This window comes from Clostridium sp. (assembly GCF_016650035.1).
GTDB lineage: Bacteria > Bacillota > Clostridia > Clostridiales > Clostridiaceae > Clostridium_AD.
The window spans coordinates 1-42,118 of sequence record NZ_JAENWM010000028.1; the positions used below are offsets into that span (position 1 = coordinate 1).

Below are 42,118 nucleotides of genomic sequence, written 5' to 3' on the forward strand. Positions count from 1 at the left end.
TAAAACATGTCTTTAGGAGGAGGACCGCAAAATTTTACAGACTTGTCAAGTGTTTTATGCGAAAAAAGTGGGGGAATCAACAAAAATTAATGATGCTAAAAATGAGTAATCACAGGAGCTAAGGAGTTTCCGTGAAAGCTCCATTAAAGGCAGGGGGAACAGGTCTTAACTTAACCTCGGCAAATCTAGTTATTCATTTTGACCCTTGGTGGAATCCTGCAGTAGAGGAGCAAGCAACCGATAGAGCTCATAGGATTGGCCAGAGAAATGTAGTAGAAGTAATTAAGTTAGTAGCAAAGGGAACCATAGAAGAAAAAATAATTCTTCTTCAAGAGGATAAAAAAGATTTAATAGACAGTGTAATTACAGGGGAACTTAAAAATAGTAATGTTTTAGGAAAACTTACAAAAGGGGAACTGCTCGATCTTTTCAGATTTTAAGTGGTGCCACCCACGTGGCAAGTGGCAAGTGGCAAGTTGTAATTTATCACTTGCATCAGTGTATATTTTTTTGTCTAGATGTTAATATTTTAGATAAAAAGTATATGGGAGTGAACTAAAATGCCAAGGAAGAACATGGTTATATATGAAGGTGCAGTTTATCACATTTATCAGAGAGGAAATAACAAAGAGTTTATATTTGAAGATGATAATATAAAAACTTTCATTTTGAAATATCTAAAAGAGTATAATAAGAAATTTGACTATGAGCTTCTTGCATATGTGATTATGGATAATCATTATCATTTTTTAATAAAGACTAATAAGACAGATATAAGTACTATTATGTTTTTCATTAATAATCTATTGGGTAAATATGTAAATGAAAAATTAGATAGAACAGGACATGCATTTGATAGTAGATATAAATGTAAATTAGTTGAGACAGACGCTTATTTAATCTGGCTTTTACGGTATATCCATAGAAATCCTGTGAAGGCACATATATGTAATGATATAAATGAATATAGATGGAGTAGTCATTATTTTTATAATAATTACGTGAAATCTCATGTTAATATAGATTTTATATTAAGTATGCTAGGAAATTCAAGAAAATCGGCTGTTGAAAAATATTTAAAACTGGTTGGTTCAATAGGTTATGAAAATGATAATGACAAAGATTATGCAATAATAAAGCAAGAATTAAATATCAAAGAAACACCATTTTTAAATAGTAACAAAGAAAACTGTACTTTAGAGAAATTAAATCGTACTACTTTAGATGAAATAATTATGAATCTAAATGTTGATGAAAGTGAGCTTCTTGGTATTAGAAATGGAAATAGGAAACCCGTATTTACGCCCATCAAGATTGGAATTATAAAAGGTGCGTTAGAACAATGTTATTCTTTGAAAGAAATAGCAGATTTCCTTAATGCAGCACCTTCAACTATAAGTAAGTTGATAACTAGAAATAAAATAATATAAAAAGATGCCACTTGCCACGTGGGTGGCACTAAAAGGAGATATAAATATGTACGTAGAATTTAACAATGAAATGATAGACAGCAATGAGTTAAAAAAAACAATTGAAGGGAACACCGAATTTAAAGTTCTTAAAGACATGAGTAAAGGTTCAAAGAGAGATGACACATTAGCTTTCAATTTAAGTGTAACAATAAATGCCTTAAATGACTTAATGGAAGAAGACTGTAACATAAATGAATTAACAGAAGATGAATTATTTGAAGAATATCTTTCACTGGCGGAAGAAATAGCAATGGACATTGAAGAATATGTTCCAGATGGTGCTATTATGGATATTAAATCTTACGAATGGGATAAATCGGATAATACAATAAAATTAGTTATAATCATAGCCCCTGAAGATATTTTTGAAGTGAAATTAAGAGATGTTATGAGGAGACTTATAACGCAAGTGGAGTAATCTATAAATTAACGTTGAAATGCAAAATTAACTAACAATGACCAATACTGCGGCAACAGTATTGGTCATTGTTTTTACGCTTCTTCCGTTCTATACATGGGACCATACTCCATTATTACACCTCTACTTAAAATTTTACTCACTATTATATTATGTGAAAATCTAATTCTTGCTATAAAGTAAATTTCTACAAGGATTTCATATATTCATTATCTTAATAAGAAATTAAAGCGTATGTAAGGTATTTCACATACTATTACTGGTGTTTATGAGATGATGACTATATAATGATATTGTAGTGTAATCTTATGGTAAGTATATTTCTTAATAAAGAAACCTTATCATTTAAACCAAATATGAAAGCAGAATCATTAATTGAAGTGTCAAAAGTGTTTGGGTCAAGGTAAAAACAATTCAGTGGAAGAAGGTATATTATGATACTTGGAATTGGCGTAAGAAAAGATATGATAACTAGTAAAACTGTAAAAGCAATTATGGACACATGTCTATAGAGTTGGCACTATATTAGGTGAATCATTAAAAAATAAATGGACAAAATTATAAGGAGAGTATAAATCATGAAGTATGATTATCATATTATTGTTATTGGAGCGGGAAGTGCAGGACTCGTTGTGGCTTCTGGGGCAGCAACCCTTGGTGCAAAGGTTGCGCTTATTGAAAGAGAAAAGATGGGTGGGGATTGTCTTAATGCTGGCTGCGTGCCAAGTAAGGCATTTTTAAAGTGCGCTCATTTAGCGAAGGATATAAGAGAATCAAAGAAGTTTGGCTTGGAATCTACTATAAAGGAAGTGGATTTAGCTGATATAATGGAAAGAGTAAAATCTGTGATAAAGGAAATAGAGCCACATGATTCAAGAGAAAGATATGAAAGTCTTGGAGTGGATGTAATCACTGGGCAGGGAGAACTGATAGATAGACATACTATTAAAGTAGGAAAAAGAATAATTACTTCAAAATCTATTGTTATTGCTACTGGATCTGAACCAGTTGTTCCTAAAATTAAAGGATTAGAAGATGTCTCATATTTAACTAACAGAAATATATTTGAATTAAAAAAATTACCAAAACATCTAGTCATTCTAGGTGGTGGACCAATAGGTCTAGAGCTAGGTCAGGGTTTTAGACACCTAGGTTCAAAAGTAACAATTATTGATAGGAACACTAGTTTGTTTGGAAAAGATGATGCACAGGTTGGCCCTTTAATGGAAAAGGTATTCATTGAGGATGGAATTGATTTAAAGTTAGAATCAAAAATTATAGAGGTTAAAAAGAGTAGTGAAAATATAACTGTGGTAATTGAAAGGGGAGGTAAAATCCAGGAAATAACTGGGGATAATATACTTGTATCATTAGGAAGAAGACCTGTTACCTACGGACTGGGACTTGAAAAAGCTAAAGTAGAATTAACTGAAAGAGGTTTTGTTGTAGTTAACAAGAAACTTCAAACAAATATAAATAATATATATGCTTGTGGAGATGCAGCAGGTCCTTATCAATTTACACATATGGCAGGATATCAAGCAGGTATTGTAATTAGAAATATTATTTTTCACCTTGGTTCAAAGGTTGATTATTCCGCAGTACCCTGGACAACATATACTAAGCCGGAAGTGGCACATGTGGGATATACAGAGCCTATGGCAAAAAAAATAGGACTATTTGGAGAAGCTATTGTAGTTCCTCTTGATGAAATAGATAGAGCTAAAACAGAAAATGATAGAATTGGGTTTTTAAAACTTATCTTGGGAAAGACAGGAAAAATAATTGGGGCTACATTGGTAGGAGAAAAAGCTGGGGAGACAATTCCTTTAGCTACCTTGGCAATTAAGAAAAAACTAAAGGCAACAACCTATCTGAACATGATATTTTCTTACCCAACAGAAGCAGAAATTTTTAAGTTTGCATCTCTGAAGGTTTTAAAAAACTCATTTAAAGAGTGGCAGAATAAACTTATAAAATTAATTTTTTTAAGATAAATGGAACTCTTACAAAGGATATTTATGGTTCCATTGTTATAAGAATTGTTTAAAAGGTGGCGTTAAAATGATTGATACTAGATGGCGTGGAAGATTTGAGCCTATGTTTAATTTTCTGGCGAGAATTTTAGTTAGTTTAAAAATCAAACCCAATGCCATAACAATAGTAGCTTTTGCTATAGGTTTGTTTTCGGCTATATTTATAGGATTTAATAAACCCATAGTAGCCCTAATTTTATTATGGATTTCCGGTCTTTTGGATGCTCTAGATGGAAGTGTTGCAAGGCTTACAGGCAAATCTTCCCCGCAAGGAGCTTACATGGATCTTATTTTTGACAGGATGGTAGAAGCTTTTATTATTCTTGGCTTCACCATCCTTGCTCCCGCAAATTACATTGCCTACATTTTGTTCTATATTTCAGTAATTTTCAATTTTACAACATTCATTGTAGCTGGAGCATTATTTAAGAATGCTTCTGAAAAAAGCATGCATTATGATACTGGAATAGCAGAACGGACTGAAACATTTATAGTGTTTTCACTAATGTTAATATTTACAAATCACATCACCATAATACTTATGCTATTCAACGGTATTATATTTTTCACAGGAATTATAAGATTTCACAAAGTAATTAAATATAGTAAAACATCAGGGAGAGAAAACCATGAGAATTAGAAAAATTTCAGTAATATTCCTTGTTCTTGTCATGCTTTCAGGGTGTTCTTCCAATAAATCCTTAAGTAGTACCCAGGAAAAATTCACTTCATGGGAAAATGTAGAGAATCAAGGTAAAAACAAAGAAGCCACGATTTTAATGTGGGGGGGGAATGATAGCATCAACAAATACATGGACGGCTTTGTTACTCAAAATGTGAAGGACATGTACGGAATAACACTTAAAAGGGTGCCTATGAATGCACCTGAGTTTATCACAAAACTTCTAAATGAGAAAAAAGGTAGCGTAAATCAAGGGACAGCAGATCTGCTATGGATTAACGGAGAAAATTTTAGGACTGCTAAGCAAGGCGGGCTTATATGGGGACCCTTCACTGAACTTTTACCAAATCTAAAGAAGTATTATGATGATAATGCAGATGACCTAAAGTTTGATACTGGTATTCCTATAGAAGGATCTGAAGCCATCTGGGGTAGGGCGCAACTTGTATTGACTTATGATTCTAAAGTAGTTCCTGACCCACCAAAAAGCTTCAAGGAATTAATGCAGTGGGTTAAAAAGAATCCAGGTAAATTTACTTATCCAAAGATTCCCGATGATTTTGTAGGAGTTTCCTTTGTAAGGACTGCCTACTATGAGCTTACGGGAAAAAGCGGTGTTTTCCAAGAGGATATGTCTAAGGATGAGTTCCAACAGATTTCAAAGCCAGTAGTTGCTTACTTTAAGGAAATGAACAAGTATTTGTGGAGAGAAGGAAAGGCATTACCAGCAACTCAGGCCCAGCAGGATGAACTTTTCAAAAATGGTGAAATTGACATGACTATGGGCTTTGAAATAGGTAAAACCGCAGGGCTTGTAAAAAAAGGCGAATATCCGGAAACAGTAAAAAGCTTTGTTTTTGATACAGGAACTATAGGAAATTCGCATTACCTTGCGGTGCCTTATAATTCGCCAAACAAGGCAGCTGCACTACTTGTAATTGATTTTCTGCAAAGTCCAAAAGCTCAAATAGAAAAATTGAAAACAAAAGTCTGGGGAGATATGCCAGCCGTAGATGTAAGCAAGCTAAGTGATGATCAAAATACGGAACTTAAAGCTGCAGAGGCGGGTCCGGGTAGACTTTCTATTAAAGAACTATCGCAGCATAGACTTCCAGAAATGAAATCCCAATATATCGACTGGATCAAGGAAATATGGATAAGCGAAATTGGAGGGAAATAATGCATTTTAAGAGGATTACACCCTATGCACTTTTATCACCTATTTTGATACTGTATATTCTGCTTATTGGTGGTGGACTTATAGAAACTGTAAAGGAAAGTATGGGTTATATTCCTGTTTTAGGATTTAATACTTTTAACCTGGATAGCTACAGTGAAATTTTTAGGCAAAATGGCTTCCTTAGAGATATGATGTACTCTATCTATATAGCTGGCACGGCGACAATTCTATCTACTTTTCTTGGAATCATCATTGCCTACTGTTTTGTTACCTCAAGAAATTCACATGTCAAGGTTATAGTTAAGAAAACCTTGCAAATGGGCATGATTATTCCCTATCTGTATGTGGTTTTTCTAGCAATGCTAACTTTAAGTCAAACAGGATTTGTTTCTAGGCTTATGTACAATATAGGAGTACTTAAGGAGTTGAAAAGCTTTCCAGAACTTATTTTTGACAGGAGGGGACTGGGTATAATATGGGTGTATGTTTTCAAAGGGACACCCTTTATAGCGTTATTTGTACTTAATGTCATGTCCAAAATCAGCAGCACATATGAAGATGTTGCAAAATCTTTGAGTGCTAGTGGACTCACTATTCTACGCAAAATTTATATGCCTCTAAGCTGCGGAGCAATAATATGGTCATCCTGTATTGTATTTGCATATGCACTAGGCTCCTTTGAGGTCCCATATCTGTTAGGAAGCATTTCACCAGTATCTCTGTCATCAAGACTTTATAGCTTGTTCATTAATCCTGATCTCAGTGTGCTTCCAAAAGGCATGGCAATGAACGTAATTCTGCTTATACTTGGAATCACAATTGTAGGTGTATATGCTATGATATTAAAAATTTTGATTAAGGGGAGGAGGTCATGAAGAAATTAATTTTACTGCTAACAGCCATTATTATTTTATTTCCTATGATGCTGGTATTGCTACTTTCTATTTTTTCATACTACCGATATCCACTTTTGTTTCCAGAAAAATTCACCCTGGGATTGTGGAAAAACACTATACTGGGAAATTCTCAGTTATATTTAAGTGTATTAAATAGTATTGTCATTGGAACGCTAACTGCATTGATGGCTACACTAGTAGGAATAATGACAGCGAGGGCAATAGTTAAATATAAATTTTTTGGGGATAGATTTATAAAAATATTTTTTTCGACGCCACTATTTATACCCTCCATCGCGCTGTTTATGGGTGTTCATTTGATGATGATAAAACTCCATTTGATTAATAGCTTTACTGGGGTAGTACTTACTCATATGCTTATCTGCGTGCCTTATTCTACAAATATTTTTATATCCTTTTTCAAGGGCATTAACCCCGATATGGAGAATGTAGCCAGAACCATGGGATGCAAGCAAACAAAGATATACTCAAAGATATTACTTCCGCTTTTAGCTCCTGGAATATATCTATCTTTTTCTATTGGATTTCTTATTTCCTTCTCAGAATATTTTTCAACCTTTCTAATAGGGGGAGGCAATGTGCAGACCTTATCTTCTATGCTGTATCCGTATATAAGTAGCGGTGATACGGGAAATGCAGCGGTTTTAGGAGTGATATTTATTTTAATTAATATATCTGTGTTTTTTATTGCAGATTTTTTATCCCATAAAAAGAATAAGATTGAGAATTATTTATTTGAATAAGATAGAATAATGCAAAATTGAAGGGGTGCAAAATAGAATGATAAAAGAAATTAGAAAGAGGATTTATTGTTTAAATCTTTATTTTCAAATTTATTCCCAACTATATCTCCTAGTGTTACATCCATAATACTACGAGTTGAAGTGCTTTTTAACTCTTGAAGTTGAAAATTCACTATGATTTCATCCCAAACTACGTTGTAAATAATGGATGAAATTTCAATATAATCGCCTTCGTATACGTCAACTCCATTTTTATCGGATAAATATACCCATTGTAGCAATTCATATTCTTGAAGGGGTCTCCAAGGTAAACCAGGAAGCTTTAGGTCAGATGGAATGGAACTTTTTGCATCAAAAGTCATGCCTTGTAGTTTATGCATCTGATGTTTGCTACTTTCCCAAGCTCTAAATTTTAATTGTCTCATTTAATGTACCAGCCTTTCTATTTATTAGTATATATTTCGTTATATGGCTTTTCTGAATAATACATTAATATATATTTGTCTAATTTTCGACTTAATTTTAATACTTCAATATGAGTTATGCCTTTTAACGTAATAAGGTTTTCTAATTTTTCTCTAAGTACTTCTGTTTCAAGTATAACATTATTCACTATATTATTCCTTTCTCAATTGTAATGATTCTTAGAATATAACTATACCCTTTTATATACGTTAAAAAACAAGATTTTAAGGGGGGATTTAAAAAAAACAAACTTGCCACTTGCCACGTGGGTGGCACCAAAGGGGGGAATTTAAATAAATTTATGTATGTCTTCTTTCAATGTTTCGTAATTGTCAAAATGAATGGTATTAAAACCAAGTCTATCTGCTACCTCTATATTTAACAAGGTATCATCTATAAATAAACATTCTTTCGCCTTTAGACCATAGGTATCTAAAAGTTTAGTATATATTTCGGTTTCAGGCTTTAGAAGATTTTCTTTATAGGATATTATGCTTCCATCAAAATATTTAAAAAAATCATACTTTGAACAAATATTTTCAAAGGCTAATGAATGAAAATTCGAAAGGAGATATAGTTTATAACCATTTTTTTTTAGTCCATTCACAATTTGTACTGTACCTTCAATAGGTGTAAGTATGTCTATCCAATTATCCATGCATTTCTTAATATGTACTTTGTAATTAGGGTTTCTTTGTGATATTGCTTTTAGAGCCTCATCTTGAGTTAATGTTCCTCTATCCAGATGAATCCACTCCTTACTTTGAAAAACTTCTTTATAAACAAGGGTTTCAATTTTATCATCATTAAAAATTACTTTAAGGTAATCTACAGGTTTAAATTGTAATAATACATTTCCAATATCGAAAATTATGTTTTTAACCATTTAGGTCCTCCTTTTAATAATTTATTTGCTTTGACTTATTTGAATAAGCAGTACAAGCTATTAATTACATTCTAATATAAATTTAAGATTAAATCAATTTTTAAAAGAGAAGGAATATAATTGATTCTTAAATTGCATAAAAATATTTTCTGAATATTCAAAATATATCTTTACAACCTTGTTTTTCTATGGTATTATATACACAAGAAGAAGAAAATTCTTCCCGCAAATCCTAATTCACAAATCTAGGTTATAAAATGATTTTTGATTTAAGAAGTTGTAAGGGTTTGAAAAAGTTTAAGATTCAAGATTCAAGATTCAAGATTCAAGATTCAAGATTCAAGAAATAAGTACGGTATCCCAATTGTTTTAATTATAGTCAACTAAAATGATTTAAGATTAGTGTTAATGTAATTGGTAGAACTGCAATGGAAGGGAAAGATTAATATTAGTGAAATGAAAATTGAATTAGGGTTTGCTTAGTAGCCAATTTATATTTTATGTATAAATTGGCTACTATAAATTTTTTGTATAAAAAGTTGTATAATATAGAAGGGTAAATATTAAATTAGCACTTAAATTGTCAATTGACAAGTAAAAGGAGTTGACTTAAATGAATAGAACTATAATGCAATTTTTCGAATGGTATCTACCCGCGGATGGTGGGCACTGGAACTTTTTAAAAGAACATAGTAAGGAATTAAGTGAAGCGGGTATAAATACACTTTGGCTACCACCAGCATATAAAGGGTCAGGAGGAGTTAATGATACAGGCTATGGTGCATATGACTTATATGATCTTGGTGAATTTGATCAAAAGTCGACTGTTAGAACTAAATATGGAACAAAATATCAATACATAGAAGCAATAGAAGAGGCTCACAAAAATAACATTCAGGTATTAGCAGACATAGTTGTTAACCAGAAGGGGGGAGCAGATGAGACTGAATGGGTAAAAGTAGTTAAAGTGGATCCGAAAAATCGAAATAATAAAATATCTGGAGAATATGATATAAAGGCTTGGACTGTATTTACATTCCCTGGAAGGAATAATAAGTACTCTGATTTTAAGTGGAGCTCTGAACATTTTGATGGGGTAGATTGGGATGAGAATAAAAAAGAAAGTGCCATATATGAGTTTGTTTCGAATGGTAAGGGCTGGAATTCAGATGTGGATACACAAAACGGAAACTATGATTATCTTATGTTTACAGATTTAGATTTTAATTCACCTGTAGTTTATGAAGAGCTCTTAAGGTGGGGATTATGGTACAGTGAAATAGCAAATCTTGATGGATTTAGGTTAGATGCAATAAAACATATAAAGTATGAGTTTTTTACAAAGTGGATAAATGATATAAGAAGAATTACAAAAAAAGAGATTTTTACAGTAGGTGAATATTGGAGTGGTGATTTAAATGTTTTAAAAAAGTATGTTGAGAATACAGACCATATATTTAATATTTTTGATGTACCACTACATTATAACTTTTTTTCAGCAGCAAATGGAAAAGAAAGCTATGATTTAAGGGGGTTAATGTCAAATACCTTAATAAGTTGTTATCCTCAAAATTCAGTTACATTTGTGGATAATCATGATACCCAACCTGGACAAGCTCTTGAGTCTTGGGTAGACAATTCATTTAAACTGCAAGCATATACTTTCATTTTAACAAGACAAGAAGGGATACCTTGTGTTTTCTTTGGAGATTATTATGGATTGCCAAGCAATAACATAGCTCCATTAAAAGATGAATTAGATAAATTATTAAAGGCTAGAAAAGATTTTGCTTATGGGTGGCAGCATGATTATTTTGATGATGCACATGTTGTTGGATGGACTAGAGAAAATGGACTAGCTTCTTTAATTTCTAATTCAAATAATGGTGGTTTTAAGAAGATGTTTGTTGGAGAAAAATTTTCAGGTAAAACCTTTGTAGATATAACTTGCAATATTGCTGGAGAAATTAAGATTGCTGAGGATGGTAGAGGTAATTTCAATGTTAATGGAAATTCATATTCAGTTTGGTGTATTATATAAAAGAAGTTTTTTGATTTATTCCATATCTATATATCTGAATAAAATTTATTGTTTTCATCTAAATAAAAGTAAATTCCATTATCTTAGTTTAAAAAAAATAATCTCTTTACCTTTATATAAGGTAAAGAGATTATTTTTTTCTATATTATTTAAAGTTGCTTGTCGCAATCTAAAGGTCCACAAATATCAAACTCTGAATCTGATGGAGGTGGTATGAAATTTGCTATTTTTTTTGCTTGTTCAAGTTTTTCTTTTTCTATCTTTGATATTTCCTCCGGAGTTAGTTTTTTATCTTTCATTATATATCCTCTCCCTTTTTAAAAATTGTTACTTCATTTACTATACTATAACCCTAATTCATCCTAATAGCAATAGTTATTAACAAATAATTATTATTTAAACCGCTGTTATATTTAATATATCACACTTCGAACACAATTGTTGGTTATAATAAAGATATAAAGTCAATTATGTTGGTGTAAATTATAGTATAATAGGAATTATAAGAAAGAGGTGGTTTTGTATGGGAAATGAAAGAATACTTCTAGTTGATGATGAGGAACGAATACGAGATATGATAAAAGAATATACCAGTTTAGAGGGATATGATATAGATGAAGCAGCTGATGGTGTGCAAGCTTTGGAGCTGTTTTCACAGCATAAATATTCATTGATTATATTAGATGTTATGATGCCCAAAATAGACGGCTGGAGTGTGTGCAGGAAGATTCGCACAACATCAAATGTTCCTGTAATTATGCTTACTGCAAGGGGAGAAGAATATGATAAGCTTTTCGGATTTGAACTTGGGGTAGATGATTACATAATTAAACCTTTTAGTCCTAAGGAACTTCTTGCACGTATGAAAGCAATAATAAGAAGAAGCTCATATGCAGATGAAGCTAAAAAAGAAACTACAATTACTTTTGATGGACTTGTTATAGACCTTGATTCAAGAAATACTTATGTAAATGATAAATTAGTTACACTTACGCCTAAAGAATATAGTTTGCTAACTTTTTTTGTAGGTAATCCCAATAGAGTATTTTCTAGAGAACAATTGCTTAATGAGGTTTGGGGTTACGATTTTTTTGGTGATGACAGAACTGTAGATACACATATAAAGATGCTACGTGAAAGTATAAAAGAATATAGGAAATTTATTGTTACAGTTTGGGGAACAGGATATAAATTTGAGGTGGGTGGAAAAAATGAAAAGCATAGGTCTTAAATTATGGTCAGGTATGATAGCTCTTGTGCTTATAATGCTTGTTATGCTATGGCTTTTCCAAATTGTATTTTTAGAAAAGTTTTATACATCAATAAAAATTTCAGATATGAAAAGCAAAGGCTACGCTATTCTTGAGGGGTTAGATGTGGACTCGGGGAAAGATATTGAAACCACTTTTGAGACCTTTGCTAATGAAACAAGTTCTAACGTCGAGTTTGTGGATTCAAAGGGAGATACACGTTATAGTGTAGCCCCAAATGGGGGCACTTCTAGTATGCCTATGATGATGATGAATAATTCAAGGATTGAGGCTATTAATGAGATTAAACAAGGCAAGGAAATAACTTTATCTTTAATACATCCTAAATTCCAGAATACATTTATACTTATTGGATTACCCCTCAAAGTGCAAGGCGAAGTTAATGGGGGGCTTCTTATAAGCTTGCCTTTAGCACCGGTAAAGGATACAGCTGCAATACTTAAAGTACAGTTATTTTACATCACATTAATTCTTCTTTTCACAGCAATAATATTCGCATATTTTTTATCTAGGAGTTTTACGAGACCTATACTTGAAATTACAAAAGTCTCAGAAGAAATGGCTTCAGGTAATTTTTCTGTGAAGATTAAATCAAACAGCAGGGATGAAATTGGTAGACTAGCGTTAACTATTAATTATATGGGGGAAGAACTTTCGAAAATTGAACAATTGAGAAAGGACTTGATTGCTAATGTATCCCACGAATTACGGACACCCATAAGCATTATTCTTGGCTATGCCGAGACAATTAGAGATGTTACAGGAAATGTTGCACAGAAGCGAGACAAACAGCTGAATATTATTATAGAGGAATCAGAGAGGCTTTCTAAAATAGTTGATGACATTCTTAACTTATCTCAAATACAGGCGGGATATGTTAATTTGAATAAAACTCAATTTAATATTAATGAGCTTTTAGAAAGAGTTATAGTGAAATTTCAGATTTTAAGTGAGAAAACCTCGGTGGATATAGTACTTGAAAATCGTGTAGATGTAATAGTAGAAGCGGATGAAATTAGGTTAGAACAGGTTATGCACAACATTGTAAATAATGCATTTAATCATACGCAGAGGTCTGGACATATAATTATAAAGGCAATAGAAAATGAAAAAAATCTAAAAATTGAAGTTGTGGACAATGGAATAGGAATATCTGAAGAAGACTTAAAGCATATTTGGGATAGATTTTATAAAACAGATAAAGTGGAAGGAATAAAATACACAGGTACTGGTCTTGGACTTACTATTGTAAAAACTATTCTTGAATCACATGGTTTTCCATACGGAGTAGAGAGCACAAAAGGAAAAGGGACTATGTTTTGGTTTGAAATTTAAAAGTTTCACAATTAGGTCGTCATTTTATCATACTTCTATCACAACTTACCATTATACTAAAGATAGAAGGTAAATAAAAAAAATTATGAGGAGAGTGTTTTATATGAAAAATATCAAAAAAATGGTTCTATCCCTTGCAGTGGTAACAGTACTTAGTACGGGTGTTGTTTTTGCTGCTGTTGCTGCAAAGACTCCAGCGGAAGTAGCAGCTGGATTAACAGGAAAAACAGTAGAGGAAGTTACAACAGAAAGAACCGCCGGGAAAACTTATGGAACAATTGCTAGTGAAGCAGGAAAGCTAGAGGAGTTTAAAGCAGAGAGTCTTTTGCAGAAAAAACAAGTTCTTGACCAAAGAGTAAAGGATGGTAACTTAACTCAGGAAGCAGCAGATGAAATTTACAATTCTATTGTGACAAACCAAGAAACTTGCGATGGAACAGGTAGTGCTGGAATAGGTAAAATGAACGGTGCAGGATTTGGTCAGGGTAGAGGTCAAGGAATGGGAAAAGGATCTGGACAGGGTAATGGTGCTGGAATGGTACAATAAAACAATAATTTGATAGTAATAAATCCCATAGAATTTATATTCTATGGGATTTATTACTATCTATATGTTAATTAGGAAAACTAATAGGATTAATTTGAGAATTTGTTTTAGGTAATCATGTGGAAATATTTATCAAAAGTGGTATAATGGAATCGTATCCATACAAGGGATAGCTACATCAATTTATGTTAATGATACTAAAAAATAACCTGTAATAAAAGCTTAAGTAATAAATTTTGAAATGAGGATGCATATATGAGTATTAAAAAGGACTTATACGGTAATACAAAAGATGGAAATCCTATTGATATTTTTACTTTGAATAATTCAAAAGGTCTAGAAGTGCAAATAACTAACCTTGGTGGTATAGTTGTTTCAATTAAAGTTCCAGATCGGTTTGGAGATTTCGCGGATGTGGTTTTAGGTTATGATAAATTAGAGGATTATTTCCATAATATTAATAATTTTGGGGCAATTATAGGGCGGTACGCTAATAGAATTGAGAACGCTAGCATTGAATTAGATGGAGTAGAATATAACTTAAGTAAAAATAATGGAAATCATTTAATACACGGAGGCTTTGTAGGCTTTGATAAAGTAGTATGGAAAGCTGATATTATAAAACAAAATAAAGAAGAATCTTTAGAACTTACATATATAAGTGCGGATGGCGAAGAGGGGTTTCCAGGAGAGGTTAAGGTGAAGGTTGTTTATACTTTGACAAAAGACAATGAACTGAAAATAGAATATTTTGCTGTTTCTGATAAGGATACAGTAGTTAATTTAACAAATCACTCGTATTTTAATTTATTAGGACAGGGAGATTTAGATATTCTATCTCATGAGCTTATGATAGATGCTGACAATTTCACTATTATAAATGATGAGTGTATACCAACTGGAGAAATTAGTTCAGTAATTAATACTCCATTTGATTTTACTACCATGAAGACAGTTGGAGCTGGGTTAATAGCAGAAAACCAACAAATTAAATATGGTGGTGGTTATGATCATAATTTTATATTAAAGGTTAATGGAAAAACTCCACAAAAATTTGCTGAACTATATGAAGAAAAAACGGGTAGACTTATGGAAGTATACACTACAATGCCAGGGGTTCAGCTGTATACTTCTAACAATCTAAATAGTATTAAATCAGGAAAAGCTGGGCAAATTTATAAAAAAAGAAATGCGGTATGTTTAGAAACTCAATTTTTTCCTAATTCTTTAAAGCATAAGAATTTTCCATCTCCAATACTCAAAGCATGTGAAGAATATAAGCATACTACAATTTATAAATTTTCAACTAGATAATAGAGATGATTTTCGCAACTGAATTTTAATTATTATGTTATAATATTATGTAAGTAATTTGAATTTAACTAGAAGTGGGGGCCACAAGATGTTTAGTCCAATAAAGACTGTAAAAGTTTATGAACAGGTGATTTTACAAATAAAAGATATGATTGATAAAGGCATTCTTAAAAAAGGTGATAGGCTTCCATCAGAGAGGGCTTTAGTCGAACAATTACAGATAAGTAGAACTTCTATTCGTGAAGCACTTAGGGCCTTAGAAGTTATTGGACTTATAGATTGTAGACAAGGAGAAGGTAACTACATAAAAGCAAGCTTTCAAGATAATTTATTTGAACCACTTTCAATTATGTTTATGTTAGAGGAAAGTACTCAAGATGAAATATGGGAACTAAGAAAGATTGTGGAAGTTGAGGCATCAGGCCTTGCTGCTAAGAGGATAACGGATGATAAGCTGCAAGAATTAAAAGAAATTTATCAAAGATTCATAAGTTCTGTTGATGAAGATGTTACTGCTGAAATTGACAAAGAGTTTCATTATAAAATTGCAGAATGTTCAGGGAATATTTTAATATTTAATATTCTTAAAACAGTATCAAATCTTGTAGATCATTTTATTGTGGATGCAAGAAGATTAATATTAGTACAAGAAAAAAATAAGAGAATATTGCTTGATCAACACAATAATATATACTTAGCTATAGAAAAACACAGTTCAGCAGCTGCAAGACAAGCAATGCGTGAACACTTGGATTTTGCAAAGGTGTATATAAAAGAAAATGATATGCATTAAACAATTAGATGTATAAATGTGGTTAAAACATTTAACTTTATGAAAAATGAAGGTAAGAATAATATTTATTATTCTTACCTTAGTTTTTTTGAATAAAATAATTCTTATTGTTAACCTTTTAACTATTATATAAATATTTTAAATAGTGTGATATCATTATTTTACAAGGTGGTCATACCATACTACCATACATAAATTATTAGATTTTAAATATAAAGTTTGGAGGAATATATATGGATATTTTAGTTTGTATCAAACAAGTTCCAGGAACTTCAAAAGTTGAAGTGGATCCAGTTACAGGTGTTTTAAAAAGAGACGGTATAGATTCAAAAATGAACCCTTTTGATTTATTTGCATTAGAAACTGCACTCAAAATTAAGGAACAAGAAGGTGGAGTAATTAAGGTTATAACAATGGGACCACCGCAGGCAAAAGATGTTATTCGAGAAGCATTTATGATGGGAGCAGATGAGGGAGCACTTGTGAGTGATAGAAAATTTGCAGGAGCAGATGTACTTGCTACCTCTTATACACTTTCACAAGGCGTAAGGAAAATGGGCGGATTTGATCTTATATTATGTGGTAAGCAGACAACAGATGGAGACACTGCTCAAGTAGGACCAGAAATGGCTGAATACTTAGGTATTCCCCACATTGCAAACGTTTTAAAAATAGAAGAAATAAAAGAAAAATCAGTTATTGTTGAAATGGATATGGCAAATACGATTGAAATAGCAGAAATTAAGTTTCCATGTCTTTTAACTGTAGATAAAGATATATACCAACCAAGGCTTCCATCTTACAGGAAAAAATTAGCTACAAAAGATAGAGAAATAAAAATAATAACTTTAAATGATTTTGATGATAAGAATGAAAAGAAATATGGACTTAATGGTTCACCAACTCAGGTTGAAAGAATATTTCCACCAGATGTTAATAATGATAGAGAAACATGGACAGGCAGTGGAGTGGAACTTAGTCTTAAAATGGCTACAAAACTTAAAGAATTAAAATTTGTATAAAGAAGGGTGGTATATTCATGAATAAGTTAATTTGTAATCAAGAAAAAGTAAATGATTCCAATATCCAAGAACTAATAAAGGCTTGCCCTTTTGGTTCAATTGAGTACATTAATGGAAAAATAGAAGTTAATGCAGGTTGTAAAATGTGTAAGATGTGCGTTAGAAAAGGCCCTGCTGGAGTAATGGAATTTGTTCAAACAGAAGAAGCAAAAATTGATAAGAGTTTGTGGAAGGGTATAGCAGTATATGTAGACCATGTGGACGGAGCTATACATCCTGTAACAATGGAACTTATCGGAAAAGCTAGGGAGCTTGCAAGCGTTGTAAATTTTCCAGTATATTGTGTGTTTATTGGTCACAATATAAAGCAAAAAGCTAAAGAATTACTTCTATATGGTGTTGATGAGGTTTTTGTATATGACGACTCAGAGCTTAAGGATTTTAGGATAGAACCTTATACTGCTGCTTTTGAAGATTTTGTAAATAAGATAAAACCATCATCCATACTTGTTGGAGCTACAAGTATAGGTAGATCTCTTGCGCCTAGAGTAGCTGCAAGGTTTAGAACAGGACTTACAGCTGACTGCACAATGCTTAAAATAAAAGAAAATACAGATCTTGTACAGATAAGACCTGCATTTGGTGGTAATATTATGGCTCAGATTTTATGTCCCAATACTAGGCCCCAGATGTCAACAGTAAGATACAAGGTTATGAATGCTCCTGAAAAACTTTGCACTCCAAAAGGTAAAATTACTATTTGTAAAATAGATAAGGAAAAATTAGTTTCCGATATAAACGTATTAAAGGTTACAGAAAAAGAAGCAGAAGAAAACATTTCAGATGCAGAGGTAATTATTGCAATTGGTGGAGCCCTTAAGTCAGAAAAAGATATGGCTATGATTCAGGAACTTGCAGATCTACTTGGTGCTCAAATTGCTGGGACAAGACGTTTAATTGAAACAGGCTGGATTGATGCTAAAAAACAAATTGGTCTTTCAGGTAGAACAGTTAAACCAAAGCTTATAATAGCTCTTGGAATTTCTGGTGCAGTTCAATTTACAGCTGGAATGAATAGCTCAGAGCGTATATTTGCAGTAAATACAGATGCAAGTGCTTCTATATTTAATGTAGCTCATTATGGAATAGTAGGGGATATTTATGAAATAGTTCCAAAGTTAATTGAAAATATTAAAAACGAAGGATCAGAATCTTGTGTAAGTAACTTTTAGTATAATTACACTAAATTAATAATCAAGGAGGCAATATTATGGAATACAAAAAGCTTGATGCTGCGGATATAGAATTTTTAGTGTCTGTTTTAGGTAAAGATAGAGTGTTTACAGAAGACCAAATAAATGATGATTTCAGCCATGATGAAATGGGTGGAATAAGCAAAATGCCAGATGTATTAGTTGAAGTTCTTGAAACTGCCGAAGTGGCAAAGATTATGAAATATGCAAATGAAAATATGATTCCTGTTGTAGCAAGAGGTTCAGGAACTGGACTTGTGGGAGCATCAGTTCCAATTCACGGTGGAATCATGATAAATATGTCCAAAATGAATAAAATAATTGAAATCGATGAAGAGAATTTAACGTTGACGCTTGAACCGGGTGTACTTTTAATGGAAATAAGCAAATATGTTGAAGAGTTTGACTTATTTTATCCACCAGATCCAGGTGAAAAATCCGCTACAATTGGTGGTAACATTAGTACAAATGCAGGTGGAATGAGGGCTGTTAAGTATGGTGTTACTAGAGATTACATAAGGGGCCTTGAAATAGTGCTTCCAAGTGGGGAAATACTTAACGTTGGAGGAAAAGTAGTTAAGAATTCTACTGGCTACAGCATTAAAGACATGATCTGTGGGTCTGAAGGAACTCTGGGAATAGTTACAAAGATCATATTAAAACTAATACCACTACCTAAGAAAGCAGTATCACTTTTAATACCTTTTCCTAATCTTGATATGGCAATAGGAACTGTTCCACTGATAGTTAAATCAAAATCGTCACCAACTGCTATAGAATTTATGCAAAGAGAAGTTATTATTGCTGCTGAAGAGTTCCTAGGTAAAAAATTCCCTGATAATTCATCAGATGCATATCTTTTATTAACATTTGATGGTAATAATATAGAAGAAATAGAAAAGGCTTATGAAAATGTAGCTAATATTTGCCTTGAGGAAGGTGCCCTTGACGTATTTATAACTGACACAGATGAGAGAAAGGAAGCTGTTTGGTCTGCAAGAGGAGCTTTTCTTGAAGCAGTTAAAGCATCAACAACCGATATGGATGAATGTGACGTTGTGGTACCAAGAAATAAAGTAGCTGAATTTATTAAGTATACTAATGAACTTCAAAAAGAATTTGATGTAAGAATAAGAAGCTTTGGACATGCAGGTGATGGTAATTTACATGTATATGTATTAAAAGATGACCTAACAGATAGTGCATGGTCTGTGAAGATTGCAGAAGTATTTGAAGCAATGTATAGTAAATCAAGGGAACTAGAAGGCTTAGTTTCTGGAGAACATGGAATTGGATTTGCTAAGAAATCATATATGCTTGAACAATTAGGGCCTGTATACATAGCCCTTATGAAAAATATAAAATTAGCATTTGACCCTAAGAATATATTAAATCCAGGAAAGGTTTGTCAATAAAGCAAATTATTTTGCCAATATCATTAAAGATATTGGCAATTAAATAATAGTTTTATGTAGTCGGTTTCAATAATCCAAAATATATTACTAGCGGAAGGAGATAATAAAAGATGAATGATTATTTATTATTTTTCATAGCACTTATACCAATTGTTTGGCTTATGGTTTCATTAGGTGCCTTAAAAATGCCAGGACATAAAACTTGTTCAATTACACTTGTTATTACAATAGTACTTGCAATCTTAGTTTGGAAGATGCCAATTACCGATGCGCTTACAGCAACTCTTGAGGGGATGGCAATGGCGTTATGGCCAATAATAATTGTAATAATAGCAGCAGTATTTACATACAACCTTTCTATTTATACAAAAAGTATGGACGTAATAAAAGATATGATGACAGGTATCACTACTGATAGGAGAATACTTGTTTTGATTGTAGCCTGGGGTTTTGGAGGGTTTCTTGAAGCAATTGCAGGATTTGGTACAGCAGTTGCAATACCAGCAAGTATTTTAGCTGCACTTGGATTTAATCCTGTATTTGCAGCAATAATATGCCTTATTGCAAATACAACACCAACAGCTTTTGGAGCAATAGGACTACCTGTAACGACCCTTGCAAAGGTTGCAGGAATTAATCCGGCTACTTTAAGCTATGCAGTTGGAATTCAATTATTTGCATTAATCGTAATTGTACCATTAGTTTTAGTTATGCTAACAGGTAAAAGTGTAAAGGCAATAAAGGGAGTTGTGCTTATTTCTCTTGCTTCAGGGTTAGCGTTTGCAGTGCCAGAACTCCTAGTAGCAAAATATATGGGGGCTGAACTCCCAGCACTACTTGGTTCAATAATATGTATTATTGTAACAGTTACAATAGCTAAAATATTCTATAAAAAAACTGCAGCTAAAGATAAAGTTAATATATCTGTAAAAGAAGGATTAATGGCCTGGGTGCCTTTTATATTGGTTCTGACTTTTATATTAATCACAAGTACTTTGATTCCAGCAATAAATAAACCATTATCATCTATAAAAACATCTTTTCAAATATATACTGGTCCAGGTGCAAAAATGAGTTCATTTACATGGATTGCTAATCCAGGAACACTTATAATACTTGCAACCTTTATAGGTGGACTTATTCAGGGGGCTAGGTTTAAAGAAATATTAAAAGTATTTACCGATACCTGCAAACAAATGACTAAATCAGCAATCACAATACTTGCTATAGTGTCTCTTGCAAAGGTTATGAGTCATAGTGGAATGATTACATCTATTGCTGTAGTGTTAGTCGCAGCAACAGGAATTTATTATCCGCTAATTGCTCCAATTATAGGAGCGCTTGGAACTTTTGTAACTGGTAGTGATACCTCTGCTAACGTACTATTCGGACCTCTGCAAGTTGAGGTTGCAAGAAATTTACACATGAGTCCTTATTGGCTGGCGGCTGCTAATACTGGTGGTGCTACAGCAGGCAAAATGATTTCACCTCAAAGTATTGCAGTTGCTACAGCGGCCACTGGAATTGTGGGAGCTGAAGGTAAGATATTAAAGGCAACTCTAAAATTTTGTCTTGTGTATGTAGCGATTTTAGGACTAATTGTGTTCTTTGGAGCTAAATATTTTACAATGTAAGGATTAAATAGTAAATAAGGCACTGGATAGCCCTACTATAATTTATTTTAGTGCAATAAATAATGGTTTAAAAAACTAGCTGAGAGATTTTTAGCTAGTTTTTATACTTGATATTAAAATAACTTTTACAATTAATATGCATTGCGATAAAACATTAACACAATGTTCTGAATTTAACAGCTTTAATAAAAAACTAACCTGAAATCTCTTTGATTATAGATAGCATGTCTTTGTTTAATATGAATTGTAAGAAACTGCTTATATTTATAAAAATATTTAAGTATGATTTGAATTATAAGTTCTCGTTTAAAACAGTAAAAACTATCTAATAATAATTATCTTATCAGCATGTATAATTATACGATTTAAATGAATAATTATACTATCATAATCCTTATATGTTAAAAGATAAACATCAAAATACGAATAAATATTCATGGATGCCCTTGTAATCTCATGGCATTTTAGATATAATTTAGCCATAGAATTAATAAAGGGCAAAACGTAATATCGTAATAAAGCGATGGTTAAAAATGAATAAGCATTAAATTCTAAAACGTATTTAATGTAAAAAAAGGATGTGCTGTAAATGTCAATAAATACTTATTTTATTCCCACAATAAACTCAATTGGTCAAGGATCTGTTAATGAGGTTGGTAATCATATTAAATCATTAGGTGGTACCAAAGTATTGATTGTTACAGATGCAATGTTAGCTAAATTAGGTATGGCAGAAAAGGTAAAAGGTATATTAGTAGAAGCTGGTCTAGAAGCAATAGTTTTCGATGGTGCTGTGCCAAACCCAACTGACCTAAATGTAGAGGCTGCTTTTGCAATGTGGAAGGAAAATTCCTGCGATTCAATAGTATCACTTGGTGGTGGATCTTCTCATGATTGTGCTAAAGGTCTTGGACTTATAGCTGCTAATGGTGGCAATATTAAGGACTATGAGGGAGTAGATAAATCAACAAAGCAATTTCCACCTTTTGTTGCAGTTAATACTACTGCAGGTACTGGATCAGAGATGACTCGTTTTTGTATAATTACAAATACTTCTCGTAAAGTTAAGATGGCTATAGTTGATTGGAGAGTAACACCAAATGTTTCGATTAATGACCCTGATTTAATGGTTGGTATGCCACCAGCACTTACTGCGGCTACTGGAATGGATGCTCTTACTCACTCTATAGAAGCCTATGTATCTAGTGCTGCTACTCCTCTTACAGATTCTGCTGCATTAATGGCTATAAAACTTATAGCTAAATATCTGCCTAAAGCAGTTGCAAACGGTACAAATATGGAAGCAAGAGAAAAAATGGCTTATGCTCAATTCTTAGGCGGTATGGCATTTAATAATGCGAGCCTTGGATATGTACATGCTATGGCACATCAACTAGGCGGATTCTACAATCTACCTCATGGAGTATGTAATGCTATTTTACTTCCAATAGTATCTCAGTTTAATATTTTAGCTAGTGCAGAGAGATTCCAAGATATCGCTATTGCCATGGGAGAAAATGTAACTGGACTTTCCGTACATGATGCTGCTCAGGTTGCAATTAAATCAATTGTAACATTATCAAAATGCGTAGGTATTCCTTCAGGACTTGCAGAACTCGGTGTTAAAGAAGAAGATTTTGAAGTAATGGCAACAAACGCTAAAGCTGATGCTTGCCAATTTACAAATCCACGTCTTGCAACGCTACAACAAGTGATTGAACTTTTCAGACAAGCATTGTAATCTTATTTTCTGAATTTATGTTAATAGGTTAAATATTATATAGAAATACAAAGGGGCGTAAGCCCCTTTGTATTTCTATTAGATTATGTTATACTTACATACAAAACATTCTAAATTTTACGGCTAATGAGTAATAAAGAAATGAAAATGTTTTAATTAGATTCATTTATTCTCCGAGTCATATTTCCTAAGGGTTTCTATGGGATTATGACCGTTAGGGTTAGATTGGAAACGATTTAGCCTTCCATTTGAAAAGGGGGATGCTTAATTGTCATTCTCTTTTATATATAAAATATATGAGGGGGTTTTTTTGTGTTAAAATTAAAAGGTAAAGGTAAAGGTAGGTTTAAGGAGATATTGGTAATATCACTTTGTATGGCTATGGTTTTTGCTATAACTGCATGTTCTAGTAAAGAGAGGACCATGATTCTTGCAACAACAACAAGCACCCAAGATTCAGGACTTTTGGATTATTTACTACCAGTATTTGAAAAAGACACAGGAATTAAAGTTAAGGTGTTAGCTAAAGGAACAGGAGAAGCAATAGAGGTTGCCAAGCGTGGAGATGCGGATGGACTACTTGTGCATGCAAAATCGCAGGAAGTTAAATTTGTTGAAGAAGGGTTTGGAACTGAAAGACTTGAGGTTATGTATAATGATTTTATAATAGTAGGACCAAAAGATGATCCTGCAAAGCTTAAAGAAAAAGCTCCAAAAGATGGAGTAGAGGCTTTTAAGTTAATTAACAGCAGTGAGGCAAACTTTGTATCTAGAGGAGACAACTCAGGTACTAATACAAAAGAACTCACTATATGGAAGGATGCAGGAATAACACCTTCTGGAGAATGGTATATATCAGCAGGAAAAGGAATGGGCGCAGTACTTACAATGGCATCTGAGAAAAAAGCTTATACTTTGACTGACAGAGCTACATATTTAAATATGAGGGATACGTTAGATTTAGATATTGTTACTGAAAAGGGAAGTCAATTCTTAAATCAATACGCATTAATAAGACTCGACCCAACTAAGAATGAAATTAAATCTGAAGAAGCGGATGAATTTATTGATTGGATGATGTCTACGCAGGGACAGAAGCTTATAGGTGAGTATGGCAATGAGAAATATGGCATGCCTTTATTTACACCCAATGCTAAAAAATAGGTGATGTAATGAGTTATTATGAAGAGGTTATACACATAGTTTTATTATCATTGTTTGTTTCGATTGCATCAACATTAATAGCGTCACTTGCAGGTATGATACTCGCCATACCTATTGCTTTAAAAGATTTTAAAATAAAAAAATATATTATAAGATTATCGGAGACTTCTATGAGTATTCCACCAGTGCTAATGGGACTGGTGGTTTATCTATTACTTTCAAGGAAGGGACCTTTAGGGGAGCTTAAACTGTTGTTCACCCCCGCTGCGATGATTATAGCCCAGAGTCTTTTGGTATTTCCAATAGTATTTGGACTTACTGTTTCAGCAATAGGAAGTCGTGGAAGGGAAATTAAGAAAAATTGTATTGCTCTAGGTGCAGGAAGTCACGATACTTTAATTTTAATCATAAAGGAATGCAAAGTTCAACTCTTTTCTGTGGTTGCGGCTGGTTTTGGAAGGGCAATTTCTGAGGTTGGTGCAGTGATGATGGTAGGAGGAAATATAAAAGGTGACACAAGGGTAATGACCACGTATATAGCACTCGAAACAGGCCAAGGTAAATTTGATGAGGCCATTACAATAGGAGTTATATTACTTATTGTTGCTTTTATGGTTAACTTTATTTTACATGGGCTTAGTAAGATAGATGAAAAATAGGTGAGAGAATATGAATATTAGGGTGGTAGACGTAAATAAAGAGTACAATGGAAAAGAAGTATTATATATAGAAGAGTTAAATTTTGAAGAAGGGTACGTATATGCATTATTAGGCTTAAATGGTAGTGGAAAGACTACTCTTTTGCAATGTGTTTCGAGCCTTGATGAATTTACAAGGGGAACCGTATTATACGACAATTGTAAATTTGATGAGTTTATAAAAAGAGATATATCCGTTATGCTTCAAAGTCCTTATTTATTTAATTCTTCAGTGTTTGAAAATATAATAATGGGATTGAAATTCAGAAAATTGGATAAAATAGTAATTGAGAAGAGACTTTCTAGCTATCTTCATTACTTCAACATAGATGACTTGCTTAATAAGAATACTAGAGAGTTATCTGGTGGAGAACAGGCGAAGGTGTCACTACTTAGAACGGCTATTTTGGAAACACAGATGACTTTTTTGGATGAACCTACTGCTAGTATGGATATTGAAAGTACGCTGAGAGCTGAAAAACTCATAAGAACTATGGCAAGTGGAAAAAGAAGTGTTGTCTTAGTCACTCATGATTTAATGCAAGCAGAGAGGGTAGCGGATTTTGTTATTTTTTTAGATAAGGGAAGGATTATTGAGCAAGGAGAAAAACATAAGGTTCTTAATTTTCCGGAGCATGAATTGTTAAAACAGATTCTAAAGAGGAGTTGATGAATATGATAAAAACTGCAATACTTACAATGAGTGATAAAGGCTCTAGAGGAGAAAGAATTGACGGGACAGGGCCAGCATTAAGGAGTGAATTAGAAGGAAAAGACTTTATTATAAGTTACTATAAAATGATTTCTGATGAACAAAAGGAAATAGAAAGAGAACTTATTTATTTGTGTGATGAACTTAAGGTGAATTTAATATTAACTAATGGTGGAACTGGTTTTTCAGAAAGAGATGTTACTCCTGAGGCAACTAAAAATGTAATAGAGAAATATGTACCAGGTATGGGTGAAGCAATGAGAATGAAATCCCTTGCTATTACACCAAAGGCCGTGCTATCAAGAAGCATAGCAGGAATTCGAGGGAAAACCTTAATCATTAATCTTCCAGGAAGCCCTAAGGCGGCAGTAGAAAATCTTGGATTTATAATAGATGCAATTCCACATGGTATTGATATACTGCAAGGAAATGCTAGCGAGTGTGCTGAGGTGGATAAACATGGAACTTTTTAATGTAGTATCCGTAGAAGAAGCTAAAGAAATTATAGAAAGTTCATTTAATTATGAACTTTCATATGAAAAGGTTAACATTTTTGAAAGTGTCGGTAGAATTTGTTTTGAAGATATAAAATCAGAGTCTAATATACCTGAATTCAAAAGATCGACAGTAGATGGCTTTGCAGTGTGTTCAAGAGATGTACATGGGGCTAGTGAAGGAATACCTTCTATGCTACAGCTAAAGGGTGAGATATTTATGGGAAAAGTTCCACCTTCTGATATATCACCAGGAGAATGTTTATACATACCTACGGGAGGGATGCTTCCTAAAAGCGCAGATAGTGTAGTGATGATTGAGTATAGTCATAAGCTGGGCCGTGATACTGTGATGATTTATTCACCTGTGGCCTTTGGTGATAATGTAATACAGGTGGGAGAAGATATAAGTTCTGATGATATTGTTATAAAAAGAGGAGAAAAGCTCAGACCTTATGAGATAGGTGTTCTAGCAAGCATCGGAATTAGTGAGATAACAGTATATAAGTCGCCGAGAGTAGCTATTATTTCAACGGGTGATGAAGTAGTACCTTGTGAAGTTAAACCAGCTTTAGGCCAGGTGCGAGATATAAATACATATCTTCTTTGGTCATTACTGCTTGAGGATGGAATTCAGCCAGTAAGCTATGGAATTATAAAAGACGATTATGATCTTTTAAAGTTTACAGTTGATAAGGCCTTTAAGGAGTGTGACTTAGTTCTTATATCTGGAGGTAGCTCAGTAGGTAAAAAGGACCAAACCTTAAAGGTTATAGAATCTTATGGGGATGGGGAAGTTTTAGTGCATGGCATAGCAGTAAAACCTGGAAAACCAACAATAATTGGAAAACATGAAGAAAAAATAATATTTGGACTTCCAGGACATCCTCTTGCATGTTCTATAATATACAAAATACTTGTTAAGAATTATATTTATAATTTAATGTCTTATAATGATGAAAATTACGGAACTAGTGCAATAATAAGCATAAATTATCATAAAGCTAAAGGGAGAGAAGAGTATTTACCTGTAGAACTTGAAACTACTAATGATAAGATTATTGCAAAACCTGTATTTGGTAAATCAGGGATAATAACAGCATTTTCAAAGGCGTGGGGTTATGTTAAAATAGAAAAAAATGATGAAGGTTTAAAGGAAGGACAGACAGTCCAGGTGTATAGATTATAGTGTAACATAAAGGCATACGCAAAGGAGATGAGAGTATTGGCTCAAGAAGTTTTTCTATCGAATATGGATTTGAATGATGCAGTTAAATTATATTTTAATAAACTATTAGGTATTAAAGGTGAGATGGAGTATGTGGTAACATGGGAGGCTGCAGGACGGGTTTCCTACTCAGCAATTTACGCGAAAATATCATCACCTTTTTATAATAGTTCAGCTATGGATGGCATTGCTACTCTAAGCACAAAAACCTACGGAGCCTCGGATAGAAGTCATATTGAACTTCAAGAAGGAATTGATTATATAGTAGTTGATACTGGTGACCCAATACCAAAAGAATATGACTGCGTAATTATGGTAGAGGATTTAATAAACGTAGCCATGGGAAAAGTGGCAATTTATAAGAGTGCTGCTCCATTTCAAAATATTAGAACTATTGGGGAAGATATTGTTGAAACTCAGCTTATTATTCCATCAAAGCACTTAATTAGGCCCGTTGATATAGGATCTATAATAGCAGGTGGGATAAATGAGATTCAGGTATATAAAAAACCAGTGGTTGGAATAATTCCAACTGGAACAGAGATGGTTGAGCCCGGCGGAGAACTTAAAGTTGGAGATATTATTGAGTTCAACTCAAGAGTGTTCTCAGCACAGGTAAAGCTGTGGGGAGGATTGCCTCTAAGATTTGATATAGTAAAGGATGATTATAAGCTTATCAAAGAGGCGGTAAAAAATGCAGTAGAGAAGTGTGATATTGTACTTATAAATGCTGGATCTTCAGCAGGTAGAGAGGATTTTACTTGCAGGGTAATCGAGGAACTAGGTGAAGTTTGTGTACACGGGATAGCAATAAAACCAGGTAAGCCAGTTATTCTTGGAAGCATAAATGGGAAACCAGTGGTTGGTATACCTGGATTTCCTGTATCTGCTTATTTTGTAATGGAGAACATTTGTAAGAAAATAGTCCATACTTATCTTGGATTAAATAATGAAGTGGAAAAAATTGTTGAGGCTGTACTTACAAGACGTACTATGTCAACTTTAAAATATTTAGAATTTGTAAGAGTTAAGCTTGGATTTGTTTCTGGAAAATATATTGCAACACCTATAAGTCGTGGAGCAGGAACAACAATGTCCTTAGTTCGGGCAGATGGAGTACTTGAAATTCCACAAAACATAGAGGGCTATGAAGTGGGAACAAAGGTTGTGGTGAAGCTTTTAAGAAGCCAGGAAGAAATTAAAAATACACTTGTATGTATTGGAAGCCATGACCCAATAGTAGATATAGCATCAGACCTATTTCACATAAATAATGAGAAGTACTTTTTATCCTCTGCGCATGTGGGAAGTATGGGAGGGATAATGGCACTTCTTTCCTCAGAAACCCATATAGCACCTATTCATTTATTAGATATGGAAAATGGTAGTTATAATGTTTCTTATATTAAGAAGTATTTGGGTGATAGACCAATGGCATTAATCAAAGGAGTCAAAAGAATTCAAGGAATTATGGTCCCTAAAGGGAACCCATTAGATATTAAATCGCTAATAGATATAGTTACAAAGGGAAGAAGATTTGTTAATAGGCAAAGAGGCTCAGGTACAAGGTTATTTTTAGATTATAACTTAAAAAAACTGGAGCTCGATCCTAAAAATATATGTGGTTATGAAAGAGAAGAATTTACACATATTGCGGTAGCAGCTGTAATAGCCGCTGGAGATGCAGATTGTGGTCTAGGAGTTTATTCTGCAGCGAAGCTCATGGGATTAGATTTTATAGCACTTGGGAATGAAGACTATGATTTTGCCGTGCCTGTGGAGTTTTTAGATATGGATATGATAAAAGAATTTATTAAAGTAATTAAAACTGATGAATTTAAAGCGGAACTTGATAAACTTTCTGGTTATGATTACACGGATATAGGGGAAATAATTGAATTATAGGAGGGGTTTTTATGAGAGATAACTATGGAAGGAACATCAATTATCTAAGGATATCGGTAACGGATAGATGCAATTTAAGATGTATATACTGCATGCCAGAGCAGGGAGTTGAAAGTTTAAGTCATGATGATATTTTACGTTTTGAAGATACTTTGAAAATCATAAAGGCAGGCGCTTCCCTTGGTATTAATAAAATTAGATTTACTGGTGGAGAGCCATTAGTAATGAAAGATATAGACAAACTCATATATGATACTTCTAAAATATCAGGCATAAATGATATTTCCATAACTACAAATGGTATTTTACTTTCTGACATGGCAGCGGATCTAAAGAAGGCTGGACTTAATAGAGTTAACATTAGTCTTGATACACTGAATACTGATAAATTTAGAAACATTACCAGAATCGGTAATTTAGATAAAGTAATGGAAAGTATATACAAGTGTTTAAGCCTTGGATTAACCCCTGTAAAAATAAATACAGTACTTCTAAGAGGTATTAATGATATGGAGTTTGTAGATTTTTTAAACTTAATTCGTGAAATACCAGTAGAAATAAGATTTATAGAACTTATGCCTATAGGCGAAGGTGCAAAGATGTATGAGGAAAATAAATTGAGTTTTATGGAGTTACTAGCAGTGCATCCTGAATTAACTCAAATACAAACTGAGAAAAGTAGCACTGCAGAGTTGTACAAGCTAGAAGGGGCAAAAGGGAAGATTGGATTTATTAGCCCTGTAAGCTGTAAATTCTGTTCGGATTGTAATAAAATAAGGCTTACGTCTACTGGTACAATTAAACCATGTCTTCATTCCAAGGAAGAAATAAACCTAAGGAAATACTTAAATGACGAAGTTGGGTTAAATGCCGCATTAAAATCAGCTATTTATAACAAACCGCTTGAGCATCATTTACTGGAGGAAAGTGTTAGCAGAAGTATTAAGGTAATGTCTCAAATAGGCGGTTAATAAATAGAAATCAGGAACTATAATTTTTTGTGCCTTGAGCACGTGGAAAGGAATGATTATTTCTATGAGTAAAGGAAGTTTATATGCTATCTCAATTAGTCCAGAGAGAGGACAACTTAAAAAGGAAGTGCCTGAAGCTAATTTTATAGAGTGCTATGGGATAGAAAATGATGGGCATGCTGGCGATTGGGGTCGTCAGGTTACGTGTTTAAATTGGGCTAGTGTTCAAAAGGCTAATAAAGAGTATCATTTGAATGTTGGGCCCGGCGATTTTGCAGAGAATATTTTAATTGATGGATTAGATTTTTCTAGTTTATCTGTTGGTAGCAGAATAAGATTGGGTTCATGTGCTATTTTGGAGGTAACTCAGATTGGCAAAGAGGATCATCCAAGTATAGTTAGTAGAACATTTGGTGTAAGTCTTTTACCAAGCGAGGGTGTATTTTGTAAGGTAATTAAGGGTTGTAAATTAAAAAAGGGAGATTCCGTAGAAATAATATGAAGGGCTAAATAAATAGAAAAGGAGATAAAAAATGGAACTTACCCACATAAATGATGAAGGAAGAGCTAAAATGGTGGATGTATCTGAAAAGTCGGACACTGTGCGCGAAGCTATAGCAGTTGGATCAATATCAATGAAAAAGGAAACTCTGGAAAGAATAAAAGAAGGAACTATTTCAAAAGGAGATGTACTAGCTGTAGCACAAGTAGGCGGAATTATGGGGGCTAAAAGCACTTCTCAAATTATACCAATGTGTCATGCAATAATGATATCTGGTTGTGATATTAGCTTTAATATTGATATAGAAAACACTAAGATTGAAATAACTGCAACCACGAAGACGGTAGGTAAAACAGGCATTGAAATGGAAGCATTAACTGCGGTATCAGTTGCGGCTCTAACTATTTATGATATGTGTAAGGCAATAGATAGAGAAATGGTTATAAATAATATTATGCTCTTAAAAAAATCTGGCGGAAAATCAGGAATATTTGAAAGGAAGGGATTGTAATGGCAAAGGTTACTGCTGTAAATATAAGTGAGAAAAAAGGTGTTATAAAACATCCAATAGAAAAAGGATTTTTTAAACTTAATCACGGACTCGAGGGTGATGCACACGCAGGTAAATGGCATAGACAGGTGAGTTTTCTTGGGGAAGAGAGCATTGATAAAATGAGAGCTACTGGAGTGGAAGGCTTATGTTCAGGAAAGTTTGCTGAGAATCTCACTACAGAGGGAATAATTTTGTATGAGCTTCCTGTGGGAACTAAACTTAAAGTTGGAGAGGTACTTTTCGAGGTAACACAGATAGGAAAAGAATGTCATAAAGGCTGTGAAATTATGAAGCTAGTTGGTGAGTGTATAATGCCCAAAGAAGGTATATTTGCTAGGGTCCTTAGAGAGGGATATATTAAAGCTGGAGATGAAATTTTAGTGGAGGAATAAGTTATGGATGAACACATCGAAGCGTCACACGATAGGTGTAAGACTATGGAATTACTACCTGGTATTTTATTTAGCACCAAGGTAATAGAAGGCGAGGAACTACAGAAAAACTTAGAAAAAAACAGTGAATTTATATTAAATGCAGCTCCATTTATTAATCATTTATATGATTTCGTAAGAGGTTCTGAGTTTTTTGCATTACTGTGCGACGGCGATGGATGTATCTTAAACGTAGTTGGAGATGAAAATATATTATTAGAATCTTCTAAACTTAAAATGATTACTGGTGCATACATGGATGAAGCTCATATTGGGACTAATGCAATGAGCCTTGTAATATCTGAAGGACGCCCCTCTCAGGTGTCTGGCAAGGAACATTTTATTAATGCATATCATAAATGGACATGTTCTGCAGCACCAATTAAGGATGGACATGGAAATATAATCGGTATGATAAACTTAACTGGGTATATAGAAAATGTAAATCCTCATACCTTGGGCATGGTAGTAGCAGCAGCTGATGCTATTGAAAGAATGATTGAGAACAACAAATATAATTCAATGATTAAAATGTGCAAGAAGCGTCTAGAAACTACCTTTGATTCCATTTCTTCGGGAATTTTGACTTGTGATTTATTTGGAAATATTACAACAATGAATAAGCAAGTTGCTAAGATGTTAGGTTATGATGCAAGAGAAATGAAAAGTATGAAAATGCCTAATTTGATTTTAAGTTTTCATGAAATAATAGACAGGCTTAAGTTAACAGGTAACTTTACGGATGAGGATATATATGTAAATACGCCAGTGAATAAATTGCAATTTACTCTTACAGCATACCCAATTTATGACATTGATATGAATATTGAAGAAATAACACTTGTATTTTATGAATTGAAAAAGAGTAGGAAGCTTGCGGGGAGAATCTTAAGCGGGCAAGCAATATATACTTTTGACAAAATAATAGGGAAAAACGAAAAATTCAAAAAGCTTATTGAGTACTCTAAAAAGATAGCCGATAGTAAGTCTACAATACTAATTACTGGTGAAAGTGGAACTGGCAAAGAAGTCTTTGCTCAATCAATTCACAATCACAGTAACCGTAGTGAAGAGGCATTTATAGCGGTGAACTGTGGCGCTATTCCTAGAACACTTATAGAATCAGAACTTTTTGGTTATGAGGGTGGAGCTTTTACTGGTGCCAAAAAAGGTGGGAATGTAGGGAAATTTGAACTTGCAGATGGAGGTACAATTTTTCTGGATGAAATAGGAGAAATGCCTTCTGATATGCAAAACAAATTATTAAGAGTAATAGAAGAAGGCGTAGTAAATAGAATAGGAAGTACAAAACAAATAAATATCGATGTAAGGATTATGGCGGCTTCAAATAAGGATTTGCAGCATGAGGTGGAAATAGGAAATTTCAGAAAAGATCTTTTTTATAGACTAAATGTTCTTCCATTACACTTACCATCACTTAGAGAACGTAGGGACGATATTGCAGAACTCGTGAATTACTATATGAGAAAAACTTCTAAGAAACTTAATAAGCGCAGCGTGGATATTTCAGAAGAATATATGAACTACCTTAAAAATTACGATTGGCCGGGAAATATAAGAGAACTTGAAAATGTAATTGAGCGTATAGTTAATTCCGAAGTAATTCAGATGAATTTATATAATGAAGTAGCTGAAAATAAGGAGAAATCCAATGATTCATATATAGGAATAACTTTAGAACAAATGGAAAAACATCATATAACTGAAGTTATTAAAGAAGTTAATGGCAATATGACCTTAGCTGCAAAAATATTAGATGTTGCAAGAAGTTCGCTGTACAGAAAAGTTGAAAAATATAATATAGATTATAAGGGAATAGAAAATTAACAAAAAATATATTTTTAGAAATAAAGGATTATTGGATTTAATGTGGAAATATATAGAGTATAAGGAATTTTATTTCTAAATAGTTTTGTTACAAATTATATTGTACTCCAATCTTATTTAACCTTAAGGGTAAGGTATTTAAGACGTTAGGGCGTAGAGAGTGATTTCTACACCTGCCATTGTGTGAAGGAGTTCATATTCAAGAAGACATTTATGTGTTTTTGGATATGGACTCTTTTTATATTTTAAAAATAAGGAGGTGTGAGTTGGAATCTTGTGTGCAAGATATCCAGCAAAAAAATGGAAAAACAATTAATAATTTCACCGGAAAAATGCACCGGTTGCAGAACTTGCGAAATGGCTTGTTCATTCGCAAAGACAAATGCATTTAATCCACAAAATGCAACAGTATCAGTTTTTCAGTATGAAGAAGCAATGATATCTGTACCAGTAATGTGTCTTCAGTGTGAAGATCCATACTGTATGAAGGTATGTGTAGTGGGTGCCATTACTAAAAATGAAAACGGTACCGTGGTGGTAAATCAGGATAAATGTATAGGGTGTAAGCTTTGTATTAGTGCTTGTCCATTTGGGAATATGAGTTTTAATTCGGAAAATAAATCATTAGTTAAATGTGATTTATGTGGTGGCAATCCAAGCTGTGCAGAATTTTGCCCTTCAGGAGCAATAGAGTTTAGAGAGGCAAGTCCCTATGAACTTAATAAGAAAAAGTTAGTTGCAGATAAATTCAGAGATTTATTAGCGGAGGTGGATAAATAATGTTTGGATGGATGGGAAAAATTTTGAGAGTAAATTTATCAAATGGTGACATAAATATAGAAAATCTGAACATGGAAGATGCTAAACTCTATATTGGTGGAAGAGGACTTGGAACAAAGATATTTATGGATGAAGTGGAACCTACTGTGGAACCTTTTAGCCCAGAAAATAAATTGATATTTATTACAGGACCACTTACCGGAACTTTCGGAGCATCGGCAGGAAGATATGAGGTGGTAGCAAAGGCACCACTTACTGGAACTATAGGAGCATCAAATTCAGGAGGGCATTTTGGACCTGAACTTAAATTTGCTGGGTATGATGGAATAATATTTGAGGGTAAGTCTGAAAAACCTGTTTATTTATATGTTAATAATGATAGTGTGGAACTTAGAAGTGCAGAGCATTTATGGGGAAAAACTGTTTTTGAAACTACAGACGATGTGCTTAAGGAAACGGATCCAAATGCAAGGGTAGCTTGCATTGGACCTTCAGGTGAAAAGCTTGTACTATTTGCTACAGTTATGAATGATAAACATAGAGCTGCAGGAAGATCAGGTCTTGGTGCTGTTATGGGTTCTAAAAATCTTAAGGCTGTGGTAGTTAGAGGTACAGGAACTGTAGAAGTGGCAAAACCATTAGAATTTATGGCTGCTTGCACGGATGCAAGGGCTAAGATTAAAGCTAATCCAGTAACAGGTGTGGGATTACCCACTTATGGTAGTCAAATACTTGTTAACATATTAAATCAATCAGGAGCACTTCCAACTAGAAACTGGAGAGATGGAGGAGTATATGAAAATGCGGAGGAGATAAGCGGTGAGGCACTTACTGAAAAATATTTAGTTAAAGGTAAAGGTTGCTTTGCTTGTTCAATAGGATGTGGACGTTTAACTAAAATTAAAGAGGGAAAATTCAAAAGTTCTGGTGAAGGTCCCGAATATGAAGCAGGTTGGTCGTTTGGAGCAGACTGTGGGGTTAAAGAGCTTGATGCAGTTTGCAAGGCTAATTTTATATGTAATGAGTATGGGCTGGATCCTATAACTCTTGGTTCAACAATAGCATGTGCAATGGAGCTTTATGATAAAGGCTTAATTACAAAAGATGAATTAGGTGGAGAACTTAAATTTGGAAATGCAGAGGCAGTAGTTGATTTTACATTGAAGACTGCAAAACGAGAGGGTTTTGGCGACAAACTTGCAGAGGGGTCTTATAGGCTTGCTGAGTCTTATGGTCATAGTGAACTTTCTATGTCTGTTAAAAAACAGGAGATGTCAGCTTATGATGCAAGAGCAATTCAAGGTATAGGGCTAGGATTTGCAACATCTAATAGAGGGGCATGCCATGTAAGAGGCTATATGATATCGCCTGAAATACTTGGTCTACCTCAAAAACTTGATCCACTTGTGACTACTGATAAAGCTCAGTGGCTAATTATTTTTCAAGACCTTACTGCTGTAGTGGATTCGGCAGGAATATGTTTATTTACTACGTTTGCTATTGGACTTCCTGAAATTTCTGCAATGATTAGAACAGCTATAGGTTACGATTTCACAGATGAAGAGATTTTACAGGCGGGAGAGAGAATATGGAATTTAGAAAAACTTTTCAATCTAAAAGCGGGATTTACAAAAGCTGATGATACATTACCTGAAAGATTACTTAATGAACCATTACCGGAGGGACCAGGAAAAGGAATGGTTGTAGAACTGGATACTATGTTAGGTGAGTACTATTCACTACGTGGTTGGGATAAAGAAAGTATTCCAACAGAGGCAAAGATTAAAGAATTGTCTATAGTTTATTAAATAAAGTTAGCATGCATTATTTAATATTATGCATGCTAATTTTGTACTATATAAATATGAGGTGTGGTAATGAAGGTTAAATTTTTTGCATATTTAAGGGATTATACAAAAACGAAACAAGTAGATATAAGTGGATGTAATACAGTATTAGAGCTTTTAAATTTGTTAAGCGATAAATATGGTAAAGATTTAAGGAAAGCACTATTTAAGAACTCAGAGTTAAGCGACGAAATTATTATTCTAGTTAATGGAAGACATATTACACATTTAAATGGTGTTAAAACAGAAATTAGTGAGAACGACGAAATATCCATATTCCCTGTAGTGGCAGGAGGCTAAATGGGGAAAATATTAGTAGAAGGTGAAAATATTATGGTTACATCTGAGAAATATGTGGACTTAGCGCATGTAGATGAAATTTTAAATAAACATCCAAAAGAGCAGAGGTTTACCTTAGCAATTCTTCAAGATATACAAAAGGAATATAGATATATTCCAAGAGAAGCTCTTAATAAAGTTTCAGATTATCTGAGTATTCCTCTAAGCAAATTATACGGTATGGCTACATTTTATAAAGCTTTAAGTCTTGTTCCAAAAGGAGAAAACATAATAACAGTATGCGATGGTACGGCTTGTCATGTACGAGGTTCAGTTGGCGTACTAGAACAAATACAAAATTATCTCCATATCATGCCAGGAGAAACAACTGAAAATGGTAAGTTTTCACTTCAGACCGTGAACTGTTTAGGTTCTTGTGCCATTGCGCCTGTAATGGTTATAAATGATAAATATTATGGAAAAGTAACTCCAAATATGATTAAAGATATTATAAATCAATATGGAGGGGATGAAATTCATGAATAGTGTTAAAGAAGATAAAAGGATAATTTATGTATGCTGTGGTACTGGATGTCTTGCTAATGGAAGTAAAGAATTATATGAAACACTGAAGGAAAAAATTGAAAAGTTAGGGGCACCAATATCAGTGGAAACTTATATAAAGCCAACTGGTTGTAACGGACTTTGTGAAAAGGGACCTGTTGTAAAAATAATGCCAGATGATATTTCTTATTTTAATGTTAGAGAAAAGGATGTAGAGGAAATAGTAGAAAAAACAATAGTTAAAGGACAGGTTATTGATAGACTCCTCTACTTTGATATATCTCTTAAGAAAAAAGTTAAATCTCATAAAGAAAGTGAATTTTATAAAAGGCAAATGAAAATTGCTTTAAGAAATATTGGTGAAATAGATCCAACAAGTATTGACGATTACATAGAAAGAGATGGTTTTAGGGCTTTAAAGAAGGCACTATTTGATATACCAAGGGAAAATATAATTAAAGAGGTGTCATTATCTGGACTTAAGGGAAGAGGAGGGGCTGGATTTCCTACAGGTACTAAGTGGAAGCAGTGTGATTCAATAGAAAGTTTTCCTAAGTATGTGGTATGTAATGGAGATGAAGGTGATCCTGGCGCCTTTATGGATAGAAGCATTATGGAAGGGGATCCGGGTAATGTGATAGAAGGTATGACCATATGTGCATATGCGATTGGTGCACATACTGGATTTGCTTATATAAGAGATGAATATAATTTAGCAATAAAAAATATGACATTGATTATAGAAGAGGCTAGAAGATTAGGGTACCTTGGCACTAATATAATGGGCAGTGGGTTTGATTTTGATATAGATATAGTAAGGGGTGGAGGAGCATTTGTATGCGGTGAATCCACAGCACTTATGGCATCTATTGAAGGTAAAGTAGGAGAACCTAGAGCAAAATATATACACTCTACGCAGAAAGGACTATGGGGACAACCTACCGTATTAAACAATGTAGAGACATGGGCAAATATACCAGAAATAATTTTAAAAGGTGGGGATTGGTATAGCTCTATTGGTACTGAAAACAGTAAAGGAACTAAAGTATTTTCATTGGTTGGTAAGGTTAAAAATACAGGGCTTGTAGAAGTCCCAATGGGTACAACTCTAAGGGAACTAATATATGACATAGGTGGAGGAGTAATAGGTAACAAAAAGTTTAAGGCCGTTCAAATAGGTGGACCATCAGGAGCTTGCATACCCGAGCAGTATCTTGATTTAAAAGTGGACTATGAATCTCTTGCTAAGGCAGATGCCATTATGGGTTCTGGTGGTATGATTGTTATGGACGAAAGAAACTGTATGGTTGATGTAGCTAAGTATTATTTGAATTTTCTTTCTGAGGAATCCTGTGGAAAATGCACACCTTGTAGAGAAGGGATAAGAAGGATGCTGGAGATACTTAATGATATATGTGAAGGTCGTGGAAGAGAAGGGGATATTGAAAGGATCATTAAAATATCCGATACGGTTTTGGAAGCTTCGCTATGTGGACTTGGGAAAAGTGCGCCAAATCCTATTTTATCTGCAATAAAGTATTTTAGAAATGAATTTGATGAGCATATAAGGGATAAGAGATGTTCTGCAGGCGTATGTAAAGAACTAACCACTTTTTATATTGATACAGATAAATGTATTGGTTGTGGCGTTTGTAAGAAGAATTGTCCTTCAGATGCGATAACGGGAGATATTAAAAAGGCACATATAATTAATCTAGATAAATGTACTAAGTGTGGCAATTGTATAAATAACTGCAAATTTAATGCAGTAATGGTAAAATAGGGGGTGACATCATGAAAATAACGATAGATGGTAAACAATATGAAGCTGAGAAGGGAGAGTATATACTTAGTGTTTGTAAAAGAAATGGAATTGCTATACCCACTCTTTGTGATAGTGATGCACTTCCAGGTCAAGGTAGCTGCAGACTATGTATTGTAGAAGTTATTGACAGAGGTTGGGCAAAAGTTGTAACTTCATGCTTATATCCAATAACAAAACAAGTAGAGGTACTTACTAAATCTGAAAAAATAATGAGTATGAGAAAAACAATAATTACGCTTCTTACTGCACGTGTTCCGCAAAATGAGTACATGATAAAGTTAAAAAATGAGTATGGTGTACTTGATGAGGAAATAGAAAGATTTAAGTTGGATGACTTGGAGAATTGCATACTTTGTGGACTTTGTGTAAAAGCTTGTGAAGAAGTAGGTATCAATGCCATATCAACTGTAAACAGGGGTGTAACGAAAAAAATATCTACTCCTTATGATGAACCTTCAGAAGGCTGCATAGGCTGTGGAGCATGTAGTTTTGTTTGTCCAACAGGGGCTATAATAATGAAGGACACTAAGGATATAAGGACTATTTGGGGAAAGACATTTAAGCTTCTTAAATGTGAGAAATGCGGGAGTTATTTCACGACTAAACAGCATTTTGATTATGTTACAAAAAAATTAAATGAATTTAAAAGAGAAGAACTATGTGAAGATTGCAAAAAAAAGATTGTTTCAGAAAAATTTAGAGATGTATCTGAAAATATTAATCTAACAATTAATAATTAAGCCATTATTGACTGTCCTAGAATAAAACACTGTTCTAAAATAGAACATCAAACAAGCAGTAAAGTGTTTTAAATTGGGACGGTGAATAAATACTACTTTCAATTATTTTTTAATGCCACCGAAACGCTGCAAAATGGCTATGTTTTGGTGAAATTATATTTTTTTATTTTGGCATTAAACTTGCTCTATATATAAATATGTATAACAAAATAGAGTGAGGAGTGATTTTTATGTATGGTTACAATGGTAAAATATTAAGAATTAATTTAAAGGATAGAACGGTTAAGGTTGAAGCTCTTGACTTAGAAATAGCTAAAAAATTTATTGGCGGTAGAGGACTTGGAACGAAAATATTCATGGACGAGGTAGATCCTATGGTTGATCCATTAAGCCCTGAAAATAAGCTTATAATTATTACAGGACCATTAACAGGCACACCTGTTCCAACTGGCGGAAGATATATGGTAGTTACAAAATCGCCACAATCAGGTACAATTGCTTGTTCAAATTCAGGTGGTTATTGGGGAGCTGAATTTAAGGCTACAGGTTATGATATAATCATACTTGAAGGTAAAGCAGATTCACCAGTTTACTTAACCATAATAGATGATAAGGTAGAAATAAAGGATGCAAGTAGTCTTTGGGGAAAACTTGTTACAGAAACTACTGATATAATTAAGAGTGAAATGCCAGATAAATCAAAAGTTATGACTATTGGACCAGCAGGTGAAAGATTATCTAAAATGGGTTCAATAATGAATGAGTATGACAGAGCAGCAGGCCGTTCTGGTGTTGGAGCTGTTATGGGTTCTAAAAACCTTAAAGCTATTGCTGTTAAAGGAAGCTCAAAGCCACAAGTAGCAGATACTGAAAAGCTAAAAGAGGTTTCAAAAATTTGGATGAAGAACATAAAAGAGAATGGTGTTACAGGAGCAGGTCTTCCAACATACGGAACTGCAATCCTTGTAAATATACTAAATGAAAACGGTGTACATCCAGCTAATAATTTCCAGCAGTCTTATTTTGAAAAAGCTGATGATATTAGTGGAGAGACAATGACTAAAGATATCTTAGTTAGAAAAAATCCTTGTTATAGATGTCCAATCGCATGTGGTAGATATGTAAAAATACCAGATATGGGTATAGAAGTTGGGGGACCAGAATATGAAACACTATGGTCTTTTGGTTCGGATTGTGGAATAGCTGATATGAATGCAATATGCAAGGCAAACTATTGGTGTAATGAATATGGTATGGATACAATTTCTGTAGGAGCTACTATTGCCGCTGGAATGGAACTTTATCAAAAGGGATATATTAAAGAAGAAGAACTAGAGGGAATTCCACTAGAATTTGGGAATGTACAAGGAATGATAGATTGGACTATAAAAATAGGAAAATCAGAAGGACTCGGAGCGAAAATGGCTCAGGGTTCATACAGACTTTGTGATTCATATGGCGCAGCTGAACTTTCAATGACAGTTAAAAAGCTTGAAATTCCTGCTTATGATCCAAGAGGTATACAGGGACAAGGGCTTTCATACGCTACATCCAACAGGGGTGGGTGCCATGTAAGAGGATATATGATATCACCAGAAATATTAGGGCTTCCACAAAAATTGGATAGATTTTCGCTTGAGGGAAAAGCTACTTGGACAAAGATTTTTCAAGATTTAACTGCAACTATAGATTCACTTGGATTATGTTTATTTACATCATTTGCTATGGGAGCTCCTGATTATGCTGATTTATATAATGCAGTATGTGGTACAGATCACACCGCGGAATCTATACTTGAAGCAGGAGATAGAATCTACAATATAGAAAGACAATTTAATTTAAGTGCTGGAATAGATGCGTCGCAAGATACACTTCCTAAAAGATTACTTGAAGAGCCAATTAAAGAAGGCCCTTCTAAGGGAAATGTACACAGATTATCTGAACTTCTTCCAGATTATTATCTCGAGAGAGGCTGGGATGAAAAAGGTATTCCAACAGAAGAAAAATTAAAAGCATTGGGGTTATAATTTCATAAATCCTAGTGAAATACAACAGCTTCGAAGATAATGATTAAGTTATCTAATTGGGAGGTGAAAATGTGAAAATTACAGTGAAATTATTTGCTACATTTAGAGATGGTAGGGACAAAATTCAAGTTTTTGAACTGGAAGATGGTAAAACTCCGGAAGATGTTATTGCCGCTCTCGGAATAGAAAAGTCTGAGGTCGCAATTTTACTTGTGAATGGACGCGATGGACTATTTGACAAGCCACTTTTGGAGGGAGATCTAATAGCACTTTTCCCACCAGTTGGAGGAGGCTGATAGTTAATTTGCCTTTTATAAACCCCATGATTATAGTTTTATAATCATGGGGTTTTGTTTTACCAGAAGCACAGGGTATTGCAAAAAAA

Annotated in this window: 41 protein-coding genes, 1 pseudogene and 1 riboswitch; of the genes and pseudogenes, 38 read left to right on the forward strand and 4 right to left on the reverse strand. The window is 33.5% G+C overall.

The features are described from left to right. Positions 1 to 143: 143 nt before the first annotated feature. The 8 genes and pseudogenes from JJD95_RS08525 to JJD95_RS08560 all read left to right on the forward strand — a co-directional run. Positions 144 to 440: pseudogene (locus JJD95_RS08525) on the forward strand (helicase-related protein); the annotation flags it as partial. Positions 441 to 560: 120 nt separating this feature from the next. Further along, positions 561 to 1,430 carry a transposase gene (locus tag JJD95_RS08530; RefSeq protein WP_291642335.1) on the forward strand — a complete coding sequence of 290 codons (870 nt, stop codon included), beginning with the start codon at positions 561 to 563 and terminating at the stop codon, positions 1,428 to 1,430. A 46-nt stretch (positions 1,431 to 1,476) separates the two neighbouring features. Next, positions 1,477 to 1,890: a hypothetical protein gene (locus JJD95_RS08535; RefSeq protein ID WP_291642337.1), complete on the forward strand. Its 414-nt coding sequence runs from the start codon at positions 1,477 to 1,479 to the stop codon at positions 1,888 to 1,890. Positions 1,891 to 2,468: 578 nt separating this feature from the next. Next, positions 2,469 to 3,887 carry an FAD-dependent oxidoreductase gene (locus JJD95_RS08540; protein ID WP_291642338.1) on the forward strand — a complete coding sequence of 473 codons (1,419 nt, stop codon included), beginning with the start codon at positions 2,469 to 2,471 and terminating at the stop codon, positions 3,885 to 3,887. A gap of 67 nt (positions 3,888 to 3,954) precedes the next feature. Further along, positions 3,955 to 4,566, forward strand: coding sequence for a CDP-alcohol phosphatidyltransferase family protein (locus JJD95_RS08545; RefSeq protein WP_291642340.1), 612 nt, complete (start codon positions 3,955 to 3,957; stop codon positions 4,564 to 4,566). Next, the gene (locus tag JJD95_RS08550) at positions 4,556 to 5,788 is read left to right on the forward strand and encodes an ABC transporter substrate-binding protein (protein ID WP_291642342.1); all 1,233 of its coding nucleotides are present in this window, start codon (positions 4,556 to 4,558) and stop codon (positions 5,786 to 5,788) included. The genes JJD95_RS08545 and JJD95_RS08550 overlap by 11 nt, the downstream gene beginning before the upstream one ends. Further along, the gene (locus tag JJD95_RS08555; RefSeq protein WP_291642345.1) at positions 5,788 to 6,663 is read left to right on the forward strand and encodes an ABC transporter permease; all 876 of its coding nucleotides are present in this window, start codon (positions 5,788 to 5,790) and stop codon (positions 6,661 to 6,663) included. Before JJD95_RS08550 ends, JJD95_RS08555 begins: the two co-directional genes overlap by 1 nt. Beyond that, positions 6,660 to 7,448 (forward strand): ABC transporter permease, encoded by a 789-nt coding sequence (locus JJD95_RS08560; protein ID WP_291642347.1) that lies wholly within the window; start codon positions 6,660 to 6,662, stop codon positions 7,446 to 7,448. Before JJD95_RS08555 ends, JJD95_RS08560 begins: the two co-directional genes overlap by 4 nt. Positions 7,449 to 7,498: 50 nt before the next feature. On the opposite strand, the gene JJD95_RS08565 is transcribed toward JJD95_RS08560, so the two are convergent. The 3 genes from JJD95_RS08565 to JJD95_RS08575 all read right to left on the reverse strand — a co-directional run bounded on the left by JJD95_RS08565 (position 7,499) and on the right by JJD95_RS08575 (position 8,799). After that, on the reverse strand, positions 7,499 to 7,873 hold the full coding sequence (locus JJD95_RS08565) for a YopX family protein (RefSeq protein ID WP_291642349.1): 375 nt from the start codon (positions 7,871 to 7,873) through the stop codon (positions 7,499 to 7,501). A 17-nt stretch (positions 7,874 to 7,890) separates the two neighbouring features. Next, positions 7,891 to 8,061 carry an aspartyl-phosphate phosphatase Spo0E family protein gene (locus JJD95_RS08570; protein ID WP_291642351.1) on the reverse strand — a complete coding sequence of 57 codons (171 nt, stop codon included), beginning with the start codon at positions 8,059 to 8,061 and terminating at the stop codon, positions 7,891 to 7,893. Between the two features lie 141 nt (positions 8,062 to 8,202). Beyond that, entirely contained in the window at positions 8,203 to 8,799 is a 597-nt protein-coding gene (locus JJD95_RS08575) for an HAD family phosphatase (RefSeq protein ID WP_291642353.1), read from the reverse strand. A 613-nt stretch (positions 8,800 to 9,412) separates the two neighbouring features. On the opposite strand from JJD95_RS08575, the gene JJD95_RS08580 reads away from it, so the two are divergent. Then, the gene (locus JJD95_RS08580; protein WP_291642355.1) at positions 9,413 to 10,840 is read left to right on the forward strand and encodes an alpha-amylase; all 1,428 of its coding nucleotides are present in this window, start codon (positions 9,413 to 9,415) and stop codon (positions 10,838 to 10,840) included. A 149-nt stretch (positions 10,841 to 10,989) separates the two neighbouring features. Here the strand turns inward: JJD95_RS08580 and JJD95_RS08585 are convergent, their stop codons facing one another. Beyond that, on the reverse strand, positions 10,990 to 11,139 hold the full coding sequence (locus tag JJD95_RS08585) for a hypothetical protein (protein WP_291642358.1): 150 nt from the start codon (positions 11,137 to 11,139) through the stop codon (positions 10,990 to 10,992). 224 nt (positions 11,140 to 11,363) lie between these two features. On the opposite strand from JJD95_RS08585, the gene JJD95_RS08590 reads away from it, so the two are divergent. The 29 genes from JJD95_RS08590 to JJD95_RS08730 all read left to right on the forward strand — a co-directional run bounded on the left by JJD95_RS08590 (position 11,364) and on the right by JJD95_RS08730 (position 42,029). Further along, on the forward strand, positions 11,364 to 12,071 hold the full coding sequence (locus JJD95_RS08590) for a response regulator transcription factor (protein WP_291642360.1): 708 nt from the start codon (positions 11,364 to 11,366) through the stop codon (positions 12,069 to 12,071). Beyond that, positions 12,052 to 13,446: a HAMP domain-containing sensor histidine kinase gene (locus JJD95_RS08595; protein ID WP_291642362.1), complete on the forward strand. Its 1,395-nt coding sequence runs from the start codon at positions 12,052 to 12,054 to the stop codon at positions 13,444 to 13,446. The genes JJD95_RS08590 and JJD95_RS08595 overlap by 20 nt, the downstream gene beginning before the upstream one ends. 103 nt (positions 13,447 to 13,549) lie before the next feature. After that, positions 13,550 to 13,993, forward strand: coding sequence for a hypothetical protein (locus tag JJD95_RS08600; RefSeq protein ID WP_291642364.1), 444 nt, complete (start codon positions 13,550 to 13,552; stop codon positions 13,991 to 13,993). 255 nt (positions 13,994 to 14,248) lie between these two features. Continuing rightward, positions 14,249 to 15,307 (forward strand): aldose epimerase family protein, encoded by a 1,059-nt coding sequence (locus JJD95_RS08605; protein WP_291642366.1) that lies wholly within the window; start codon positions 14,249 to 14,251, stop codon positions 15,305 to 15,307. 88 nt (positions 15,308 to 15,395) lie between these two features. Further along, a complete protein-coding gene (locus tag JJD95_RS08610) occupies positions 15,396 to 16,100 on the forward strand; it encodes a FadR/GntR family transcriptional regulator (protein WP_291642368.1) in 705 nt (234 codons plus the stop codon). A gap of 233 nt (positions 16,101 to 16,333) precedes the next feature. Continuing rightward, a complete protein-coding gene (locus JJD95_RS08615; RefSeq protein ID WP_291642370.1) occupies positions 16,334 to 17,122 on the forward strand; it encodes an electron transfer flavoprotein subunit beta/FixA family protein in 789 nt (262 codons plus the stop codon). A gap of 17 nt (positions 17,123 to 17,139) precedes the next feature. Further along, on the forward strand, positions 17,140 to 18,354 hold the full coding sequence (locus JJD95_RS08620; RefSeq protein ID WP_291642372.1) for an electron transfer flavoprotein subunit alpha/FixB family protein: 1,215 nt from the start codon (positions 17,140 to 17,142) through the stop codon (positions 18,352 to 18,354). A 38-nt stretch (positions 18,355 to 18,392) separates the two neighbouring features. Next, complete coding sequence (locus JJD95_RS08625; protein WP_291642374.1) at positions 18,393 to 19,790, forward strand: FAD-binding oxidoreductase; 1,398 nt, start codon at positions 18,393 to 18,395, stop codon at positions 19,788 to 19,790. A gap of 110 nt (positions 19,791 to 19,900) precedes the next feature. Next, the gene (locus tag JJD95_RS08630) at positions 19,901 to 21,424 is read left to right on the forward strand and encodes an L-lactate permease (protein ID WP_291642376.1); all 1,524 of its coding nucleotides are present in this window, start codon (positions 19,901 to 19,903) and stop codon (positions 21,422 to 21,424) included. Positions 21,425 to 22,013: 589 nt separating this feature from the next. After that, entirely contained in the window at positions 22,014 to 23,165 is a 1,152-nt protein-coding gene (locus JJD95_RS08635) for an iron-containing alcohol dehydrogenase (RefSeq protein WP_291642378.1), read from the forward strand. A 159-nt stretch (positions 23,166 to 23,324) separates the two neighbouring features. Then, positions 23,325 to 23,440, forward strand: a riboswitch (molybdenum cofactor riboswitch). Positions 23,441 to 23,540: 100 nt separating this feature from the next. Further along, on the forward strand, positions 23,541 to 24,329 hold the full coding sequence (locus JJD95_RS08640; protein WP_291642416.1) for a substrate-binding domain-containing protein: 789 nt from the start codon (positions 23,541 to 23,543) through the stop codon (positions 24,327 to 24,329). Between the two features lie 8 nt (positions 24,330 to 24,337). Beyond that, entirely contained in the window at positions 24,338 to 24,988 is a 651-nt protein-coding gene (locus JJD95_RS08645; RefSeq protein WP_291642380.1) for an ABC transporter permease, read from the forward strand. A gap of 10 nt (positions 24,989 to 24,998) precedes the next feature. Then, on the forward strand, positions 24,999 to 25,697 hold the full coding sequence (locus tag JJD95_RS08650; RefSeq protein ID WP_291642382.1) for an ATP-binding cassette domain-containing protein: 699 nt from the start codon (positions 24,999 to 25,001) through the stop codon (positions 25,695 to 25,697). 5 nt (positions 25,698 to 25,702) lie between these two features. Beyond that, positions 25,703 to 26,212, forward strand: coding sequence for a MogA/MoaB family molybdenum cofactor biosynthesis protein (locus tag JJD95_RS08655; RefSeq protein WP_291642383.1), 510 nt, complete (start codon positions 25,703 to 25,705; stop codon positions 26,210 to 26,212). Then, positions 26,199 to 27,422, forward strand: coding sequence for a gephyrin-like molybdotransferase Glp (gene glp / locus JJD95_RS08660; RefSeq protein WP_291642386.1), 1,224 nt, complete (start codon positions 26,199 to 26,201; stop codon positions 27,420 to 27,422). The genes JJD95_RS08655 and glp overlap by 14 nt, the downstream gene beginning before the upstream one ends. Before the next feature lie 36 nt (positions 27,423 to 27,458). After that, positions 27,459 to 29,366 (forward strand): molybdopterin biosynthesis protein, encoded by a 1,908-nt coding sequence (locus JJD95_RS08665; RefSeq protein ID WP_291642388.1) that lies wholly within the window; start codon positions 27,459 to 27,461, stop codon positions 29,364 to 29,366. Positions 29,367 to 29,377: 11 nt separating this feature from the next. Then, complete coding sequence (gene moaA / locus JJD95_RS08670) at positions 29,378 to 30,337, forward strand: GTP 3',8-cyclase MoaA (protein ID WP_291642390.1); 960 nt, start codon at positions 29,378 to 29,380, stop codon at positions 30,335 to 30,337. Positions 30,338 to 30,389: 52 nt separating this feature from the next. After that, a complete protein-coding gene (locus tag JJD95_RS08675) occupies positions 30,390 to 30,839 on the forward strand; it encodes an MOSC domain-containing protein (protein ID WP_291642392.1) in 450 nt (149 codons plus the stop codon). A gap of 31 nt (positions 30,840 to 30,870) precedes the next feature. Next, positions 30,871 to 31,350 (forward strand): cyclic pyranopterin monophosphate synthase MoaC, encoded by a 480-nt coding sequence (moaC, locus tag JJD95_RS08680; protein WP_291642394.1) that lies wholly within the window; start codon positions 30,871 to 30,873, stop codon positions 31,348 to 31,350. Next, entirely contained in the window at positions 31,350 to 31,784 is a 435-nt protein-coding gene (locus tag JJD95_RS08685) for an MOSC domain-containing protein (RefSeq protein WP_291642396.1), read from the forward strand. Before moaC ends, JJD95_RS08685 begins: the two co-directional genes overlap by 1 nt. Before the next feature lie 3 nt (positions 31,785 to 31,787). Continuing rightward, positions 31,788 to 33,671 (forward strand): sigma 54-interacting transcriptional regulator, encoded by a 1,884-nt coding sequence (locus tag JJD95_RS08690; RefSeq protein ID WP_291642398.1) that lies wholly within the window; start codon positions 31,788 to 31,790, stop codon positions 33,669 to 33,671. Between the two features lie 261 nt (positions 33,672 to 33,932). Next, on the forward strand, positions 33,933 to 34,451 hold the full coding sequence (locus tag JJD95_RS08695) for a 4Fe-4S dicluster domain-containing protein (protein ID WP_291642399.1): 519 nt from the start codon (positions 33,933 to 33,935) through the stop codon (positions 34,449 to 34,451). Continuing rightward, positions 34,451 to 36,259, forward strand: coding sequence for an aldehyde ferredoxin oxidoreductase family protein (locus JJD95_RS08700; RefSeq protein WP_291642401.1), 1,809 nt, complete (start codon positions 34,451 to 34,453; stop codon positions 36,257 to 36,259). Before JJD95_RS08695 ends, JJD95_RS08700 begins: the two co-directional genes overlap by 1 nt. A gap of 69 nt (positions 36,260 to 36,328) precedes the next feature. Further along, on the forward strand, positions 36,329 to 36,598 hold the full coding sequence (locus JJD95_RS08705) for a ubiquitin-like small modifier protein 1 (RefSeq protein WP_291642403.1): 270 nt from the start codon (positions 36,329 to 36,331) through the stop codon (positions 36,596 to 36,598). Next, positions 36,599 to 37,123, forward strand: a complete 525-nt coding sequence (gene nuoE / locus JJD95_RS08710) for an NADH-quinone oxidoreductase subunit NuoE (RefSeq protein WP_291642406.1) — start codon at positions 36,599 to 36,601, stop codon at positions 37,121 to 37,123. Next, complete coding sequence (locus JJD95_RS08715; RefSeq protein ID WP_291642409.1) at positions 37,116 to 38,924, forward strand: NADH-quinone oxidoreductase subunit NuoF; 1,809 nt, start codon at positions 37,116 to 37,118, stop codon at positions 38,922 to 38,924. The genes nuoE and JJD95_RS08715 overlap by 8 nt, the downstream gene beginning before the upstream one ends. 11 nt (positions 38,925 to 38,935) lie before the next feature. Then, on the forward strand, positions 38,936 to 39,706 hold the full coding sequence (locus JJD95_RS08720) for a 2Fe-2S iron-sulfur cluster-binding protein (protein ID WP_291642411.1): 771 nt from the start codon (positions 38,936 to 38,938) through the stop codon (positions 39,704 to 39,706). Positions 39,707 to 39,936: 230 nt separating this feature from the next. Beyond that, a complete protein-coding gene (locus JJD95_RS08725) occupies positions 39,937 to 41,733 on the forward strand; it encodes an aldehyde ferredoxin oxidoreductase family protein (RefSeq protein ID WP_291642413.1) in 1,797 nt (598 codons plus the stop codon). A gap of 71 nt (positions 41,734 to 41,804) precedes the next feature. Continuing rightward, on the forward strand, positions 41,805 to 42,029 hold the full coding sequence (locus JJD95_RS08730) for a MoaD/ThiS family protein (RefSeq protein WP_291642415.1): 225 nt from the start codon (positions 41,805 to 41,807) through the stop codon (positions 42,027 to 42,029). Positions 42,030 to 42,118: the final 89 nt, after the last annotated feature.

Excerpts from the sequence above, each read along its gene's own strand:
- JJD95_RS08530 (WP_291642335.1), top strand. The coding sequence starts at position 561 with ATGCCAAGGAAGAACATGGTTATATATGAAGGTGCAGTTTATCACATT.
- JJD95_RS08535 (WP_291642337.1), top strand. The coding sequence starts at position 1,477 with ATGTACGTAGAATTTAACAATGAAATGATAGACAGCAATGAGTTAAAA.
- JJD95_RS08540 (WP_291642338.1), top strand. The coding sequence starts at position 2,469 with ATGAAGTATGATTATCATATTATTGTTATTGGAGCGGGAAGTGCAGGA.
- JJD95_RS08545 (WP_291642340.1), top strand. The coding sequence starts at position 3,955 with ATGATTGATACTAGATGGCGTGGAAGATTTGAGCCTATGTTTAATTTT.
- JJD95_RS08550 (WP_291642342.1), top strand. The coding sequence starts at position 4,556 with ATGAGAATTAGAAAAATTTCAGTAATATTCCTTGTTCTTGTCATGCTT.
- JJD95_RS08555 (WP_291642345.1), top strand. The coding sequence starts at position 5,788 with ATGCATTTTAAGAGGATTACACCCTATGCACTTTTATCACCTATTTTG.
- JJD95_RS08560 (WP_291642347.1), top strand. The coding sequence starts at position 6,660 with ATGAAGAAATTAATTTTACTGCTAACAGCCATTATTATTTTATTTCCT.
- JJD95_RS08565 (WP_291642349.1), bottom strand. The coding sequence starts at position 7,873 with ATGAGACAATTAAAATTTAGAGCTTGGGAAAGTAGCAAACATCAGATG.
- JJD95_RS08575 (WP_291642353.1), bottom strand. The coding sequence starts at position 8,799 with ATGGTTAAAAACATAATTTTCGATATTGGAAATGTATTATTACAATTT.
- JJD95_RS08580 (WP_291642355.1), top strand. The coding sequence starts at position 9,413 with ATGAATAGAACTATAATGCAATTTTTCGAATGGTATCTACCCGCGGAT.
- JJD95_RS08585 (WP_291642358.1), bottom strand. The coding sequence starts at position 11,139 with ATGAAAGATAAAAAACTAACTCCGGAGGAAATATCAAAGATAGAAAAA.
- JJD95_RS08590 (WP_291642360.1), top strand. The coding sequence starts at position 11,364 with ATGGGAAATGAAAGAATACTTCTAGTTGATGATGAGGAACGAATACGA.
- JJD95_RS08595 (WP_291642362.1), top strand. The coding sequence starts at position 12,052 with ATGAAAAGCATAGGTCTTAAATTATGGTCAGGTATGATAGCTCTTGTG.
- JJD95_RS08600 (WP_291642364.1), top strand. The coding sequence starts at position 13,550 with ATGAAAAATATCAAAAAAATGGTTCTATCCCTTGCAGTGGTAACAGTA.
- JJD95_RS08605 (WP_291642366.1), top strand. The coding sequence starts at position 14,249 with ATGAGTATTAAAAAGGACTTATACGGTAATACAAAAGATGGAAATCCT.
- JJD95_RS08610 (WP_291642368.1), top strand. The coding sequence starts at position 15,396 with ATGTTTAGTCCAATAAAGACTGTAAAAGTTTATGAACAGGTGATTTTA.
- JJD95_RS08615 (WP_291642370.1), top strand. The coding sequence starts at position 16,334 with ATGGATATTTTAGTTTGTATCAAACAAGTTCCAGGAACTTCAAAAGTT.
- JJD95_RS08620 (WP_291642372.1), top strand. The coding sequence starts at position 17,140 with ATGAATAAGTTAATTTGTAATCAAGAAAAAGTAAATGATTCCAATATC.
- JJD95_RS08625 (WP_291642374.1), top strand. The coding sequence starts at position 18,393 with ATGGAATACAAAAAGCTTGATGCTGCGGATATAGAATTTTTAGTGTCT.
- JJD95_RS08630 (WP_291642376.1), top strand. The coding sequence starts at position 19,901 with ATGAATGATTATTTATTATTTTTCATAGCACTTATACCAATTGTTTGG.
- JJD95_RS08635 (WP_291642378.1), top strand. The coding sequence starts at position 22,014 with ATGTCAATAAATACTTATTTTATTCCCACAATAAACTCAATTGGTCAA.
- JJD95_RS08640 (WP_291642416.1), top strand. The coding sequence starts at position 23,541 with ATGGCTATGGTTTTTGCTATAACTGCATGTTCTAGTAAAGAGAGGACC.
- JJD95_RS08645 (WP_291642380.1), top strand. The coding sequence starts at position 24,338 with ATGAGTTATTATGAAGAGGTTATACACATAGTTTTATTATCATTGTTT.
- JJD95_RS08650 (WP_291642382.1), top strand. The coding sequence starts at position 24,999 with ATGAATATTAGGGTGGTAGACGTAAATAAAGAGTACAATGGAAAAGAA.
- JJD95_RS08655 (WP_291642383.1), top strand. The coding sequence starts at position 25,703 with ATGATAAAAACTGCAATACTTACAATGAGTGATAAAGGCTCTAGAGGA.
- glp (WP_291642386.1), top strand. The coding sequence starts at position 26,199 with ATGGAACTTTTTAATGTAGTATCCGTAGAAGAAGCTAAAGAAATTATA.
- moaA (WP_291642390.1), top strand. The coding sequence starts at position 29,378 with ATGAGAGATAACTATGGAAGGAACATCAATTATCTAAGGATATCGGTA.
- JJD95_RS08675 (WP_291642392.1), top strand. The coding sequence starts at position 30,390 with ATGATTATTTCTATGAGTAAAGGAAGTTTATATGCTATCTCAATTAGT.
- moaC (WP_291642394.1), top strand. The coding sequence starts at position 30,871 with ATGGAACTTACCCACATAAATGATGAAGGAAGAGCTAAAATGGTGGAT.
- JJD95_RS08685 (WP_291642396.1), top strand. The coding sequence starts at position 31,350 with ATGGCAAAGGTTACTGCTGTAAATATAAGTGAGAAAAAAGGTGTTATA.
- JJD95_RS08690 (WP_291642398.1), top strand. The coding sequence starts at position 31,788 with ATGGATGAACACATCGAAGCGTCACACGATAGGTGTAAGACTATGGAA.
- JJD95_RS08700 (WP_291642401.1), top strand. The coding sequence starts at position 34,451 with ATGTTTGGATGGATGGGAAAAATTTTGAGAGTAAATTTATCAAATGGT.
- JJD95_RS08705 (WP_291642403.1), top strand. The coding sequence starts at position 36,329 with ATGAAGGTTAAATTTTTTGCATATTTAAGGGATTATACAAAAACGAAA.
- nuoE (WP_291642406.1), top strand. The coding sequence starts at position 36,599 with ATGGGGAAAATATTAGTAGAAGGTGAAAATATTATGGTTACATCTGAG.
- JJD95_RS08715 (WP_291642409.1), top strand. The coding sequence starts at position 37,116 with ATGAATAGTGTTAAAGAAGATAAAAGGATAATTTATGTATGCTGTGGT.
- JJD95_RS08720 (WP_291642411.1), top strand. The coding sequence starts at position 38,936 with ATGAAAATAACGATAGATGGTAAACAATATGAAGCTGAGAAGGGAGAG.
- JJD95_RS08725 (WP_291642413.1), top strand. The coding sequence starts at position 39,937 with ATGTATGGTTACAATGGTAAAATATTAAGAATTAATTTAAAGGATAGA.